Genomic DNA, 57,671 nt, shown 5'->3' with positions numbered 1-57,671 from the left:
CCGTGCGCAGCGCCCAGTCCGATGTCGAGAATAGCGACGCCCAGCTTCGAAACGCTGTAACGACGGAACAGCGCCAGCGCGCGCTGGTGGAATCGCGCTCGGGCACGGAAGCCTCGCTCGAAGAAGCCGAGCAGGCGAGACGGACGGCCGCGGCCGCCGTCGCCAAGGCGCAGGCCAATCTCGACAAGGCCAAGGAGCAGCTCGGCTATGCGCAGCTTCAGGCGGAGTTTGATGGGGTCGTCACGGCGACATCGGCCGAGGTCGGCCAGGTCGTGTCGGCCGGCCAGACCGTCGTCACCATCGCCCGGCCGGACAAGCGTGATGCGGTGGTCGACGTGCCTCAGGCCGCTGCCCAGAAACTGAAGATCGGCGCGCCCTTCGACGTGACGCTGCAGCTCGAGCCTTCGATCCGCACGACGGGCGTCGTGCGCGAAATCGCGCCGGAGGCGGAAACCGCCACCCGCACGAGCAGGACCAAGATCGCACTTGCCGATCCGCCTGAAGCCTTCAGGCTCGGCGCGGTCATCACAGCCTCCGCAACCATCGCCGCCGACCCCGAGATCGTGCTGCCTTCCTCGGCGATCCTTGCCGGCAGCGACGGCGCCAGCGTCTGGATCGTCGATGTGCCTGCCAAGAAGGTGGCGCTGCGCCGCGTGAAGATCGACGGCGACGTCGTTGACGGCGGCACCGTCCGCGTCACCGAAGGGCTCGCTCCCGGAGAGAGGGTCGTCGTGGCAGGCGTGCATAAACTTGAGGATGGCCAAGCCATCAGGATCGACCAGGAGATCAGCCAGTGAAGTCCTTCAATCTTTCCGACTGGGCGCTCGAGCACCGTTCGCTCGTCTGGTACTTCATGATCGTCTTCATTCTCGCAGGCGCCTTCTCCTATCTGAACCTCGGCCGCGAGGAAGACCCGAACTTCACCATCAAGACAATGGTCATCACCGCCCAGTGGCCCGGCGCCTCCGCCGAGGAGGTGACGCGGCAGGTGACCGACAGGATCGAGAAGAAACTCCAGGAACTGGAATCGCTCGACTACACCAAGAGCCAGACCGTCGCCGGCCAGACGACCGTCTTCGTCGAGCTGCTGCCGACGACCAAGGCTAGGGACGTCGCGCCGACCTGGCTGCGCATCCGCAACATGATCGCCGACATCAAGGGGGATTTCCCGAGCGGGGTCGTCGGTCCCTTCTTCAACGACCGCTTCGGCGACGTGTTCGGAAACATCTATGCCTTCACCAGCGATGGGCTCACCCAGCGCCAGCTTCGCGATCTCGTGGAAAATGCCCGCTCAGAAGTTCTGACGGTCCCGAATGTCGGCAAGGTCGATGTGATCGGCGCCCAGGACGAGGCAATCTATCTCGAATTCTCCACACGCCAGATAGCGGCACTCGGCATCGACCAGCAGTCGGTCATCCAGACGCTGCAGGCCCAGAATGCCGTCACGCAGTCCGGCTTCGTCGACGCTGGTCCGGAGCGCATCGCATTGAGGGTGAGCGGACAGTTCACCTCCGAGGAGAGTCTCAGGTCGATCAACCTTCGCATCAACGACCGCTTCTTCCCGCTGACCGATGTCGCCACGATCAAGCGTGGTTACGTCGATCCGCCCTCGGCGCTGTTCCGCTTCAATGGAGAGCCGGCGATCGGACTTGCCATCGGCATGAAGCAGGGCGCCAACCTGCTCGAATTCGGCGAGGCGCTCGACGCGCGGATGAAACAGGTCGTCGCCGATCTTCCGATCGGGGTGGATGTCCACCGCGTTTCAGACCAGCCCCATGTCGTCGATGAAGCCGTCTCGGGCTTTACCCGCGCGCTCTTCGAAGCGATCGTCATCGTGCTCGTCATCAGCTTCATCAGCCTCGGCCTGCGCGCCGGCATGGTGGTAGCGATCTCCATTCCTCTCGTGCTCGCCATCACCTTCGTGGTAATGGAATATTCCGGCATTTCGCTTCAGCGCATCTCGCTCGGCGCGCTCATTATAGCGCTCGGGCTGCTCGTCGACGACGCCATGATCGCCGTCGAGATGATGGTGGCCCGCCTGGAGGCGGGTGACGACCTGAGGAAGGCTGCGACCCACGTCTACACATCGACGGCCTTTCCGATGCTGACGGGAACGCTGGTGACCGTCGCGGGCTTCATCCCGGTCGGTCTCAACAGCAGTGCGGCGGGCGAATTCACCTTCACGCTTTTCGTCGTCATCGCGGTTTCGCTTGTGGTCTCCTGGATCGTCGCCGTGCTGTTCACGCCGCTTCTCGGGGTCACTATCCTGCCGAAGACGATGAAGTCGCATCACGAGAAGAAGGGGCGTTTCGCCGCCGTCTTCTCGTGGCTGCTGACGCTCGCTATGCGCTGGCGCTGGATCACCATCGTGCTGACGGTCGGCGTCTTTGCGCTTTCGGTCGGCGGCATGGGGCTGGTGCAGCAGCAGTTCTTCCCGAACTCGGACAGAACCGAGCTCGTGATCGACTGGAACCTGCCGCACAACAGCTCGATCGCCGAGACCAACAGGCAGATGGGCAAGTTCGAAAAGGAGATGCTGGCCGACAACAAGGATATCGATCACTGGACGACTTATGTCGGCCAGGGCGCCCCACGCTTCATCCTGTCCTTCGATGTGCAGACGCCCGATGTCACCTTCGGGCAGACCATTATCGTCACCAAAGGTCTCGACGTGCGCGACAAGGTGCGGGCGGAGCTGCAGGATTATCTGACGAAGACCTTCCCCGGCACCGACGCCTTCGTGAAGCTTCTCGATATCGGCCCGCCGGTGGGCAAACCGGTCCAGTACCGGATCAGCGGCCCGGATATCCAAAAGGTACGTGATATTTCCCAGCAGTTTGCAGGCGTTGTCGGTACCCATCCGCTGCTGTCGAACATGGTGCTGGACTGGAACGAGCCTTCGCGGGTGGTGAAGGTCGATGTGCTGCAGGACAAGGCGCGCCAGCTCGGCGTCTCTTCCGAGGACATCGCGACGGCTCTCAACGGTATTGTCGAAGGTTCGACCGCGACGCAGATCCGCGACGACATTTACCTGGTCAATGTCATCGGCCGGGCCAGGGCGTCCGAGCGCGATTCCGTCCAGACGCTTGAGAATCTGCAGCTCTCGACCTCCAACGGCAAGGTCGTGCCGCTCTCGGCCGTGGCGAATTTCCGCTTCGAACTTGAGCAGCCAACGATCTGGCGTCGCGACAGGCAGCCCACCATCACGCTCAAGGCGGCCGTCATCGGTTCGACACAGCCGGCTACGATTGTCGATCAGCTGAAGCCGAAGGTGGAGGAATTCCAGAAGAACCTTCCTGTCGGATACAGGGTGGAAATCGGCGGCGCCGTCGAATCCAGCGCCGAGGCGCAAGGGCCGATTGCGGCGGTGGCTCCGCTGATGCTGTTTACGATGGCGACGATCCTGATGATCCAGCTGCAGAGCTTCAGCCGCCTCTTCCTGGTCTTTGCGGTCGCGCCGACGGCGCTGATCGGCGTGGTCGCAGCCCTCCTGCTGAGCAACGCCCCGATGGGCTTCGTCGCCATCTTGGGGATTCTGGCGCTGATCGGCATCCTGATCCGCAACTCCGTCATCCTGGTGGTGCAGATTGAGCAACTGCGTGCCGAGGGATTGGCGCCATGGCAGGCTGTCATCAAGGCGACCGAACACCGCATGCGGCCGATCATGCTGACGGCGGCGGCGGCAACCCTGGCGCTGATCCCGATCTCGCGCGAGATCTTCTGGGGGCCGATGGCCTACGCCATGATGGGCGGCATCGTCATCGGCACCGCGCTCACACTGCTGTTCCTGCCGGCACTCTATGTCGCGTGGTTCAGGATCCCCAGGGATGAAAGTGTTCGGGCGGAAGCCTTGGCTGAGGCATGAAACCGGCTTCGACGGCCATCGCCTACGGCCGCCGCGGCGGCCGCTGCAACACGGGCCGCGACGAAATAGGTGGGATGGCGCAGGCGATGCCGTCCCACCCCGGAGCGGGAATGGCATGGCGAATGATGACGTGGTCAGAACCACACGCCGGAGAGCGTCTTGATCTGAGGGAAACGGATCGATAATGCAGCGACATTTCCGAGGCCTGCCAAAGCCAGTGCTCGCGATCATCGTCACCATCGGCCTGGCGACGCTCGCCGGCTGCGCCACGCGGCCATCGGCTGAGGTCTTGACGCCTGTTCATCTGAGCGTGCCGGCCCGTTCGGAAACGGCGCCGGACAGGGTGAGCGTGCTCGTCGCGACCAACAGGACCCCGGATCGCGTGCGGGGCGGGTTCGACAGCACATGGGCCGAGAAGCTGACCTATGAGCAATACGCGTTCTCGGTTCCTCCCGTCAGGAAGGATACCGTTATCATCTATCCCAAGTCAAAGCCGGATCCGGAGCGGCAATTTGCCGTCGTCAAGCGCAGGCAGCTGCCTAGGGATGCGTTCGTGCAGCAGGCGCTCGCCTCCGTGCAGCCCGACGGCACCGTCGGCATCTTCGTCCACGGCTACAATTACAGTTATCAGGAGGCACTTTACCGCACCGCGCAGATTGCCGCCGACGCGAAGATGCCGGGCGCTCTGATCCTGTTTTCCTGGCCTTCGGCGGCATCCGTCGCCGGATATGTCGCCGACCGCGACGCTGCGCTTTCCTCGCGCAGCGAACTCGATTCTCTCGTTACATCTCTCTCGGCGTCGGGCAAGGTGAAGCGCATCATCCTGTTCGGGCACAGCATGGGCGGGTTCCTGGTGATGGAAACGGTGCGAGAGCTCAAGCTGCAGCATCGCAACACCGTGATCGGCAAGCTGGCGGTGGTGCTCGCTGCTCCAGACATCGACGTCGATGTCTTCCGATCGCAGCTGAAGGACATCGGTCCAATGCCGAACCCGATCTCCCTTCTGGTTTCCAAGGACGACCGGGCTCTTGTGGCCTCAAGCTTCGTCGCCGGCGAACGAGCGCGCGTCGGCCGCCTCGACATCGACGATCCCGTCATCCAGGAGGCGGCCTTGCAGGCGAGGCTCCGGGTCATCGACATTACCTCGATCAAGACCTCCGACGGGTTGGGCCACGACCGCTACGCATCGCTCGCGAAGTTCGGCGCCCAGCTTGCTTCCTTCGAGAGCGGCAGGCGGTCGACCTCCGGCGATGTCGGCGCCTTCGTCTTCGATGCCGCAGGCGCTGCAGTCGCAAGCCCGTTTCGCCTGGCTGGGCGTGTCGTTCGCCCGCAATAGACCGATAGCCTGCTCATCTGGTCGATCAGGATTGTGTACAATGTGACTATTAAATTGTCAGATGCCCAAATGAAGCGCAGACTTCCATCGTGGCCGAGTCGGCCACTGGGGATATGGGAGGGCATTATGAGCATTCAAAATCCGTCTCCCTCGTTGTATAACGAGGATCTGGCGCCCGCGGAGGAGCGTAAGTGGGGTGCATTCAGCATCTTCAACGTCTGGACGTCGGACGTCCATAGTCTCTGGGGCTATTATCTGGCGGCAAGCCTGTTCCTGCTCTGCGGCAGCTTCGTGAACTTCGTCATCGCCATCGGCATCGGCTCTCTCGTCATTTTCTTCCTGATGAGCCTGGTCGGCAATGCCGGCGTGCGCACCGGTGTCCCCTTTCCGGTTCTGGCGCGTGCCTCCTTCGGCACGTTCGGCGCCAATGTTCCGGCGCTGGTCCGGGCGGTGGTCGCCTGCTTCTGGTACGGGGCGCAGACCGCCGCGGCATCCGGCGCAATCGTAGCCTTGCTGATCCGCAACGAGAGCCTGCTCGCCTTCCATCAGAACAGCCACATGCTCGGGCATTCGACCCTCGAACTCATCTGCTACATCATCGTCTGGGCGCTGCAGCTGCTGATCATTCAACGCGGCATGGAAACGGTTCGCAAGTTCCAGGATTGGGCAGGTCCTGCCGTCTGGATCATGATGCTGATCCTGGCCGTCTATCTGGTCGTCAAGTCAGGCACCTTCTCGTTCGGTTCAGAAATCCCGCGCGACGTGCTGATCGATAGGACCAAGGACGCAGGCGTGCCGGGCGAGCCCGGCTCGATTGCGGCACTTGCCGCGGTGGCTGCGACCTGGATCACCTATTTCGCCGCGCTCTACCTGAACTTCTGCGATTTCTCGCGTTACGCGACGAGCGAAAAGGCGCTGCGGAAGGGCAATCTCTGGGGCCTGCCGATCAACCTCCTGGCATTCTGCCTCGTCGCAGGTGTCACGACCACGGCCGCCTTCACCGTATACGGTGAGGTCCTGCTGCATCCGGAAATGATCTCGGCAAAATTCGACAGCTGGTTCCTTGCGCTGCTTGCGGCGCTGACATTCGCGGTGGCAACGCTCGGCATCAACGTCGTGGCGAACTTCGTCTCGCCGGCCTTCGACTTCGCCAATGTCTTCCCGCGCCAGATCAACTTCAAGCGCGGCGGATATATCGCCGCTTTGATCGCCCTCGTGCTCTATCCGTTTGCTCCCTGGGAGACGGGTGCGGCGCATTTCGTCAACTTCATCGGTTCGACGATGGGGCCGATCTTCGGCATCATGATGGTCGACTACTATCTCATCCGGAAGAGCCAGTTGAACGTCGAGGCGCTCTATCAGGAGAACGGCGAATTCCGGTTCCAGAACGGCTGGCACGGCAATGCCTTCATCGCATTTGCGGTCGGTGCGCTGTTCTCGTCGATCCTGCCGACCTTCACCTCCATCCTGCCGGACTGGTGGGGCACCTATGGCTGGTTCTTCGGCGTCGGCATCGGCGGGGCGATCTATTTCGTGCTGAGAATGGGCGCGCGGCGCACTCCGGCCTTCGCCTCATGACGAAACAAAGGCGCCTGGCCATCGCCGGGCGCCTTCATGCCCTGTTTGGAAAACCTGCTGCCGGAGGGAGCCGGTGATTCGCCCGGTTCAACGGCGTACCGCCACTGCATGGATGGCCGTACGGCGTATGAGTATTGCGCCGTCAATTAGGCAGAAGCACTTTTAATGTATTGCGTTCCGCGTTACATTCTCCTATATACCTTCCCGATGCCTCATGAGGGAAACCATGGCAAACACCGCTCCCCGCAAGGAAATACCCGTATCAATGCGTTTTCGCGATGATGATCTGGCAGTCATTGACCGTGGTGCAGCGCTCACGGGTCTCTCCCGGACAGAGTTTATGCGACGCGCTGCCGTGCATGAGGCGCAGATGGCGATCCTGAACGAAAGCGTCATCCGCCTGTCTCCCGATGCTTTCGATGCCTTTGTGACGGCAATCGAGGCGGCACCATCCGCGCCATCGCCGAAAGTAGTGGAACGCTTGCAGCGCAAGGCGCCTTGGGAAAATTGACCGGTGGCGCTGTCAAATGTCGAGCTTCTTGACGGGCGTCATCGACTTCAGGGGTTTTCCTGTGGCAAGCCATCCCTGGATTCTTGGCTACAGAACTTTGCAGCATCGAACCAGCAACGTGGATTTACACGGACGTTTGTCGTTTGCGACGACGATAGGGTGATCGGCTATTACGGCCTCGCACCGACGGTCATCGAGCCCAACGTCGTATCACGCAAGATCAGAACTGGACGTCCGCCCGATCCGATTCCCTGCCTCTTGATCGGGCAATTGGCCGTGGATAGCCGCTATAGGAGCAAAGGTATCGGATCGGCACTCGTAAAGGATGCCTTTCTTCGCTGCGTTGCCGGAGCCGATATCATCGGCGGACGGGCCATCGTCGTTCGTGCGATCGATGAAGAAGCCGAGCGGTTCTGGCAGAGCTGGGATTTTATGCCCTCGCGCGACAACTCATCGATTCGTATTCGCTCACTGGAGGATATTCGTGCATGGCTTTCAGGTCTCGGTGGATAGAGATGCAGGCGCGCCGCCCTCTGGCTATTGGATGGGCGTTTTTCGATAGCGAGGGTTTAGCAAGTCGCCGTGCGGAAGCGGATGCATGTTTTACGAAATGGCATTATGATCGGCGCAACGCTTGACCGGCGTTGGATGCGGATACGTGAGCCGCGGAACGGGGAGGACGGCAGGATTTGGAACGGCTGAAGGATCTGGACAGTGTTTCCGCGCGGGTCGGCAGCGGGACGGCGTCGCCTCCTTATGAACGACGCGGCGTCGTAGCTGCCGCCGTCTACGAGCATGGGCAGCGTATTCGCGACATCAAAATAGAGGAAGCCGGCGAGTGGCGAAACCGGGAAAATGCCATCGTCTGGATCGGCCTGCACGAGCCGGATGAAGTGCTGCTGCACCAGATCCAGGCCGAGTTCAATCTGCATCCGCTGGCGATCGAGGATGCGGCGCAGCCCCACCAGCGCCCGAAGCTGGAAATTTATGGGGAGGCGATGTTCATCGTCGCCCGCACCGCCCATATGAAGGACGGCGAAATCGTCTTCGGCGAAACGCATCTCTTCGTCGGCCGCGGTTACGTCGTTTCGGTCCGCCATGGGGAGTCGTCCTCATATCTGGCGGTAAGGCAGCGTTGCGAGGCAACGCCGGCAGCGCTTGCCCATGGTGAGAACTACATTCTCTATTCCATCCTGGATTTCATCGTCGACAACTACATGCCTGTCATCGAGGTGGTGCAGGAAGAGGTCGAGATGCTCGAGGATCTCGTGCTGCGCGAACAGTTGGGAAAATCTGACATCGAGCGGCTTTACCTGCTGCGGCGCAAGCTCCTTCGCCTGCGCAACGCCGTGGTGCCGCTTGTCGACGTCTGCCGGCGATACGAGCATATCGACCTTCCCGGCATGGATCCGACACTGCAGTCGCTGTTTCGCGATGTCACCGATCACGTGCGCCGGGTTCAGGAAGATATCGATGCGTTGCGCGAGGTGCTCGCCTTCGCCTTCGAAGCCAGCGTCATGATCGGCCAGACGGAACAGACGGCAATCGCTCGCAAGCTCGCCGCCTGGGCGGCGATCCTCGCCGTTCCCACCGCGATCGCCGGCATCTACGGCATGAATTTCAGCGATATGCCGGAATTGAAATTCCAGTATGGCTATTTCGTCGTATTGGGCGTCATCGCTGTCCTGTGCCTCAGCCTTTTCGGCTTCTTCCGCCGGCGAAAATGGCTTTAGTCAGGACAGCGCTTTCAACAGCCGATTTCGGTGTATGCCGATATAGCCGATGTCGTTCAGATAGAGCCTGGCGTCTCCTGCATCGACGTCTTCCGCGAAGATTTCGTCGCCGGCCGCAGCCCTTGCCAACATGAAATCGACGAGGGCTTGAAGCCGGCTGCAGATCATCTCGGGAAGCTGGCGCCGTTCTTCCATCGTCGCGCCATAGGCGTTGCAGAAGATTTTCGCCCGCCGCAGCTGGTCGTCCAGACCGAATGCCACCGAGGGGTTGGCAGGATCGGAGAGGGGCCCCCAGCGATAGACCGCATAGGCGAGATCCCAAAGGCGCGGGGCGGGATGGGCAGTGTCGAAATCGATGATCCCGACAGCCTCCTGATTGACGGCCGCGACATTATAGGGCGCATAGTCTCCGTGACAGACGATCTCACGTGGCTCCTGCGGCGGCAACATCCATATCTGAGCATCGTCATCCGATTCCAGAAAGCCTTGAGATGCAGTATGAAAATCGCGCAGAAGTCTCGCTGCTGACATCAGCATGCGCTCCCATCCGACAATGGGATCACTGAGGTCTTCACAGACGCGCCCGGCGACGTAGCTGACGACCTCCTGATCGTCGCCGGTAATTTGAATGGGCTGCGGAGCTGCCGAAAAGCCTTTCCTTCCGAGATGGCGCAAGAACCGGTGCGTGGTCGGCGTCCATGCGCCGGATGGTCTGATGACGGTATCCCCGTCGCGCCAGATCTGTCCGGTTCGCCCGCCCTCCAATAATTTCACGCATGGCCTCCAGATTTCAGTTTTTCGATATGGGCCTGAACCGTAGCGGCAAGGTTCGTCTCATGGCAGTTCCGGTAGAACGCCGCCGCGTCCAAAGGCATCCCGTCGGGAATGGCGACGAAGTCGTCAAGACGGAAACCATTTGTACTGCCGAGTTCAGGGTCAGCCAGCTGGCTTTCACACAGCCCGCCGATGCGAACAGCCAGGGCTTCGAAATAAGCAAGGTTCTCATCCACCGCCGAAGGCGAAGATGATCTGCCGTGCGCGGGAATGACCAGTCTCGCATCAAGGTCACGGATCCGCGTGAGTGAGGAGCGGATCTGCCGAAGATCATGGGCACTCCTGCTCCAGACTTCGGGAATGGGAGTTTCCACCGCGTCGACGGCCAGGCAGATCCGGAGTTCCGGGATCCAGACGGCGATATGGTCAGGCGTGTGTCCCGGCGTATGAATGAGTTCGAGCGTCAGATCGCCGCCGTTCAGGGCCATCGAGCCGGAGAAGGTGATATCCGGGCCGATGAGTTCGACATTCGCAAACCGCGTCTCCAGTCTTGCCTTGTCCTTCAGGATCTGCTGCGTGGAGGCATCACGCAGACGGTCGAGTGCCGCGGCATGCGCGATGATCGGAGCACGCCCTGAAACCGCAGAGTTTCCCCAGAAGTGATCCCAATCCATATGCGAATTGACGACGATCAGCGGGCGATCCTCGCCTCTGTCGCCAAGCAGATCCAGCGCCATCCGGCACAGCTCGGGCGTGCCGAGCGTATCGATCAGGACATTGAACCTCTCGGTCCGCACAAACACGGCATCGACCTCGTCTCCCGCCCGGAGGATAATGATGCGCTCGTCAAGACCGGGATAGGAGCACAATTCTACCGCTTGGTTCACGTCTGCCCGCCATATTGCAACCGCAGTGATATCATCTACTACATCAAATCTCGTTTGGATGCTCGCCCCCTAAGGGCTCCCAGATGTCCGCTCCACGGGCACTGGCACATCCCACCGTTCCATCACGGCGTTCGGCACAGTGACCGCACAGATCACCATTACGCTGAGCTTCGAGCGGCCGAGGTTCTTCGGCGTCCATTGCGCCTGGAGCGGGACGGCGCATCGGGGAACCAGCACCTTCGCGTTCGGTTCCAGCACGTTCCAGCGCTGGTGCCCCCTGGCGGTTTCCTGCGTGATGAAACGCCTGGCCTCCTCGCGGATTTCGAACAGGCCGTGCTTATCAGGTGCCGAGCGGTCGGTCTCGATGCTCCAGGAGGCGAGGAAGGGTATGCAAGCCGGGAGGGCGGTAATGACGACTATTGATCGAAGCATTGATGGGTGGGCTCTCAACCGCTCTATGATTTCCGGATTGGAAACAGTCAGAGGATCTTTTAGCGCATGGCGGCAATATCTCTACCGGCAAATCCCAAGACTTCCTTCTCTCGTTGAGCGCGACGACCTGGCTGATGATGTCGTCTCCCGTCCGCATGCCCCATGCAGCCGTGAATTGACGGTTTGAGTGGAACAACCTCCGCCAAAGGAAGTTTGCCTGAAAAGCAACTCGAGGCGGCGGCCGATGTTACTCTCTGCGAAGCAGGGTGCTTTCAGCACCCCACCCCGGATCTATTATGTCAACCCGCTACTTCTCCAAGGTATCGATGCATGGCGTGAGGTTTTCGGCCATGCGGCGGATACCGGCTTTGATTATGTTCTGACCGCGCCGCTCTTCGAGCGGGGCGGGGACTGCAGCGTCTTTACCTCCCGGGATTTCGATCGCCTCGATCCTGACCTGCAGCTCGGCAGCGCGGTCGATGATGGGCTATCGCGCTTGGTGGAGGCTGCTGACAAGAGCGGCGTCGGCCTGATGATGGACCTGATGCTCGACGGGAAAGTCGGCGATGCACAAGTCTTTCGTCCGGTCGATCCTCGACGCTCGCCGCTCGATCCGGCGGAGCCGATGAACACGATCGGGTCCGAGCGGCAATTGCGTTTGTTGGGAGAGTGGACCGAACGGCTATGGCGGCTGTCCGGGCTCGGCCTCTCCGGCTACCGAGTGCTCGGGATTGATCGCGCCGCACCGTCGCTTTTCAAATCGCTGATCGCTGCCGTGCGCGAGAAGGTTGACGCTCAATTTCTCGCCTGGACGCCCGGCACCGATTTCGCGGTAAGAAGAGCGATCGCCGATGTAGGCTTTTCAGGATGTTTTTCATCGATGGCCTGGTGGGATCTCGACGAGAGATGGTTCATCGAGGAGCACCGCGTCCAGGAGGCGCTCGGCTGGCAGGTTGCCTTTCCCGAACCGCCCTTTGCCAGGCGGATCGCGCATGGGACCGAGAGCCGTGAAATCCTCGAGCGGCGTGCCGTCAGAGCGCTGCGGCTTGCCGCCTCGCTCGGCGGTGGTCTCATGGTTCCGATCGGTTTCGAATATGGTGCGGCGACGCCGCTCGATCCCACGCATGGCGATGGTTCGGGCCTGAGGAGGCTGCGCCATGATCTCGCCTTCGACATCTCCTCCGAAATATGCCTCGCCAATGCCGAGATCGGCAGGTCCGGCCACGCGCGCGCTCCATCGCTTCGCCTGATCCGCAACGCCAATGGGCCGGTTTCGGCGCTTGTACTATCCGAGGAGCAGGATCTTCGCAGCGCATCGAATGTGCGGTTCGTCCTGATTAACAGGGACCTCAGGAGAAGCGCTTCCGCACCGACGACGGCCCTTCGCGAAGTTGCCTCCGGTTATCTTCCCGTCGCCGCCGATGCGGTCCTGCGCCTGCGGGCAGGGGAAATGCGGATCATCGAAGCCAAAGCGCCCGAGCCGATTGCATCCCGGCCAGCTATCGACGTTGAGCAGGCAATCGCTTCGCCGCGGCTTGCCATCGAAAACATCATGCCTCGGGTCGATGACGGACGATTTCCCGTAAAGCGTGTGGTCGGCGAAACCGTCACAGTCGAGGCCGATATATTCGCCGACGGCCACGACCCGCTCGCCGCCGTGCTGCTCTGGCGGCCGCTCGATGCCATGGCGGAGTGGAACGAGACGGAGATGCAACTGGTCGAGAACGACCGCTGGCGTGCCGAATTCCTGCTGGAACGCGTCGGGCGCTATGAATTCGCGGTCGAAGCGTGGAAGAACCCGTTCGCGATCTTCCGCTACGAGCTGACCAAGAAGAACGATGCCAGGCTGGACCTGAAACTGGAGCTGCAGGAAGGATTGGACCTCGTCCACACCGCGAAGGCCGAAGCGCAGGCGGCACTCGGCGCAGAGTTGCAGGCGCTCATCGACAGTCTTGAAAACGCTTCCGATGCCGAGCGCACGGCGATCTTGCTCGACCCCGAGACAGCCGAGTTGATGAAACGGGCCGATAAGCGGCCTTTCCGGCTTCGCTCCACGACAAGCGCCGTCGATGCCGAACGCAAGTCGGCGGCCTTCGCCAGCTGGTACCAGATCTTCCCGCGGTCGCAAAGCGGGGATCCGAACCGGCACGGGACCTTTGACGACGTCATCCCGAGACTGCCGGATATCCGCGGCATGGGCTTCGACGTGCTCTATTTTCCGCCGATTCATCCGATTGGAACGACCAACCGGAAGGGGCGGAACAACAGCCTGAAGGCAGCACCCGGCGATCCGGGAAGTCCTTATGCCATCGGCTCCAAGGAGGGCGGCCATGACGCAATTCATCCAGAGCTTGGCGATTTCGAGGATTTCGGCCGGCTGGTCGAGGAGGCGGGCCGGCATGGGCTGGAGATCGCACTCGACCTTGCGATCCAGGCCTCGCCCGATCACCCATGGCTGACGGAACATCCCGGCTGGTTCGACTGGAGGCCCGATGGCACAATCAAATATGCGGAAAATCCGCCGAAGAAATACGAGGATATCGTCAACGTCGACTTCTACACGAAGGACGCGCTGCCCTCTCTGTGGGTGGAACTTAGGGATATCGTCCAGCTTTGGGTCGACCAGGGCGTCAAGCTGTTTCGGGTCGACAATCCGCACACCAAGCCCTTCCCGTTCTGGGAATGGCTGATCGGCGATATCAGGGCGCGCCATCCCGAGGTCGTCTTCCTGTCGGAAGCCTTCACCAAGCCGAAGGTCATGTACCGGTTGGCGAAGATCGGCTTCTCCCAGTCCTATACCTATTTCACCTGGCGCAATACTAAGTGGGAGCTCGAGCAATATATGCGGGAGCTGACCGAGACGGCGCCGAGGGAATTCTTCCGCCCGCATTTCTTCGTCAACACCCATGACATCAATCCGGATTTCCTCCAGAACGCGCCGCGCCCGGCCTTCCTGATCCGCGCGGCATTGGCCGCGACGCTTTCAGGACTGTGGGGTGTCTATAACGGCTTCGAACTCTGCGAGGGGCGTCCCGATGCCAAGCGCAAGGAATATGCCGACAGTGAGAAATACGAGATTCGCGCCTGGGATTACGACAGGCCGGGCAACATCATCGCCGAAATCCGGATGTTGAACCGCATCCGGAACGAAAACACTGCGCTGCATTCGCATCTCGGCCTGACGCTGCTGAACGCGTGGAATGACAATATCCTGTTCTTCGAGAAGGCGAGCCGCGCCCGGGACAATGTCCTGCTGATCGCGATCAGCCTCGATCCCCACAATTTTCAGGAGAGCAATGTCGAGCTGCCTCTGTGGAAATGGGGGCTTGGGGACAGGGGCGCGCTCGACGCCGAGGATTTGGTCACGGGGCACCGGTTCAGGTGGAACGGCAAATGGCAGAAAGTGAGTTTCAATCCTCAGATCCTGCCCTTTGCGATCTGGCGCGTTCGCGCAGCGGAGGCATGAATGGACACGATGAATCCCGGTAGCGTCGACCCGCTGCTCTGGTACAAGGATGCGATCATCTATCAGCTGCACATCAAGTCGTTCTACGACGCCAATGGCGATGGTGTCGGCGATTTTGCCGGACTGCACCAGAAGCTCGATCACATCGCAGCGCTCGGCGTCAACGCCATCTGGCTTTTGCCTTTCTTTCCCTCACCGCGACGCGACGACGGATACGACATCGCCGACTACGGCAATGTCAGCCCGGATTACGGGACCATGGAGGATTTCCGCGCCTTTGTTGACGCCGCGCATCAGCGAAATATCCGCGTCATTATCGAGCTCGTCATCAACCATACCTCCGACCAGCATCCCTGGTTCCAGCGCGCACGCCATGCACCTGCGGGATCGCCGGAGCGGGATTTCTATGTCTGGTCAGATAGCGACCAGAAATTCCCGGAAACGCGCATCATCTTCCTCGATACGGAGAAATCGAACTGGACGTGGGATTCGGTCGCCGGCGCCTATTATTGGCACCGCTTCTATTCTCACCAGCCCGATCTCAATTTCGACAGCCCGCTGGTTATGGAGGAGCTGCTGAAGGTGATGCGCTTCTGGCTGGAGACCGGCATCGACGGTTTCCGCCTCGACGCAATTCCCTACCTCGTCGAGCGCGAGGGGACGATCAACGAAAATCTTCCCGAGACCCATGCGATCCTCAAGCGCATCCGTGCCGCTCTCGACGCCACTCATCCCGGCGTGATGCTGCTTGCGGAGGCCAATCAGTGGCCCGAGGACACGCGGGAATATTTCGGCGAAGGCGACGAATGCCACATGGCGTTCCACTTCCCGCTGATGCCGCGCATGTATATGGCGATCGCCAAGGAAGACCGCTTCCCGATCACCGACATCCTGCGTCAGACGCCTGAAATCCCGGAGAATTGCCAGTGGGCGATCTTCCTGCGCAATCATGACGAGCTGACGCTTGAGATGGTCACCGACGCGGAGCGGGACTATCTGTGGGAGACCTATGCATCCGACAAGCGCGCCCGCATCAATCTCGGCATCAGGCGGCGCCTGGCGCCGCTGATGGAGCGCGACCGCCGGCGCATAGAGCTGATGAACGCGCTGCTTCTGTCAATGCCGGGAACGCCCGTGATCTATTATGGCGATGAGATCGGCATGGGCGACAACATCTATCTCGGCGACCGCGACGGGGTGCGGACGCCGATGCAATGGTCACCGGACCGCAATGGCGGCTTCTCCCGAACGGACCCGGCGCGACTCGTCCTGCCGCCGATCGCCGATCCGCTCTACGGTTTCGAGGCCGTCAATGTCGAAGCCCAGAGCACCGACGCGCATTCGCTGCTCAACTGGACGCGAAAGATGCTGGCGTTGCGTGGCCGGCATCCGGCCTTCGGACGCGGATCGCTGCGTTTCCTGTCGCCTGAGAACCGCAAGATCCTGGCCTATCTTAGGGAATATAACGGCGAGACGCTGATGTGCGTCGCAAACCTCTCGCGACTGCCCCAGGCGGTCGAGCTCGACCTCTCGGCCTTCGAGGGCCGCGTGCCGATCGAACTAACGGGCATGTCGCCGTTTCCACCGATCGGGCAACTGACCTACCTCCTGACACTGCCGCCCTATGGCTTCTTCTGGTTTCAGCTGGAGGCCGATGCCGATCCGCCGGCATGGCGCACTGCTCCACCCGAACAGCTTCCCGATCTCGTGACGATGGTGATCCGCCGCGGTCTGCTCGACCTGGTCGATGAGCCGCGGTTGGGACGCGTCCTCAGCAACGAAATTCTCCCCGCCTATCTCACCAAGCGGCGCTGGTTCGGCGCCAAGGACCAGCCGCTTCAGGCGGCCCGGCTGATCTCGGCAACGCCGATTCCCTATGCCGAGGGGATCGTTCTCGGCGAATTGGAGGTGGAACTGCCGGATCATAGCGAGTCCTATCAGCTGCCGTTGGCGATCGCCTGGGACGACGCGCAACCCTCCGCTCTGACGCAGCAGCTTGCGCTCGGGCGGGTTCGCCAGGGCAGGCGGGTCGGCTTCCTGACGGATGGGTTTGCGGTCGAGCCGATGGCGCGCGGCATCCTGCGCGGACTTGCCGACCGTTCGCGCATTACGGGGCGCACCGGCACCCTCGAATTTTTCGGAACCGAACGGCTCGACCGCCTCAATATCACCGACGAGATGCCGGTCCATTGGCTCTCGGCCGAGCAATCCAACAGCTCACTGATCGTCGGCGACGTCGCGATGATCAAGCTGATCCGGCACATCTTCCCGGGTGTCCATCCAGAGGTGGAGATGACGCGGTTCCTGACCTGCGCGGGTTACGACCACACCGCGCCGCTGCTCGGCGAGGTCGCGCACACCGATTCCAGCGGCCGCCGCTCGACCTTGATCATCGTCCAGGGCGCGATTCGCAACCAGGGCGACGCCTGGAACTGGATGCTGAACAATCTGCGTCGCGCGGCGGACGAGTTCGTCTTGAACGATCCGGCGCTTGAGCCGGACGACGAGGTCTTCCAGCCGCTCATCAACTTCGTCGCAATGGTCGGCGTGAGGTTGGGCGAGCTGCATGCAGTGCTTGCTGGAGAAAACGCAGACGAGGCGTTCAGTCCTGTCGTCGCCGGCGACGATGAGGTCGAGGCGATCAAGAAGGCAGTGTCAGGCGAAGTGGCCTATGCCATGTCGAAGCTTGCCGAGCGCGAGGAAAACGCCGATCCCACGATCGATCAACTCGCCGGCCCGCTTCTCGATCGACGATCGGAACTCATCGAGCTTGGCGCGAAACTGGCGGAGAGCGCCCGCGGCTCGCTGATGACGCGCACGCATGGCGATTTCCACCTCGGCCAGATCCTGGTCAGCGAGGGTGACGCGGTCATTATCGACTTCGAAGGCGAGCCAGCGAAAAATCTGGCCGAGCGCCGCGCGAAGACCGTTCCCCTGCGCGATGCCGCCGGACTTTTAAGATCGCTCAGCTATCTCGTCGCCACCGCCCAGCTCGAAAACGACGCCATTACCGAACATGAGAGCGAGGTTCGCCGCGACGCCATCGCGCGTTTCGGCCGAAGGGCCGAGGAAGCCTTTCTCGGCGCTTATTGGCAGGCAGTTTCGACATCCGCGGCGCTCGCTATGCCGCCTGATCAGCGACGGAGGGTTCTCGATGCCTTTCTTCTTGAAAAAGCCGCCTACGAAATCGCTTATGAAGCCCGCAACAGGCCGAAATGGCTGCCGATCCCGCTTGCCGGCCTTACCGAAATCGTATCGCGCTTAGCGGGGGTAACGGCATGAATGTTGAACGCTCGGAACTTCTCGCAGGTATCGGACACGATGCCCTCTGGGCTCTGATCGAGGGACGCCATGGCGATCCCTTCTCGATCCTCGGCCCGCACGAAAGCGGCGGCATGACGATCGTGCGCGTCTATTTGCCGGGCGCCGAGGGCGTCGATCTCATCGAAGCGGCGAGCGGCAAGGTGGTGACGCCCTTCAGCATCGCTCACCCCGCCGGCCTGTATGCGGCGGCGATGGGATCGAGGATGCCTTACCGGTTGCGGATCACATGGCCGGATGGCGAGCAGATCACCGAAGACCCCTATAGCTTCGGGCTTTTGCTCGGAGAGCTCGATCTCCACCTGATCTCCGAGGGCACCCATTACAGCCTGAGCCGGACGCTCGGCGCGGTTGAAATGTCGGTTGACGACGTCGCGGGCGTCCGCTTCGCCGTCTGGGCGCCGAATGCCCGCCGCGTTTCGGTTGTCGGCGATTTCAACGCCTGGGATGGGCGGCGAAACCCGATGCGGCTGAGGCAGTCCGCCGGTGTCTGGGAGCTGTTCGTGCCCCGGCTGGCGCCCGGCGAAAGATACAAGTTCGAGATCATCGATGCGCACGGACACTGCTTGCCGCAGAAGGCCGATCCGGTGGCGAGAGCCAGCGAGGCCGCTCCGTCCACCGCTTCGATCGTCGCATCGTCGACGCGGTTTCGATGGACGGACGATGATTGGATGAAGGGCCGGTCGCGACAGGAAAGACTGGGAGGGCCGATTTCCGTCTACGAGGTGCATGCCGGTTCCTGGCTGCGGGAGAATGGCGGACGGTCGCTCGACTGGGTCGAGCTCAGCCAGCGGCTCGTTCCCTATGTTCGCGAGATGGGATTCACCCATATCGAGCTGCTGCCGATCATGGAGCACCCCTTCGGCGGCTCCTGGGGATATCAGCCGCTCGGCCTCTTCGCCCCGACCGGCCGTTATGGCACGCCCGAGGATCTCGCCTATTTTATCGACCGCTGCCATGGCGCCGGCATCGGCGTCATCCTCGATTGGGTGCCGGCCCATTTTCCCACCGACGTCTGGGGGCTCGCCCGCTTCGACGGCACCGCGCTCTACGAGCACGAGGACCCGCGCGAGGGCTTTCATCGCGACTGGAACACGCTGATCTACAATCTCGGCCGCAACGAGGTGAAAGGCTTCCTGATCGCCAGCGCGCTCGAGTGGCTCGAACGCTACCATATCGACGGATTGCGCGTCGATGCCGTTGCCTCGATGCTCTACCGCGACTACAGCCGCAACGAAGGGGAATGGATTCCGAACCGCTATGGCGGCCGCGAAAATCTGGAAGCGGTGGAGTTCTTCAAACACCTGAACAGCATCGTCCATGAGCGCTGCCCGCACGCGATGACGATCGCCGAGGAATCGACGGCCTGGCCCGGCGTCACCAAGCCGCCGGAAGAGGGCGGGCTCGGCTTCGACATGAAGTGGAACATGGGCTGGATGCACGACAGCCTGAGCTATATCCAGAAAGATCCCGTCTATCGGAGCTACCACCACGGCACGATGACCTTCGGCATGATCTATGCCTATTCCGAACGCTTCGTTCTGCCGATTTCGCACGACGAGGTGGTCTACGGAAAGGGCTCGCTGCTCGGCAAGATGCCCGGCGACGAGTGGCAGAAGTTCGCCAACCTGCGCAGTTACCTCGCCTTCATGTGGGGCCATCCCGGCAAGAAGCTGTTATTCATGGGAAGCGAGATCGCTCAACCCGGCGAGTGGAACCATGACGCTTCGGTGAGCTGGGATGTGCTGGATCGGCCCGCGCATGCAGGAATCCAGCGGCTGGTCAAGGATCTGAACGGCTTCTACAAAGACGAGCCGGCATTGCAGTTCGGCGATTTCCATCACCAAGGCTTCGAATGGGCGACGGCGGATGATGCAGTCAATTCCGTCCTCGGCATGCTGCGGTATGCCCCTGACCGCTCCTCGTCGGTGCTCGTCGTCTCGAATTTCACGCCAGTGCCGCGCTATGGCTATAGGATCGGCGTGCCGCAGGATGGCGTTTGGATCGAGAAGATCACGACGGATGCGGGCGAATATGGCGGCTCGGGCCTCGTCAACGGCGCAGTGTCGAGCGAACCAGTATCTGCCCACGGGAGGCCGCATTCGCTCTCGCTGACGCTGCCGCCGCTGGCGACGATCTTTCTCAAGTCGCCTTGATAGGGCTTCGCCTCCTTCCGGTCATTCGTGCGGAGCCGGATGGATGAAGGGCCAGGGGCTTGCCTCCGATCCCTTTTCAACTGGAACTTCGATGAGGACGGGCTCGTGGAGTGCAAGGGCTTTCTTCAGCACGTCCCTTAATTCGCCGGGGCTCGTCGCCTTGAAGGATCGGATGCCGAAGCTTTCGCCGAGAGCGACGAAATCGGGATTGGTCAGATCCGAGCCGAGAGTGCGGCCCTTATAGGTCTGCTTCTGGTCGCGCAGCACATTGCCATAAGCGGAATTGTTGAACACGATGGCGACGACGGCGATCCTGTGCTGTACGGCAGTGGCAAGCTCCTGAACGCCGAACATGAAGCCGCCATCACCCGAAACGGAGATCACGGCTTTGTCGGGGTGGGCGACTTTCACGCCCAAGGCGGTGTTGAAGCCGAAACCGAGATTGTCCTGATAGCCGCATGTCACATATTGACGAGGACCGTAGGTCGGGAAGGCAAAGCGGGCGGTAAAGCCCATCTGGCTGACTTCCTCGACGAAGAAGCCGTCTCTCGGCAGGGCCTCGCGAATGGCTTCGAGATAGCCAAGCTGCGGCTGCACCGCCGAAAAACGAGACCTTGCCACTACATTGAGTTCGGCAAATTCACGTGTGCGATCCTCGCGGCCGGAACCGGCCAGCGCATCGATCAGCGCCTTCGTTCCATCCCTGGCGTCCGCGACGATACCGACATCCGGCTTGAGGCGGACCATTTCGGTCGGATCGATATCGATGCGGATGATCTTGAGCCCCTTGGGAAGCCACTTCCAGCGCATGAACTGCAATTCGAGCCGGCTGCCGACCCCGATCAGCACGTCGACCTTCTTCCAATATTCATAGGCGGCGACGAAATTCAGATAATTCGGATGGTCGTCGGGGACGATGCCCTTGCCGGAGCGATGCGATGTCACCGGTGCCTGCAGCAGTTCCGCAAGCGCGGCGATATCCGCGCCGGCATCCGCCGCGCCACCGCCAACCATGATCATCGGATTACTGGCGCTTGATATCAGCGCCGCCGCGGCGGCGATCTGATCGGGATTGATTGCCGGATGAGGCGCTCTCGCGCCAATGGGAATGTCTACTTCAGGGCCGGATTGTCCGAACACGTCCCAAGGGGCTTCAACCGCTCCCGGGCCCTGGCGGCCGGAGCGCATCTTGGCGACAACCCCCGCCATGATGACACCGGCTTCGGACTGGTGATTGATGCGTTCCGCCGTCTTGGCAATCCCGCGCATTGTCGCGAGTTGATCCGGCAGTTCGTGCAACTGTCCTCTGCCTCGGCCAATCAGGTGCGACATGATATTGCCGGTGATGCAGAGCACCGGCGCGTTGGCGCCGTAAGCGGTGCAGAGGGCCGCGCCCGAATTGAGGACGCCCGGGCCGGGCACGACGGTATAGGCGCCGATCCGGCCGGTGGATTTGGCATAGCCGTAGGCCATATAGGCCGCACCCTGTTCGTGCCTTGTATGGATGAATCGGATCTTGTCGCCGGCGTCATAGAGCGCATCGTTGAAATCATACATGTGGGCGCCGGGGATGCCGAAGACCGTGTCGATCCCATGGGCGACAAGCGATCGGGTGATCGCCTGGCCGGTCGTTTCTTTCCTGCTCATTCGGAGGCTCCAACGGAGTGTTGATTTATTTACTTCAGGCAGCCTTCGGCCCTGAGCGCGGCGACGATGGCGCCGGCATCGGCGGGCTGCATGCCGGCAAGATTCATGCGGCCTGAATCCGCCATGTAGATGCCATGGTTTGCCCTGAGCGCGATCGCCGTTTCCTTACGCATGGAGAGATTGGAAAACAGGCCGCGCTGCCGGCTGATGAAGGCCAGTTCGGTCGAGGCAGCAGCCAGCGCCGCGCGATTGCCGTTGATGCGCTCGCACATTTCTTCGAGTTCGGCGCGCCACATTGCCGTCATTTCTGCGCTTTCGAGAATGGCCCTGACGACGGCAGCCCCATGATCCGGCGGCATGGACCAGTTGACGCGGGCAAGCGCCGCCATGTTGCTTTCCGCCTTTCTGACGTCATCGGCATTGCGAGCCACGACATAAAGTGCGCCGACGCGTTCGCGGTAGAGGCCGAAGTTCTTGTCGCAGGAATAGGCGATCAGCGCCTCGTCGACCGCATCGAGGATCATGCGTGTCGGGGCGGCATCCTGTTCGAGGCCGTCGCCGAGCCCCTGATAGGCAAGATCGATGAAGGGCACCAGCCTGTGCGCGACGAGGAGGTCGGTAATCTTTCGCCACTGCTCCATGGTTAAATCGACGCCAGTTGGGTTATGGCAGCAACCGTGAAGCAGCACGACGTCGCCTTCCCCGGCGGAAGACAAGGCGGAGACGACGCTGTCGAATGTCACCTGCTGTGAAGTCAGGTCCACGAAGGCGTATTCCTTCACGCCCAAGCGTGCCGAAGCGAAAATCGGTGCATGGTTGGGCCAGCTCGGCGTTCCCAAAAAAACCTTTGCTGATGGGTTTGCCGTTTGAATGAGCTCCGCGCCGAGACGGAGCGCGCCGCTGCCGCCGGGCGTTTGAATACCGGCGAGCCGTTGGGCGAATTTCGGCGCGTTGCCGAAGATGATCGGCTCAAGCAGGCGCACGAATTGCGGATCGCCTTCGGGGCCGAGGTATTTCTTGCTGCCCTGGGTCTCCAGGAGAAACTGCTCCGCCGCCTTGACGGCCCGCATGACGGGCGTGCGTCCCATGCCATCGCGATAGACGCCGACGCCGAGGTCGATCTTTCCGGGACGATCGTCTGCCTGGAAGGCCTTGATGAGGGCGAGCAGGCTATCGGCCGGCCGGCTGTTCAGTTGGTCAAACACAGTTCCACCTCGCTTTTGCATTGTGGCTGGAGATTAACTTAACTGTCACGGCGAATTTCTGCGATTTTCACCCCTGGAGTCCGTGATCGTGCAGACAATCGGCGGAAGCGGCCTATAATGTGCAGAAAATCACCGTCTGGAGTGATGGTCATGCTTGATCCGTTCGATATCAAATTGCTCGCCGCCCTCCAGCAAAACAGCGAGATGACGCAGGGCGAGTTGTCCCAGAAGGTCAACCTGTCCGCCACTCAATGCGCGCGCCGTTTGGAAAGACTGCGCAAAGAGCAATATATCCAGAGCGTCGTCGCTATCCTCAATCCGGTGAAACTGGGTTTCACCGTCGTCGCACATACGCTCGTCAGCCTTCGAGCCCATACCGAAGGCGGAAACGAGCGGCTCCATCGTTTCATCGAGACTGCGCCGGAGATCCTGGAATGTTACTCGCAGACAGGCGACGCCGACTTTCTGATGAAGGTCATGACGCGTGACCTCGACCATCTCAGCCAGTTTCTCGAAAGAATGATCCGGGTCACCGACAATCTGGCGTCGGTCAAATCGAGCATCGTCCTCAAGACGATTAAAAAGACGACCGCTTTGCCACTGCAGATCGTGACGTGAGAGCGGCCGTTCTCACCTGAGATAGTGGATATGCGGGCGCGAATGATGGGGGGAGGCTTCGATGCGGGCTTCGACCGAAAAGACCTCGCGCAGCAGCGCCTCGCTCAGCACATCCTCTGGCGCGCCTGACGCGACGATCCTGCCCTGGTGCATGATAGCAAGCTCGTCGCAGAACATGGCGGCATGGTTGAGATCGTGCAGGGCGACGATGCTGGTGATCGGCAGGCCGGAAACGAGCCGCATCAGGCCGATCTGGTGCTGGATGTCGAGATGGTTTGTCGGTTCGTCGAGGATGAGTTCCTGCGGCGACTGGGCAAGCGCCCTGGCGATGTGGGTGCGCTGCTTTTCGCCGCCTGATAGGCTCTGCCAGCGATCGTTGCGCTTTTCGGCCATGCCGGCGCGGGCGAGCGCTGCCTCGACCGCCTCTTCGTCGGCCTTCGTCCAGCCGGAGAACATCGACCGGTGCGGGAAACGGCCGAGCTTGACGACGTCGACGACCTTGAGATTGGCGTTCGTCGTTGCGTGCTGCTCGACGAAGGCGATACGCCGGGCGATCGAGCGGCGGCTGATCGTGCCGATATCGCTCCGGTCGAGTGTGACGCGGCCGGAATGCGGCCGCTTCAGGCCCGCGAGAAGCCGCAGCAGCGAGGTCTTGCCCGAGCCGTTCGGCCCGAGCAAACCGAGCATCCGGCCGGGATGCGCCTCCATGGAGACGCCGTCCAGAATGGTCTTCCTGCCAATTTTCCAGGTAAGGTTGTCGGCCTTGATGCTCATGACGCGCGCTGGAACCGGTAGAGGATGATCGAGAAGAAGGGCACGCCCACCAGCGCCGTCACGACGCCGATCGGCAGGATCTGGTTGGGAATGAGGGCGCGCGCGGCGATGTCGGCGAGCACCATGAAGATGGCGCCTGATATGGCGCAGGCCGGCAGAAGACGGATATGAAGCGGCCCGACGACGAAACGGGCGACATGCGGCACGACGAGGCCGACGAAGCCGATCGAACCCACCATGCTGACGATCGTGGCCGTCATCATGGCCGTCAGTGCGAAGAGCGCCATTCTGGCGCGGCTGACATTGACGCCGAGCGAGGATGCCGCCTCATCGCCGAAAGCGAAGGCGTCGAGCACGCGGGCGTAGAGCAGGCAGGCGGCGAGGCCGAAGCCGACGACGATCGAGACCAGCGCAAATTCCGGCCAGCGCACGCCGCTGAAGCTGCCGAGCAGCCAGAACATCACGTCGCGGGCCTGCTGCGCATTGGCCGACGTGGTGACGATATAGGAGGTCAAAGCATTGAAGAGCTGCGAGGCGGCGACACCGGCAAGGATGGTGCGGTCCGCGCCGCCGCGCGTGCCGTTCGACAGCAGCGCCACAAAGAAGAAGGCCGCGAAGGCGCCGGCGAAGGCGCCTGCCGAAAGCGATACGGCGCCCGCGCCGACGCCTAAAATGACGATCGCAACGGCACCGGTGGAGGCGCCGGCCGAAATGCCGAGCACATAGGGTTCGGCGAGCGGATTGCGCAGCAGCGACTGCATGATGGCGCCAGACAGCGCCAGTCCCGCGCCGCAGAAGGCGGCGACGAGCGCGCGGCTCAGGCGATAATCCCAGATGACAGTCTCATGGATGCCGTTCAGCTCGACAGCGGTCCAGCCGAGCCGGTTGGTAACGGCCGAGAAGGTGGTCGCAAGCGGGATCGGCAGGTCGCCGATCCCGACGCTGACGCCGATGGCGACAGCGATGAGGCAAAGGGAAGCCAGGAGCAGTGCGATGACTGCTCCCAGCTGCCGGAAGAGACGGACTGCGTCGATCACCTCAGGAGCCCGAGGGCCTTCAGCTGCGCGGCCACCTGTTCGGCCCCGTATATCGTGCGGATGGTTGGGTTCATCGCCTGGCCGTCCATCACGACGAGCGCCTTATTCTTGACGGCAGGAATCTGGCTGACGGCCGGATCTGTGTTCAGGAAGTTGATCTTGGCTTCGGGTTTGTCGAGTTCCCAGCGGTTGCGGTCGAGGCTGGCGACGACGATGACGTCGGGGTTGGAGGCGATGATGCCTTCCCAGCCGACAGTCGGCCATTCTGCGTCGGCGGTGATCGCATTATGTCCGCCGAGCAGATCGGCGATGAAGGCGGAGGCGCTGTTTTTACCACCAACATAGGCGTCGGCCGACGGGCTGGGGCTGGAAAACCAGAAGACGTAGGACAGGTTCTGGCCGTCCTTGGCAACGCTCCCGCGAAGCTTGGCTTCACGCGCCTTGAAATCGGCGATCAGCGCCTGGCCCCGATCGGCGACATCGAAAATCTGAGAGAGTTCGTCGATCTCCTTGTAGAGAAGATCCATGTTCCACAACTCGCCGCGGCTGCCGTACTGGTCCTTGACGTCCTTGGTGCTGAGGCAGGTGCTCGGCGAGAGGTAGGTTGAGACGCCGACCTTGTCGAAGTCCTCGCGCTTGGCGATCTTGCTGTTGGGGCCTACCAGGCTTGGCAAGGCCACCGCCACGAAATCGGGATTTTCCGCGAGCATCGACTCGAAGGTCGGCATTTCGACGGTGAGAAGCTTGACCTTGGCATTTGCCTCGGCGAGCTGCGGCAGAACCCTGCTCGGCCAGAAGGCGGTGCCGACCATCTTGTCCTGAAGGCCGAGCAACAGAAGGATTTCCGCGCTGTTCTGGCCAAGCCCGATCGCCCGCTCGGGCGCCTTCTTGAAGGTCACCTCAGCGCCGCAGTTTTCGAGCGTCAGCGGGTAGGTGGTCGAGCCGGCGAATGACGGAGCCGCGGCAAGGCCGATCAGAGCGGATAGGCCGCAGGCGGCCAGAAGTGATTTAAAGCTGATCACTGTAGAAATCCCGGTGCGTGAGTTTGTGGGCGGGGGTATAGCCACAGGAGGCGCAGGAAAACAATACCAAAAGGATCAACTTATCGCAAAAATCGACGGTGCTGGACACTGCGCCCGGTTAGCTCGCCTACCAGACCACGTCCTAAGTCCAGATACTATCACTATCGTTTTCGAGAAACTTCCGGATCGCCTGCGAGAGAGCTTGTGGGTTCTCCTCGGCCACGTGATGGCCGCTGTCGATGCCGAAGCCGCGCACGTCCTCGGCCCAGTTTCGCCAGATAGCGACGGGATCGCCATAGATCTGTTCCATATCGTCGCGCAACGACCAGAGGCACAGCATGGGGCAGGTCACTTTCCGGCCGGCGTCGCGGTCCTCGCGGTCGTGGCGGTGGTCGATACTGAGGCCGGCGCGGTAATCCTCGATCATCCCGTGGATCACGGCTGGATCGTGGATAATGTCGATAAGGTCGTCATAGGCCGGCCTTCCCATCAGTTCAGGCGAGAGTTTGTCGTACCATGCCAAGGGATCGGCCATGATCGCCCGTTCCGGCTTTTCCGGCTGAGCGAAGAAGAACCAGTGGTACCAGTCCCGGGCAAATTTCCAGTCGGCGCGTTCGAGATGCTCGATCACGGGGATGCCGTCGGCGATGACGAGTTTCTGCACGCGATCGGGATGGTCCATCGCCATGCGGAAGGCAGTCAGGCTTCCGCGGTCGTGGCCGACCACCGCGAAGTTTTCGTGCCCCAGTCGCCGCATCAGCGCGACCAGCGCTTCAGCCTTGGCGCGCTTCGAAGAGTTGCTGCTGTCGGGAGCATCGGCCGGCTGGTAGGAGCGGCCGAAGCCGGGAAGGTCGGGGCAGACGACCGTGTAGTCGGGCGCCAGCAGCTCCGCCACCTTCCCCCAGGTCATATGCGTCCTGGGATGGCCATGGAGGAGAAGAACGGCTGGTCCTGATCCGCCGTGTCGGACGCGAAGAAAACCCGGTCCGACGTCGACGGAATCGAGAGAAAAGCCTTGGAGCATGGTCAGCTGAGCTTGCCCACGAGCTTGGCATAATCCGAAAATGTCGCCCCTTCGCCTTTGCTGCCAGCCTCGCCGGCAAGCTGCAGCACACGGATTGGAAACAGGATCGCCGCCAGGTTGGCGCCGGAGAGCTCATGGTCGTCGTCCTCCTCGATCGCCTTTTTGGCTTTCGAGAGCGCGGCATCGATTTCCGCGCGCGTAAGCAATTCCTTCTCGACGATCGCGTCGCATATCGAGGCCATTGCCATGATCAGGCCCTTGAGCTGCAGATTGGCGGTATTCATGAGAACTCCCGGGTGAAGAAAGGATTTCTAGTCCTGTTCGACCGGCCGGATTGTGTCGACCGAGACCGTGCCGTCGAGGATACCCCGCTTTATATCACGTCTGTCCCGATCGATCTCGATCACGGTGTAAAGCTTGTCGTCACGAAAGGCGCTGGCATTGGCCGTGGTGACATCTTCGGCAGGCGCCGCATCGACTTCCATGAAATCGAGTTCGCGTGCCGCGGCAACGATTCTGGCATCGCCCGGCGTCCGGGCGGCGACGACGATGGCGCCGTGATTGGGAGCATTGCCCCATCTGGGATCATCGGGTTTGGCGATCGGCTCAAGCCGGTAGATGTTCAGCACCTCGCCGCCGGTTTCGGACGATGCCTCCGCCGCGGCATCCTGCATCTGCGCTTGGCTCTCGACCGACCTGCCGAAGGTCGTCGGGCTGGTCGCATTGTTGATCTCGTCTTTCCCTGTCCTTGAGACGTTCGACATGTCGTTCTCCTTGTCAGGACGGAAACGACGGCCAGCGGGAAACTGTTCCCACGCAGGCAAAGTTTGGCCGTCGACACTGGGTTAGGCCTACCTCTGCAACCCTGCGGCACACCCATAGCCTTTTTCCAGTCGAGCACTAATTACTCTCTGTCGAACAGGGGGGATTTCGTGAGCACGCAAACCGGTGAATTTTCGCGCGACGGCGCTGCGGCTGAGAGCATCAACGGGCACGACCACAAAAGCATGGCGTATGACGATGCCAGCGCCCTTTTAGAAGTGCTGGTCGCGGTGAGGCGCGGCGACTTTTCCGTGCGGATGCGCTCTGACCTGACCGGCGTGACCGGCAAAGTCGCCGATGCGCTGAACGACATCATAGCCGCCAATCAGCGCATGGCCCGGCAGCTCGAACATGTCGGCCAGGTCGTGGGCCGCGACGGGCGGACAAGTACCAGGGTGCGCTTCGGCCTGTCGGATGGTTCATGGTCGGAAATGGAAGGCTCGATCAATGGTCTGATCGACGATCTCCTGTGGCCGACCACGGCGGTCACCCGCACGATCACCGCGGTCGCCAAAGGCGATCTCTTGCAGACCGTGCCGCTCGATGTCGACGGGCGGGCGCTGAAGGGCGAATTCCTGCGCTCGGCCGATATCGTCAACACGATGATCAAGCAGCTCAGCGTCTTCACCTCGGAGGTGACGCGCGTTGCCCGCGAAGTCGGCACTGACGGCAAGCTCGGTGGGCAGGCGCAGGTGCCCGAGGTGACGGGCGTCTGGAAGGACTTGACTGAAAGCGTCAACTCGATGGCGTCGAACCTGACGGCGCAGGTGCGCAACATCGCGGAGGTGACGATCGCGGTCGCTAACGGCGACCTCTCCAAGAAGATTACCGTCGACGTGCGCGGCGAGATCCTGCAGCTGAAGGAAGCGATCAACACCATGGTCGATCAGCTGCGCTCCTTCGCTTCCGAAGTGACGCGCGTCGCCCGTGAGGTCGGCACCGAAGGCAAGCTTGGCGGTCAAGCGCTGGTGCCGGGTGTCGCCGGCACCTGGAAGGACCTGACCGACTCGGTCAACGCGATGTGCGGCAACCTCACAGCCCAGGTGCGCAACATCGCGCAGGTGACGACGGCGGTTGCGCGCGGCGACCTCTCGCGCAAGATCACCGTCGACGTTTCGGGTGAAATTCTGGAGCTCAAGGAAACCATCAACACGATGGTGGATCAGCTCAACGGCTTTGCCGGCGAGGTGACGCGTGTGGCGCGTGAAGTCGGCACCGAAGGCCGCCTTGGCGGCCAGGCGCAGGTGCCTGGCGTGGCCGGCACCTGGAAGGACCTGACCGACAACGTCAATTCGATGGCCTCCAATCTGACGGCTCAGGTGCGCAACATCGCCGAAGTTTCCACCGCGATCGCCAATGGCGACCTGTCGAAGAAGATCACGGTGACGGTTTCGGGCGAAATCCTCGAGCTGAAGGAAACCATTAATACGATGGTCGATCAGCTGAACGCCTTTGCCTCGGAGGTGACGCGTGTCGCCCGCGAAGTGGGAACGGAAGGCCGGCTCGGCGGTCAGGCGAACGTACGTGGCGTCGCCGGCACCTGGAAGGACCTGACCGAAAACGTCAACTCGATGGGCGGCAACCTGACGGCGCAGGTGCGTAATATCGCGGAAGTCTCCACAGCCATCGCCAATGGCGACTTGTCGAAGAAGATCACCGTCGACGTGAAGGGCGAAATTCTCGAACTGAAGGAAACCATCAACACGATGGTCGACCAGCTGAACGCCTTCGCTTCGGAAGTGACGCGCGTGGCGCGCGAAGTCGGCACGGAAGGCCGGCTCGGCGGCCAGGCCAACGTGCGCGGCGTGGCCGGCACCTGGAAGGACCTGACCGACAGCGTCAATTCCATGGCCTCCAACCTGACCGGCCAAGTGCGCAATATCGCCGAAGTCGCGACTGCCGTCGCCCAGGGCGACCTTTCGAAGAAGATCACCGTCCCGGTGTCGGGCGAAATCCTCGAACTGAAGGAAACCATCAATACGATGGTCGACCAGTTGAACGGCTTTGCCGGCGAGGTCACGCGCGTCGCACGCGAAGTCGGCACCGAAGGCCGGCTCGGCGGCCAGGCCAATGTGCTCGGCGTCGCCGGCACCTGGAAGGACCTGACCGACAGCGTCAATTCCATGGCCGGCAACCTGACGGCGCAGGTGCGCAACATCGCCGAAGTCTCCACGGCGATCGCCAATGGCGACCTGTCGAAGAAGATCACGGTGTCGGTCTCGGGCGAAATCCTCGAGCTCAAGGAAACGCTGAACACCATGGTGGATCAGCTGAACCGCTTCGCCTCCGAGGTGACGCGTGTGGCCCGAGAGGTCGGCACCGAAGGCAAGCTCGGCGGTCAGGCGCAGGTGCCTGGTGTGGCCGGGACCTGGAAGGATCTGACCGAAAACGTCAACTCCATGGCCTCGAACCTCACCGGTCAGGTGCGCAACATCGCCGAAGTCACGACCGCCGTGGCGCGTGGCGACCTCTCACGCAAGATCACTGTCGACGTGAAGGGGGAAATCCTTGAGCTGAAGAACACCATCAATACCATGGTGGACCAGCTGAACGCTTTCGCCGGCGAAGTCACGCGTGTTGCCCGCGAAGTCGGCACCGAAGGCAAACTCGGCGGCCAGGCGCAGGTACCAGGCGTTGCCGGCACCTGGAAGGATCTGACCGACAGTGTCAACTCCATGGCGGGCAACCTGACGGCGCAGGTGCGAAACATCGCCGAGGTGGCGACTGCGATCGCCAATGGCGACCTGTCGCGCAAGATCACCGTCGATGTGCGCGGCGAGATCCTGCTCTTGAAGGACACGCTGAATACTATGGTCGACCAGCTTCGCTCCTTCGCCGGCGAAGTGACGCGTGTCGCCCGCGAAGTCGGCACCGATGGAAGGCTCGGCGGCCAGGCCGTCGTTCCCGGCGTCGCCGGCACCTGGAAGGACCTGACCGACAACGTCAACCTGCTCGCCGCCAATCTGACGACGCAGGTTCGCAACATCGCCGAAGTGACGACCGCCGTGGCGCGCGGCGACCTCTCGCGCAAGATCACCGTCGACGTGAAGGGGGAAATCCTCGAACTGAAGAACACGATCAATACGATGGTCGACCAGCTGAACGCCTTCGCCGGCGAAGTCACACGCGTCGCCCGCGAAGTCGGCACCGAAGGCAAGCTCGGCGGTCAGGCGCAGGTGCCCGGTGTGGCCGGTACCTGGAAAGATCTGACCGACACCGTCAACGTCATGGCCGCCAACCTCACCGAACAGGTGCGCGGCATCGTCAAGGTGGTGACGGCGGTCGCAAACGGCGACCTGAAGCAGAACCTCACCGTCGCCTCGAAGGGCGAGGTGGCAGCCCTTGCCGAGACGATCAACAACATGACGAACACGCTTGCGACCTTCGCCGATCAGGTGACCACGGTGGCGCGCGAAGTCGGCGTTGAAGGCCGCCTCGGCGGTCAGGCAAACGTTCCCGGTACCGCGGGAACGTGGAAGGATCTGACCGGCAACGTCAACCTGCTTGCCGCCAATCTGACGACGCAGGTGCGCGCCATCGCCGAGGTCGCCACCGCCGTCACCAAGGGCGACCTGACGCGGTCGATCAAGGTCGATGCGCGCGGCGAAGTGGCCGAGCTCAAGGACAACATCAACACGATGATCGACAACCTGCGCCTGACGACGGAGCGCAACACCGAGCAGGACTGGCTGAAGACAAATCTGGCGCGCTTCACCAACATGCTGCAGGGCCAGCGCGACCTGACGCTGGTCGGCAAGATGCTGCTTTCGGAGCTGGCGCCGCTGGTCGGCGCGCATCAGGGCGTCATCTACCAGGTGGACGCCGACGAAGAGCAGCCGTTCCTGTCGCTGCTCTCCGTTTATGCGCAGGGCGTCGAAGCGGCGCATCCGCTGCGGCTCGACTTCGGCCAGGGCCTGGTCGGCCAATGCGCCAGCGACGCCCGCCGTATCCTCGTCACCGACCTTCCCGACAATGTCGTGCCGATCAGCTCGGGCGTGTTCACGACGCTGCCGCGAAGCGCGATCGTCCTGCCGGTGCATTTCGAGGGGCAGGTGAAGGCGGTGATCGAGCTTGCCTCTGCAGGCGAATTCACCGAGCTGCAGCTTTCCTTCCTCGACCAGTTGACGACCTCGATCGGCATCGTTCTCAACTCGATCGAAGCGACCATGCAGACCGAAGGCCTGCTCAAGCAGTCGCAGCAGCTCGCGGCCGAACTGCAGACGCAGCAGCGCGAGTTGCAACAGACCAACGAGCAGCTCGGCCAGAAGGCGCAGCAGCTCGAGGAACGCAACGTCGAAGTCGAGGCGAAGAACCAGGAAATCGAGCAGGCCCGCCGCGCGCTCGAGGAAAAGGCGACGGAGCTTGCTCTCACCTCGAAGTACAAATCCGAATTCCTCGCCAACATGTCGCATGAATTGCGCACGCCGTTGAATTCGATCCTTATCCTCGGCCAGCAGCTTGGCGAAAACCCCGACGGCAACCTCTCGGCAAAGCAGGTCGAATTCGCAAAGACCATCCACGGCGCCGGCACCGATCTGCTCAACCTCATCAGCGATATTCTTGATCTGTCGAAGATCGAGTCCGGTACGGTCTCGGTCGACGCCGAGGAGATCTTTGTCAGCAATCTGCTCGAAGTGATGGCGCGGCCATTCCGGCACGAGGCGGAAAACCGCAACCTGTCCTTCGCTATCGAGGTCGGCGCCGATGTGACGAAGAGCATCATTACGGATTCGAAGCGGCTGCAGCAGATCCTCAAGAACCTGCTGTCGAACGCCTTCAAATTCACGGCGCAGGGCGGCATCACACTTCGCGTCGCCTCGGCGGCGAGCGGCTGGTCGCCGGAGCATCCTTCGCTCCGGCATGCGCCATCGGTCATCGCCTTTGAAGTGATCGATACCGGTATCGGCATTCCGCCTGAGAAGCAGCGCATCATCTTCGAGGCGTTCCAGCAGGCGGACGCCTCGACCAGCCGCAAATATGGCGGCACCGGCCTGGGGCTCGCCATCAGCCGCGAACTGGCAAACCTGCTCGGTGGCGAGATCCAGCTGCGCAGCACGCCGGGTGTCGGCAGCACCTTCGTGCTTTACCTGCCGCTCACCTATGTCGGCGCCGGCGCGGTGGCGCCGAAGTCGGCTCCGGCAGCGGCGAATGTCGTCGAATTCGCCGAGGCGGCTGCCCGCCGGGCTGAGAAACCCGCCGAACATGTCGCGGACGACCGCCACCGGATCGAGCCCGGCGACTCCGTGCTGCTCGTCGTCGAAGACGATGCGCATTATGCCCGCGTCCTCGTCGATCTCGCCCGCGACAACGGCTTCAAGGTGTTGGTCGCGATGCGCGGCAGCGATGCGCTTGTTCTTGCACAGGAATACAGGCCGTCGGCGATCTCGCTCGACATCTTCCTGCCCGACATGCTCGGCTGGACGGTGCTGAGCCAGCTCAAACAGAATTCGCAGACGCGACACATTCCGGTGCAGATCATCAGCCTCGACGAGGACCGCCAGCACGGGCTGACTCGCGGCGCCTTCGCCTTCATGAGCAAGCCGACAACGCCGGAAGGTCTCGGCAAGGCGCTGTCGCGGCTGAAGGCTTATGCCCAGCCGCGCCGCAAACAGCTGCTGCTGGTGGAAGACAACGAAGCCGAGCGCATGAGCGTCACCGCCCTTCTTGGGCACGACGACATCGACATAACAAGCGTCGGCTCCGGGTCGGAGGCGCTCACGGTTCTCCGGCAGGGCTCGGCCGACTGCGTCGTGCTCGACCTCACGCTGCCTGACATGTCCGGCTTCGAGGTGCTCGAGCAGATCCGCGACGACGCCGAGATCGCCGAAGTCCCGGTCGTCGTCTTCACCGGCCGGGAGCTTTCGCCTGAGGAAGACGCCACGCTGCACAGCATGGCGCGCAGCGTCGTGGTGAAGGGGGTGGAGTCGCCCGAGCGGCTGCTCGACGAAACGGCGTTGTTCCTGCACCGGGTGGTCGCCGACCTGCCGGCGGCAAAGCAGGCGACGCTGCAGGAGTTGCACAGCTCGGACGAGGATCTCGTCGGCGAGACCGTGTTGCTCGTCGACGATGATGCCCGCAACATCTTTGCGCTCAGCAGCGTGCTCGAACGTCGCGGCATGAAGGTGCTGACCGCGACGACGGGTAGCGAGGCAATCGAGGTCATCAACACCGAGCCCTCGGTGGCGATCGTGCTGATGGATATCATGATGCCCGGGATGGACGGTTACGAGACGATGCAGGTGATCCGCTCGGAGCCCCGCTTCCGACGGCTGCCGATCCTGGCGCTGACGGCTAAGGCGATGAAGGGTGACCGGGAGAAATGCCTGGAAGCGGGCGCGTCGGACTACCTGGCAAAGCCCGTCAACACCGAGCAACTCCTGTCGGCTCTGCGTATGTGGCTGCACCGCTGAGGACCCGGACATGAACCCCGTCAACATCCTCCTCGTCGACGACCAACCCGCCAAACTCCTGAGCTATGAGGTCATCCTTGAAGAACTCGAGGAAAACCTGATCAAGGCGCAATCGGCGCGCGAAGCCTTCGAGCACCTGCTGCGCACGGAAATTGCCGTGATCCTCGTCGACGTCTGCATGCCCGAGCAGGACGGATTCGAACTGGTCAGCATGATCCGGCAGCACCCGCGCTATCAGAACACACCGATCATCTTCGTCTCCGCCGTGATGCTGGCGGAACCAGACCGGTTGCGCGGCTATGCGGTGGGCGCCGTCGATTACGTCTCCGTCCCGATCGTGCCCGAGGTGCTGCGGGCCAAGGTCAGGGTCTTTGCGGATCTCTACAGGAAGACGCGGGAACTCGAACGTCTGAACGCCGAGCTGGAGGCCAGGGTGCACCAGCGCACCGCCGAGCTCGAAGCCTCGGCAGCGCAGTTGCGTCAGCTGAACGAGGAGCTGGAGCACCGGATCGACCAGAGGACACGCGAACGCGAGGAGGCGCTGGCGCAGCTCTTCGAGGCACAGAAGCTCGATACGATCGGCCACCTGACAGGCGGCGTGGCGCACGACTTCAACAATCTTCTGATGGCGGTGCTTGGCAGCCTCAGTCTGCTCAAGAAGCGGCTTCCGGCGGATGAGCGCAGCGAACGTCTGGTGACGAACGCCATCCAGGCGGCCGAACGCGGTACGGCGCTCACCCAGCGCCTGCTTGCCTTCGCTCGCCGACAGGAGCTGAAGCCGCAGGCGGTCGATTTCCTCCGCCTGTTCGAAAACGTCGAGGATCTGCTCGCCAAAGCGGTCGGACCGCGGGTCGAGATCCGAAAGCGCATCCCTGCGGATCTGGAGCCGCTGCTGGTGGACAGCAACCAGCTGGAGCTGGCGCTGCTCAATCTCTTCGTCAATGCGCGGGATGCACTTGAAAGTGGTGGTGCGGTGACGGTCGCCGCGGCGGCGGAGGAGACCCGGCCGGCCGGTCTTGCAGGTGGAAATTACATCAAGATATCGGTGTCGGACGATGGCGAGGGAATGGACGAAGCGACGGTTCTGCGCGCCGCCGAGCCATTCTTCACCACGAAGGGGATCGGCAAGGGCACCGGGCTCGGCCTGTCGATGGTGCACGGCCTGGCAGCGCAATCGGGCGGTTCGATCCAGATTTCGAGCACAAGAGGGAAGGGCACGACCGTCTCCCTCTGGCTGCCCGTCGCGCAGAGCATTCCAAAGGCAGAGCCGGCGGACGTGCCTGCGGCCGCCGAACCCTTGAAAGCAGTCTCGCGATCGCTTGCCATCCTCGTCGTCGACGACGATGCGCTTGTCAGGACCGGAACCGTGGCAATGCTGGAGGATCTCGGGCACCTGCCGCGGGAAGCGGCTTCCGCTACCCAAGCTTTGGAATTCCTCGCTGGCGGACAGGAGTGTGATCTCGTCATCACCGATCATGCCATGCCGGGCATGACGGGCGCCGAGCTCGCACGCCATCTTCGTTCAGCCTTCCCCAACCTGCCCGTTATCCTCGCTTCCGGCTATGTCGAGCTTGCCGAGGATCAGGGGCTCGGCCGGATGCTCAGGATGGCGAAACCGTTCACGCAGGAGCAACTCCAGGCGGCCATGGACGAGGCTCTGAGGGCCACGGTCGCGGCGGCGTGATGGGGCCGGAAAAGGCGGCCGAGACAGACGCGATATTAACGCGGACAGGCCATATTGGATCGGCTGCCGAATATCTTCGACATGGGACATCGCGGCGATGGGACAAAGCAGGCTGCAAGTTGACGAAAGGTGTGTCGTCTGCCCGAAAGTCAGGATGTTCCGTTCGTTGCAGTCAGCTGATTACAGCTTAACTCGCTGAAATAATTGAACTGCCGCCGTTGGCGTTCAGCGGAGGCCGGAGATCGGCGAGGCCGGCCGAGACCAATAAATATCCAGTCTAAACGCAGACGTTGACGCACATCACACAATCAGTCCTGCGAAGTGCGAAATCATGCCGTTGGCATCGGTTGCACCGGTGAAGCCGGTTGCGTCCCATATAATGTGGTGCCGATTGCTGTCGCGGTGGATCGTGACGCAGATCTCCAATGGCGTCGGTGCCTGCCAGGAGAACTCGCTGTTAGGGGCCAGCTGGATGTTGCTGAGAGAAACAAGCTGGTCGGCGTCGAGAAACATGAGCGTGCTCTTGTCGGTGGGATAAAGCTCGTCCCACCGGGCCTGCGCCACCACATTCGCGGACCGGACGAACGCTCCACTATCGGCGTAAGGATCAGCTAGGGCGGCAGTACGCCAAGCGGCGAAGATCCGGGCGATATCCGCCGGGTTGAAGCCGAGCCGGCTGAGAAAATCGATCATCTGGTCACTGCAGAATGTGTCGTAGCCTTGTTGTCCAATCGGTCGGATGTGCTTGACCTCGAAATTCCCAAGAATCGCCATTGCTATTTCCTATGGAGGATTAGTGTGCATCCGCTGTTGCCCGGCATTCTCCCGTCGGTCCCGCGTCTGGTGACACCCAGCACACGGCCACGCGGGATGTGAGAGCGTGACGATCGAAATTGGAATCCTGGCGTCGCATGTTGAGCCCCGGCGACACGTCAACTATCGCCGGAAGCGCCTCGATCTGCCTCTTAGTCTAGAAAAGGATCGTGACGTGTGCGGGAAGCCCCAGAAATTCCGCCAACGCGATCCGCGGCGTCAGTCCTCCTTGTCCCGCCGGCCAAGGATCGCGCACATCCAGGACATTGCCGTCATCCGAGTACCCGTACACGACATAGTAGTGGATCGCCGTGCCAACGACAAATATCCGATCGTTATCTATCTCCGTCCGGACCAGCTCGGCGGTGAGATGTTGCACGAAGCGGCCACCGGTTGCGGCGTTATCGAACGCGTTCCATTGCGTGCGCACCAGTTGCACAACCTGGCTAAGCAGGTTGGCTCCACCCTCTTCCCGCTGCCCGGCGGAGAGGTCCAGAGCCTCCGCCAATTCCCAACGCTCCTGAACGGCGGGATCGAGCTCGGCTAGCGCCCACGTGGTTCTCCTCGCGATGTCGTACTGCAACACCGCAGGGAGGCTGCGGTAGCTCCGGACCATCACCTCGGCGGCAGCGAAGCACCATGAAGATGTCTCCTGAGCAACCAGGGCCGGAGGTGTTGTAACTGTCGGCATTGTCGACTCCTTCGAAACCGTCGGCCGCAGCACGGTTAGTTGTAGCTGATCAATGGAAGCCTATAGTCAGCCTCTATCCGAGCTCGTGTTACCGCCAGATCTTCGACGCCGGCCGCAGAAGCCGCTCCACCCGTCAGGAAGTCCCAGGTTTCCTTCATGCGCTGCCTTGCCTCGTCGCGCTCTTCCTTCGTCAGCGTCGAGATTTCATCCAGCTGAAGCGCGAAAATCCCAACGAAGTCCGACCAGGTGATCTTTCCGACGTCAACGTTCGACAGCACGTAGGAAAAGGCGGTCGCCTGCTCGATTTTCGTCTTCAGCGAGGCGGCCATCACGGATCTCGACCAGGCCATCAGATCGACGCGATAGATCGCAAAATCCGTGGCGTAGACGAAGTATTTGCTTGTCGTCATGGATTGACCTTCGGTTGACCCCAGGAACACCTCAAGAGCCTTTGAGAGAAGCGCAAACACTCCATCGATGATGTTGTTGGTGCCGCCTTCTATAAAGCCGCCAACTGCTGTTTTGATCACTTCCGGTATGTCTTTCATATTGTGCGAGCTGAATGCTCTGGACATGCCGTCGGTGCGAAGTACCTTGGATATGGGCACTGTTTTGTTCGTGCCGTGCCCGGCATCCAGGATCAAAAGGTTAATTTGCTTCGAGAACAGTTCGCGTTTGGTTTCGCCCAACGCTTCGAGTGTTTCCAGTGCTTCTCGTTCCGCTTGAGCCAGATCGCTCGATCCGTCGAATTCAGAAATAATCTTGCCAAAAATGGCCATGGTTCTCTCCTGTTAGGGCGTCCCAATCCCTTTGGGTAGCCCGTCTGCTATAGCATTAAAGACAACTGTGGGTGACATTGAATTAAAAATACAATTAACGGTTAAAGATTTGCCTTAGGAAGTGCGTGGCAGATTGGAACAATTGAGGATTGTATCCGTGCGCCACCGGTGGTCAGGTCTCGCTCGCTGAGCGCACTTCACCCAGCCGAAACTTTTTGCTCTGACAAAAGTTACTCAAACCCATCCACATTTCACCGAAGGCCTCCCCTTGACCAAAACGATGTTCGGCCCCGCATTCACCGAAGATGGCGTTCTGTTTCGCCTTTGGGCTCCACTGCATGAAAGCGTTTCGTTGAAAATCGAAGGCTCTGATCCGCGCCCGATGCAAGCGGCTGAAGATGGCTGGCATAAGTGCGCGGTCGCGGATGCCGGCCCTGGTACGCAGTATCGCTTCATCCTGCCGGACGGTCTTCAAATTCCCGATCCTGCTTCGCGCTTCCAGCCGCAGGATGTGCATGGTCCGAGCGAAGTGGTCGACCTTGCCGCCTATCGCTGGAGCACACGCGAATGGGCCGGCCGGCCTTGGGAGGAGATGGTCATCTACGAACTGCATATCGGCTGCTTCACACCGCAGGGGACTTTCAAGGCCGCGATCGAGCGTCTCGACAATCTGCGGGAGCTGGGCGTCACGGCGCTGCAGATCATGCCGCTCAGCGACTTCCCCGGCCGCTACAACTGGGGCTATGACGGCGTGCTTCCCTTTGCGCCCGACAGCAGTTACGGCCGGCCCGAAGATCTGATGGCGCTGGTCGATGCGGCGCACGAGCGCGGCATCTCCGTTTTCCTCGACGCGGTCTACAACCACTTCGGACCCGATGGGAACTATATCCCCTCTTACGCGCCGCTCTTTACCGATCATCACAGGACCCCCTGGGGCCACGGCATCAATTATGACGGCGACGGCTCTGAGATGATCCGCGAATTCGTCATCGAGAACGCCATTTATTGGATCACCGAGGTCAGGCTCGACGGTTTTCGCTTAGACGCCGTCCACGCCATCAAGGACGACAGTTCTGAGCATCTTCTTCACGCGCTGGCCCGCCGCGTCAAGGCTGCGGCCGGTGGCCGGCATGTTCATCTGATCGTGGAAAACGAGGAGAACGACAGCGACCTTTTGGAACGTGACGCAGACGGCGAGGCGAGGCTGTTCACGGCCCAATGGAACGACGATATGCACCATGTGCTGCATATTACCGCCACCGGTGAAACCTTCGGCTACTATGCCGATTATACCGGTGACGCCGGCAAGCTAGGCCGGGCGCTGGCAGAAGGTTTCGTGTTCCAGGGCGAGCATATGCCCTATCGCGGCGAAAGCCGAGGTAGGCCGAGTGGCCACCTACCGCCCACCGCCTTCGTGTCCTTTATCCAGAACCATGACCAGATCGGCAACCGGGCGCTGGGGGACCGGATCATGGCTTCGAGCCCGACCAATGCCGTCAAGGCCGTCACATCGATCTACCTGCTGGCACCTGAGATACCGATGCTGTTCATGGGCGAGGAATGGGGTGCGCGAGAACCTTTTCCGTTCTTCTGCGACTTCGACGAGGATCTGAACGAAAAGGTCAGGAAGGGCAGGCGCGAGGAGCTTTCGCGCCTGCCGGGTTTCGACGCTGACGAGCTTCTCGACCCGACGGCGCCGTCGACCTTTGCGGCGGCCAAGCTCGACTGGTCAAAACGCGCCTCTTCGGAAATGCTCGAATTCTACCGGGAGCTTCTCAGCCTCCGGCATGGACGAATCGTACCCTTGTTGAAGGGCGCCCGCGGCGGAAACGCGGCCTATTACTCGGCGGGTGCGACGCTTGCGGTCGATTGGACCCTGGCCGGCGATTGGCGCCTTCATCTCGACGCCAACCTCGGCAGCGAGGCGGTGCGGCTTCCCAAGCGGTGCGACCAAGGTGAAACGATCTTCCGCCTCGGCAGCTGCGATGGAGGTCAACTGGCGCCCTGGACAGTGATCTGGCGCATCTCGAAAGGCGAGGGCATCGCATGAAGGCGATCGGACGATGAAGTCTGCCGAGCTCGACAAGCTCGCCCGCCAATACGGGATCAGCTTGACCAGGCCCAGTCCCGACGACGGCGGCGAGGTGGCGATTTCCGCCGACACCAAACGCAAGATACTCTCAGCTTTGGAAGTCGATCTGCCAGGAACCACCCATCGCGGGACGGTTGCACCGCGGCGGGAGCAGGAGCCCGGGCCGGCGAAGGAGACAATTCCCAAGTCATTTCTGCCGAACTTCCTGCTCAAGACGCGGGTCTGGGGGATCAGCCTGCAGCTTTACGAACTGCGGTCGGCGCGAAACTGGGGCATCGGAGATTTCGAGGATCTGTCTGACATGGCCGACTTGGCGGGGAAGCTTGGCGCTGATTTCATCGGTCTCAATCCGCTTCACGCACCATTTCTTGCCGATCCCGATCGCTGCAGCCCCTATGAACCTTCAAGCCGTCAGCATCTCAACCCGCTCTATATCGCGGTCGATAGATTGCCAGGTTTTGTCAGTAGTGCCGAACTCGAACGGCAATTGGAGGGACTTCGCGGGGGGGGCCTCGTCGATTATGTCGGAGTTGCGAGAGCCAAGCTTGGAGCTCTGCGCGATCTCTGGCGCGCCTGGCTGCAGGCGGGTGCCGCCCATGAAGCCTACAATCCCGTTGATTTCGATGCCTTCGTCACCCGAGGCGGCAACAGCTTGCGGCGCCATGCGCTCTTTGAATGTCTTTCGCTTTCCATGGCCGGACGCGGGGCCGGCGCCGGCTGGCAGGGATGGCCGGCAGATTTCCGGCGCTCTGACAGTGCCGCCGTCGCTGAATTCGAGCGTAGGCATGCGGACGAGGTCCGCTTCCACATGTGGCTGCAGTGGCTTGCCCACCGGCAACTGCTGCAGGCAGCGGACCGGGCGCGCGAAGCCGGCCTGCGGATCGGGCTTTATCTCGATCTCGCCGTGGGCGAGGCGGTCGACGGAGCGGCGACATGGAGCGAGCCGGATGTCTATATCTCGAAAGCGACCATCGGCAGCCCTCCCGATCCGTTCGCCATAGAGGGGCAGGACTGGCATCTTGCCGGATATCTGCCTTCCGCGATCGCTGCGGGAGACAGCTCGCCTTACCGGCGCATGGTAAGCGCCGCCATGCGCTATGCCGGTGCGATCCGTATCGATCACGCCCCGGCGCTCCGGCGGCTCTTTCTGGTGCCGCTGGGCAGCAGGCCGGACGGCGGCGCCTATGTCAGCTACCCCGAGCATCGGCTTCTACAGATCCTGGCCGAGACCTCCGCTGAGCATCGATGCCTCGTCATCGGTGAAGCGCTGGGAGTGATACCGCCGGATTTGCCTGACGAACTGGCGGCAGCGCAGATCCTCTCGTATCGCATTCTCTCCTATGAACAGGACGGGAATGGCTTCAAGCCGCCGGATGCCTATCCGATTTTCAGCCTGACTTGCATTTCGACCCACGACCATCAGACGCTTGCCGGCTGGTGGCGCAGCGCCGACATCCAGGATCGCCGCAACCACGGCATCGTGCCGCCCGATCTCACGGAAAAACATCTGCGGCATCGTCGGCGCGAGCGGCGAAATCTGAAGGCAGCGCTGCGCGCCGCCGGCATCGACGTGCCGGCTCGCCTCAGTGCACGGGCAAGCCGGGAGACCTTGCGGGAACTGACTGTCAGCGCCTACCGCTTCATCGCCCGGACTCCGTCGCTTCTCGTCGCGGTTCGGCTTGCCGACCTGACCGACGAGAAAAGGCCTACCAATATCCCTGGCACGAGCGACAGCTACCCCAACTGGAAACCGAAGCTGTCGGTTTCGCTGGAGGACTTGGCGTCGACCCCCCTGCTGCATCGCATTGCGACGGCGATGCGGGAAGAAAGGCCGCGAAGTCGCGCAGCGAGGGAACGATCGGGACGCAGGCGAATTTCCAATAGACAGGGATGAGGATCGCCGCGATGAAACCCACAAAACCACTTGTCGAAGTTGCCGTAGAGACCGAGGGAGGACGGGTGCCGCTGGGCATCATGAACGCCAAGCAGGCAATGTCGCTTCCAGACCATCTCGATGTGAAGGTATCGCATCCCGATCATGAAGCGGGCAGCACCGACAAATTCATTCGGAAGGACGAGCTGCACCGGCACTTGGGCGAGTCCTAGGATGCGGTCAGGAGATTTGAGTTTCAAGCCCGGAACCTCCGCGGGCCTTGAATGTTTGACTCGATAAACGAAGGAGAAAATCATGGCACATGCCGACCGGAAGCATATTGGCGCTGGCTCGAAGGGAAAGGGTGACGGCAGCGGCGCGATGACCAATCTCGACCAGGAACAGCTCCCCGAAAACATGGTCCTTTCGAACCGCGACAAGACGCAGCATTCCAAAGCGCGCGGCCTCGATGGCAAGGCGGTCCAGACCGAACAATATTCCGATCACAGCTCCAATCGAAATCCCAAATGAGGACAAGGTGATGAGCAGCAGATTACCCCCCATTCCCGCCGATAACGTCAGCAGCAAGGGAGCCGGCAAGCCCGTGCGGACCGCGGCAGAGGATACTGCGATGGCAAGCGGCAGCGAAAACCCTGAAAAGAAGGGTCAACAAGGAAACACCAAAGTCAACACCACCCATCAGGGTTACCAACAGGACAGGTAGGAGGCATCGATGTCAACCTCGAAGAAGAGCCCATCGACGATCCGCCAGGGCGGGCCAGGCGCATCCCACGAAAACGCCAAGGCGCCGCTTGAAATACCGAAACCGGCAGCCGAGCCGGACAGACGTACGCGAAGCAAGGTTTCCGGCGGCGGCGGCGAGCATGATCGCCACCACACCCACGACGCAAGAGAGAAGTGAGGGAAAGACTTGGCGCTGGACCTGATGAGCCCAAGGCACGAGGTCCAACGCTTCACATGATCAACATGACGGAAAACAGACCATGACGAGCGCATTCATCCTTGTTGCACTGGCTCTCATCTTCATCTACGCCGGCCCGACATTGCTTTACATCTGCGTCGGTTATGCTGACTACATGATCGAACGGCGCCGACATTTGCTGGCTGTAAAACACGCGGTAAAGCGTCGCAGCGACGAGCTTTAGCTGTCCGGTTGACGGCGGGGCAAGGTTTCGTGTCCTGAAGGATGCCGGCCCCTTTCAGGGTGTTGCCGGCGTAGAAGGTCGCCCCATGGTGTTCTTTCTAGGACGTCCGTGGATACGACTTTTATCAGCCTTGATCAGATAATTCGCCGTGATATGGCCTGGGTTTCCTTCAGGATAGCCTGCCAAGCTCCTTCAGTTCCTGTTTATTTCACTCAACTCCCCGGAACCATTGATCGATCTCCTTAACCTCATGGCTCGGAGGCTCTCGGGGCTGGCAGAGACCGAGCTGCCGATCTTTACCCTGAACGATATCTGCCATATATATTCTTCATAAGGAGAATGATTATGGCAAGCGCAGCGCGAACCTACACCCCCCCCGAAGCCGCAGCTGTCAGTGAGATTGCTGTAAAGTCGGTCCACAATGCAATCGACAAAGGCATTATCGCGGCACACCACGGCCGTGAAGGTCGGATTCTTTTCGACGACGACCTGCTCCGCCTGAAGCTCTGGTACGGCGTAGGATCGATCCTGTCCGCGGAGCGCCGCAAACGCCTGTTCGATACGATCGACCAGAACCGCAGTGCGGATACTGTGAGAGCAGATGATTATCTGATCATCGACGTTGCGCGGGCGAGGGAGCAATTGGCCGCGCGCGCCGAGGCGCTTCGGGAAGCAGAACAGAATATTCAAGCCGTGAAGGGCGTCGCAGGCGGCGAGCCGGTATTCAACGGAACTCGGGTTCCGGTGCGCATGATCGCCGCGATGAAACAGCAAGGCGCCAGCACCGCTGAAATCGTAAAAGGCTACCCGTCCGTCTCAGCGCGAATGGTGGAATTCGCCGAAATCTGGACCGCAGCTCACCCCGCTCGGGGCCGGCCGAAAAAGTTGTCGGAACAGGGACTGAAGGTTAAGTCGGTGAAGCGTTTGCCGCTCGCCAAGGCCGGTTCGAGGAAATCCTCGGACACGGCTTCGTGAAATTCCTCATCGATGAATGCCTGCACACATCTCTCGTGGCCATGGCGCAAGAACATGGCCACGACTGCTTTCATGTCAATTGGCTTGGCCTGAGGGGCGAAACGGACTGGGATCTGATGCCGCGTATCATCGCGGAAGATTTTACGTTCGTGACGAATAACGCCCGCGACTTCAGGAAACTCTACGCCAAAGAGGAGCTGCATGCCGGACTGTTAATCATCGTGCCGCAAGTCCTGCCGTCCTTGCAGCGCGAATTGTTCTCGGCGATGCTGCAGGAACTCGCCGGTTCCAATGAAATCGTGAATGAAGTAGTGGAGATTGCCATCGAAAATGGTGAGATTATCCTGACGCGCTATGCACTGCCGGAGTGAACATCAATCCTCGACGGTGGCAGGTGCCCGGCTCTGCTGCGGGATCTCTATGATGCATAGCTTCGTCGGCGGCTGGTAAGTGGCGACGCTCAGCGACTTGGACTCGGCCAATGCTTTCGGGCTTCTCCATGACATTGAGATCGAATTTCTTTTCTTCTCTTGGCCGGGGTTTCTTCAAGATAGCCTCGCCACGGTCCTTTCAGATCCTGTTTGTTTCATTCGATTTCCCCGGAACCCTTCTCTCCGTTTTCCTCGACATCATGATCAGGTAGAATGCGGTGCTTTACTTCCTCGGCCGCGACCGCAATGCCTCTGGCCGTTCCCGACAAGGCAATCTCGGCCGCGATGAGAGGGTGTTTGCGCACAAGCTTTCCGAGCGCCTTGGCCGTCGCGGCCGCTTTGGCCTGAGACAAGACGCCTTTATCGGCGCGTTTGCGCAAGAGAGATTCCAGCTTTCGCTTTGAATGCTTTGGGGGCGGCGTCGCGTCTAATGCACGGCGACGCCCTTCCGAGGGTTTTCTTCCGCCTGTTTCCGAACCTTCTTCGGGAGCGCCGAACTGGCTGCGTCGCGCACGACATCGATCGCGGCATCTGTTGCGCTATGAAAGGCCTGTCCGACCAGCCCAAGGGTCTTGGTGCCCTTGCGCGTTCCCGATTTTGCGGCGCCGGCAATTTCGTCGCTATCCTCTACCAGCACGGCGGCGGCAGCGCCCGCGCCGGCGATCAACGCCTTTCCCAAGATATCGCGGCCTGTGGGGCTCGCCAGTAATGTTTTCAGTATGGAATTCTTTCGGATGGCCTTCGGCACCTTGTAACCTGCGATCTTCTTCGGAATCTTTGTTTTGGCCATAGTACATCTCCCTTGGAAAGTTAGAAACGCGGTAAAGTGCACCCTGTTCCGAGAGCGGTGGCACAGATCGAGTCAGCAGCGTCGCCGCTCGTTTACAGGAGGCCGGTCCTGTCGAAGCGAAGGGTTTGGCAGGCGCTAGTGGATCGACTGCGAGGTCGGAGCGTTGATCTTGAGCAGATCCGGGGCGGGAAACATCTCGATCAATCCGGCGGCGAGGTCGTCGACATCGGTCTTGCCGTCATTGAAGAGCTGGATCGCGGCGCTGCACAGGATCTGGCTGTCGTGTTCGCTCACCGAGACCCCGAAATGGCGATACCAGCTCATGACGGCCTTCGACAGGCGTCTGAAATCCTGCGGTAGTATCGGTCTGTAGAAAATTGCCATGAACGCCCGCCACGATTGCCGCTTATGTCGTCGCCCTTCACTTAACCAAGATAGTGCCGGCCCTGTTTGAGACCAAGCGCCTTGTTTCCTTGGTGCGTTAGCGCACGGACCAGCTATTCGAGCGGCGTGCCGAGCTCCTTTTGCCTCAGGCGAGAACACCGGCGGCAATGGCGGCCTGGATGGAACGTTGGCGCGCCAGTTCGGCACTTCCGCGTCGGCGAAGCGCATCGACGCAGCGCCGCTTCGCCTCGAAATAGCCGGCGCCCCGAACAGTCGACCAACGATGGTTCAGGGCATCGAGTGCCGCGTCCGGCCCTTCTATGCGCTGCTGCTCGCTCTCTGTGGTGCGGATGAAAACCGGATATTGCCACACCAGCTTGAAATCCACCTCGATGACGTCAGCCATGAGGTGATCCAGAGTTGACGGATTGGCGGTGGCCCCTGCCTCTGTCTCTGGACGTCAGGTGCCGGACCGGGTGGCCAAACGCCTGGCGGGCTGTCGCGGGGAGCCTCGGCCCAATCGGTGCTTCGCGGTTCATGTGGCATCTCCTTTGCCGATCCTTTGCCGAACTGCGCCACGGCACGGTTGTTCCAATTCGACGAGGAACTCCTTCCCAGCGCTACGTCGTTTTGGAACAATGTCCGGCGCCCCTTGTTACTTGTGCGACAAGCAAATGCCTTAGCAGCTGGAGGATTCGATGAGGCGGAGCATGGGACCGGGCCTGATTTTGGCTATCGCGCTGACGGGCTGCACGACCAGCGCAGGCAGTTACTCGTCGGCGGGGCTGGAGCCCATCCCAGGCAGCATCACCTATCACGGGCAGCCCCGCACAAAGCTGACGAAATCACCGGCCGGTTCATCCTTCCCGCACACCTTCACGGATCAGTGGGGGCGGGAAGTCGAGGAGATCTATATTATCCAGCCCGACCGCAGCTTGGTGATTTCCCAGCGCCATTACCGACCGATTTTTTCGCTCGACGACGACTAGGAGGAGACCTGATCATGCCGCGCCGCAAGAACACTGTGGGGACGACGCTTGATACCGAAGGAGCCAAAATCGGCGAGCCAGTTCCGAAAGCGATCATCGATATCAACACCGCCTCCGTCGGGGTCCCCCGCCAGGCCGAGGATGATTTGCGCACAGAATTGAGCGCTCTGCGGCAACAGGTCGATAGGCTTCAGCAGCAAGTCATCAGCGTCGGGCGATCGGCCACGGCCGGCGCCGAAAAGGCTGCTCGCCAGACCGGAGCTCTGGTGAAAAATTATCCGCTATCATCCTTTGCCCTCATGGCTGCTGTCGCGGGTTTGTTGGCGCTTGCCTCGCGTCAGTTATCCTCGCCGCGCCATCGCGGGCCGGCGGCCTTGCGAGAACTCAGGGATCTGTACGAGAGGCTGCGCGAGCGGATTTGACAAGATTTTAGGATTGCCAGCATCCCGATTCTGCCCGACTCTCTCTCGGGCAAGGAGGGAAATGTATGCTCGACGTCCTTATACGAAGCGCTCTCGATATTGTCCGGCGCGCGGAGCGCTTGATCGAAGCGGCGAGAGGGTTGCTTGACAGGCATGATCTTGATGAGGTCGAGCGATATGAACTCGATCATGAGATCGAACGGCTGAAGGAAACGGTTCTTGCGGTGGACGAGGCTGTCCGGTCGCTCGCGCGCAAGAGCGAACACTGGCCTCAGGCCCCTCGGGTCCACGCATTACAGGCGACATTGCACTGATTTTGCGACTTTTACAGGCTTTTGTCTCTTCCGTAAGCGTCTGTTTTTAAACTGTTTTATCAGGCATAATTGCATGTCACGCCGATGTCACGCGACCATGGACGCAATATATGCTTGATTGGGCCACTCAGCGCTTATGATTTCCGGCACCAGGTGCAGTGGAACAGGGGGACGAGGGACAGGGCGCTGTTATCGTTGAGGCATCGCGATGACTTTGAAAACCTCCGGGCAGACATCTGAGCCCGACGAATTCGTATTTCCGGTTCACACCCGGACGATCGCTGAGATACGATATGACATTCGCAACCACGTCATGACGGTCGTCTATCACGACGGCCGCACGCGCACGACTGCCGGCATACGGGGTCCGGCGATGCTCAGGATCCTCGCTCAGCGTCCGCTGGAGCGCTCCCCGTTCCTTTTGCGGAGTGTCATCTGATCGAGAAAGCCGGCACACCCGCCGCTAAATCGTCTTGGTCGTGCATCCATTTCGGATGAGATGCGTTCATTCTGATAGTCAGACTATGGAGGGAACGCCGATGACCTTTCCACCGCCAAAAGCCGAGGCTCCCGCTCAGCGCTTCGAAGAGGCGAGCGCTGCTGCGCGCGACGCTTTGGAGAAGCTGATTGCAGCCGCCAATCAAGCCGGATGGGGAACCGAGGAAATCTCGGTCGCATTCCTTGAGGCGGCGCGGTTTTTGACCGAGGCCAATAAAAAAGACCCCGATCCTGCGGACGATCCCGTGATTAGCGACGTGCCGGGCAAGCGGGAGCAGATTGGCCACGGTGAGCTTTTCGATTAGGACGTCGTTCACATCCGGCTTAGGACCAAACTCACCGGCCAATCCTTGCGACCGAGCTGCGGATAACGAGGCTCGTGCTGACCCGTAGCCGTTCAACGGCTAGGGGCATCTGTTCGATGCGGGCGACGACCCGCTCGCCGGCAAGTTTGCCCATCTCATAGACGCGTTGGTCGACGACGGTAATTGGGGGAACGGTAACGCTCGTCCAATCGGCATCCAGAAAGGAAATCATCGAGATATCGTCGGGAATTGATAGGCCGAGTGACTGCAGTGACTTGAAGACGCGCAGCCCCACCAGGCTGTCCGATGCGAGGATCGCCGTTGGCGGCGACGAATCCGAGAGCAGACGTTTGATCACGGCGTCCGTGTGCGGTTGGTCCGTCGCGCCGAGCCGGACATAGTGAAGAGGGTCGGGCAAGCCTGCCTCCGTCAGGACGCTCACGAAGCCCTCAACGCGTTCACGCACGGCAGAATTCGAAATGCGGGCGGTATCGGTGAGCCCGTCGTCCTCGGCGTCCATGGCGGAGACGTAAGCCAGACGTCGATGTCCTGCCTCGACCATGAACCGGGCGGCGGCGATGGCGGCCTCGCGATCATCGCCGGTCACGGCGTCGACATTGAGCTCCGGGATGCTCCGGTCGAACAGGACCAGCGGAATACCGGCGCGGCCGACGTGCCGGAGATGGTGGATGCTGTCGCAGTGGGCGGGTGTCACGATCAGGCCATCGACACGCTTACCGATCAGGAGGTCGACGGCTGATTTCTCCGATTCAAGCTTCTCGCCCGAATTGGAAATGATCACGTCGAAGCCGGCGAGCCGAGCCGCATCGCTGATGCCGCGCACCGCCAGACTGAAGAAGGCGTTTTCGATATCGCCGACGACGATCCCGATGATGCCGGACCGGCCGGTGCTCATGCTGCGAGCAAGTTCGTTCGGCCGGTATTCGAGAGCCGCCGCCGCCGCTAGGACCTGATCCTTGATCTTGCCGCTGACGACGCCGTAGCCGCCGAGCACGCGGGCGGCCGTCGCTTTCGACACTCGTGCAGCCTTCGCGACGTCGGCGACCGTGACTGAACGTTTCGGAGCAGCGGAATTTTCCATGCCGCAGCACTACAAGAGTTGTTGACGGGCGGTCAATTGACAGTTATCAAATCTGTTGTGAGACCGGTCTCTTTTTGCTGGAGACCGGTATCTTTACGGATCTGGTTGCCGCAGAACGGCGGCAAGTGCGGATAAACAGCTAATGCCGACAAGAGCATTCCTTCGGAGCGGAGAACGAACATGAAGTTTTTTGAATCACTTCCGGCAGTCATTGCGCCTCTGCAAGCCGGTTTCGCGGCCTGCTTTCTGGCGGTGGGAGTCGGCTTCGCAGTAGCGGCCGACAATCCCTACAATCTGATCGAGCCCAGCGTCATTAGCGTCGGCACGATGGGCGATGCCAAGCCCTATACATTCGCGACCGCGGATGGCCAGTTCACCGGTTTCGACATCGAACTGTTTCTCAACGTCGTGTCCCGGCTCGGCTTTGCGAAGGACAAGGTGACGTTCACCGGCCAGGAATTTTCGGCGCTCCTGCCATCGGTGGCAAACGAGCGGTTCGACGTTGCCGTCGCCGCGATCGGAACAACCGAAGCCCGCAAGAAGACCGTCGACTTCTCCGACGGCTATCTCGCCGGTTATCTCTCGGTGCTGACGTCGGATGCCGCCATCAAGGACGCGGCCGGGCTGAAGGGCAAGCGGCTCGGCGTCGTGCAGGGAACCTTGCAGGAAGTCTACGCCGCCAAGAATTTTGGCGAGACCGATCTCGTGAAATTTCCCGACAACAATTCCGCCGTCGCCGCACTCAACAACGGCACGATCGATGCTCATTTCCTCGACTACGAGGCGGCCAAACAATATGGAGAGCGCTATCCTGCGCTGAAAGTCGCCGTCAACATCCCGTCCTTCGATGCTCCGGCCGGATTCGTGATCAGGAAGGGCAACGATACCTTTCGCACGGCACTGAACGGCGCCCTTCACGAGGCAATGCAGGACGGCACCTGGAAGACCCTCTATGAGAAGTGGTTCCCCGGCTCGCCGATGCCGGATCAATACCTCCCCAAGAAGTGAGGCCGCAAGCCGTCCGTCAAAAACGGACGGCTGACCTCGATGGCGGCACGCCCGGCAAGGGCTTCGATGGGGATTTTTATGAATTGGCTTGAGAATCTGCGCCGCAGCTTCCTCGACTGGGAGGCGATGGCGGACGTGCTGCCGAGCATGATCAATGTCGGCCTGAAAAATACTTTGATCCTGGCCGCGGCTTCGACCGTGCTCGGCGTCATCATCGGCATGGTTCTTGCTGTGATGGGGATCTCTCAGTCTCGCTGGCTGCGGCTGCCGGCGCGCATCTATACCGATATCTTTCGCGGTCTGCCGGCGATCGTCACCATTCTGATCATCGGCCAGGGCTTTGCCCGGATCGGACGCGATATCTTCGGTCCGTCGCCGTTCCCGCTCGGTATATTGGCGCTCAGCCTGATCGCCGGCGCCTATATCGGCGAAATCTTTCGCTCGGGCATCCAAAGCGTCGAGCGTGGCCAGATGGAGGCCTGCCGGGCGCTCAGCATGAGTTATGGGCAAGGCATGCGCCTGATCGTCATACCGCAGGGCATCAGACGCGTACTGCCGGCGCTGGTCAACCAGTTCATCGGCAACGTCAAGGATTCGAGCCTCGTCTATTTCCTCGGATTGCTCGCTTCCGAGCGGGAGATTTTCCGCGTCGGTCAAGACCAGGCGGTCGTGACCGGCAATCTCTCGCCGCTGCTGCTGGCAGGTGTTTTCTACCTCGTGATCACCGTGCCGCTGACCCACTTCGTCAATTATATCGACGCGAGGCTGCGATTGGGAAAGCAGGGGCGCGGTCCCGGTCCGGCGAGCGGATTGGTCGAGGTGAGCGAGCTTGCGGCGGCAGCCGGTCCCCACTCCATCGTCGACGCCGCGAGCTGCGATCACCGGCATTTCAGGGGCGGGACCCTGCAAATCCGGGATCTGAGCATGTCCTACGGCGAGGTCGAGGTACTCAAGGGCGTCGATCTCGATATCGCCGCCGGAACCGTCACTTGCATCATCGGCCCTTCCGGCTCGGGGAAATCGACGCTCTTGCGTTGCATGAACAGGCTCGTCGAACCGAAGGGCGGTGACATACGGCTCGACGGCGAGAGCATCCTGGCGATGAGGCCGGAAAAGCTCCGTCGCCGGGTCGGCATGGTGTTCCAGCACTTCAACCTGTTTCCCGACCACACTGCTCTCGAGAACGTCATGCTTGCGCTGACGAAGATCAAAAGGATGCCGAGGCAGGAGGCGCGACGTGTCGCAGAGGCGCGCCTGGCCGATGTCGGTCTGGCCGCGCGCAGGGATCACCGGCCGGCGGGCCTTTCCGGCGGTCAGCAGCAGCGGGTCGCGATCGCGCGAGCGCTGGCCATGGATCCGGAGGTCATCCTGTTCGACGAGGTGACGAGCGCGCTTGATCCCGAACTGGTGAAGGGCGTGCTCGACCTGATGGCAACGCTGGGCCGCCAGGGCATGACGATGGCCGTCGTGACGCATGAGATGGGATTTGCCCGCCGCGTGGCCGACCAGGTGGTCTTCATGGATGAGGGCCGTATCGTCGAAGCCGGCTCGCCGCAACAGATTTTCGACAATCCGCAAAGCGAGCGGCTGAAGCGCTTCCTTGCGGAAGTTCTGTGAGGCGTCAGACCGTAACGCGTTCAATTCATTTCAATCAAGCAAGAGCAGGAACAGGTTACCGACATGAATGCTTCCACCAAACCTTCGAGGGTCGTTGTCATCGGCGGCGGGATTTTCGGCGTCTCGACTGCCCTCCATTTGGCTCGGCTCGGGGTTGATACACTGCTGGTCAATGACGGCGCGCTTGCCAACGGTGCCTCTGGCCGATCGCTCGCCTGGCTGAACTCGGCGCGAAAACGCTCCGATGCCTATCACCGGCTGCGTCTGGCAGGCATTGACCGCTATCGCACGCTGGCTGCTCGATACCCCGATGCGTCGTGGCTGCGCTTCGACGGCGGCCTGACCTGGAATGCGGACGACGCCAGCAATGAGATCGCCGAAGTCTTCGACCATGAACGTAACCTCGGCTATCACGCACAATGGCTCACCCCGGAGAAGATCGCTACGGTGACGCCTGGCGTCGACCCGAGCGCCGTGACGCCGCAAGGCGCAATCTTCAACCCGGGGGAAGGTTGGGTCGATCTTCCCTCTCTGATTGGCAGGCTTGCGGAAGAATTCCGTGCGATGGGCGGCGAGATCATCACTGATGCCGGACGGGCGGCGGTCGATGTCAGCAACGGGCGCGCCCGCGGCGTAATCACGGCGGACGGCATGCGCCACCAGGCCGACGCCGTGCTGCTCGCTGCAGGCAGCAAGGTTCCCGCAATCGTCGCGGAGGCCGGCCAGCAGATCGAGGATGCGACGCCCATCGCCCTTCTTGTCAGGACGAAGCCGATCCGCCACGCCCTGAAGGCCGTGCTCAACACGCCGCGCGTCGCCATTCGACCGATGCCCAATGGCGGCTTCGCACTCGATTCCGCCTGGTCGGAGGAGGAGGTGAGCGCCAACCCCGACGGCAGCTACAATGTCAGGCAATCGACGCTGCAGGGACTGCTGCGAGAAGCGTCGAGAGTCCTCGAAGGCAATCCGGTGCTGGAGATCGAAGATTATGGCGTTGGTCCGAAACCGATTCCGGGTGATGGCGAGCCTGTCTTCGGCGAGCTGTCGTCGATCCCAGGCTATTTCGTCGCCTTCAGCCATAGCGGCGCCACCCTTGGCCTGATCGCCGGCGAACTGCTGGCGGACGAGATCGCCATGGGCCGCCGCCATCCGCTGCTTTCCGACTTCCGACCTGAGCGCTTCAGCGCGGCGTCCCGGTGACGGCCGCGATGGCCGCCAGCCTGACTGCGGACGGATCAATTTGAGCTATCGAGCGTTTTGGCGAAAGGAACCAACGGGAGACGCATCATGTTCAAGGATCAGGCTGTCGCCTTCGGCGCCGAAGATAATCGCGGCGATGCCGCCGCTTCAATGCCGACTGGAGAAGAACCGGTCATCAATCCGGATCTCATTCGGCGTGAGGGGTTCGCGAGCGAGGCCGAATACCGCGCCTACTTTGCCACATTGGGCGGAGATGCGACCGCTCCAACCGAAAATCACGTGGCAGAACCGGTGCGGACTTCCGGGGAGCACATCCTGGAAACCCGGCTGCAGGAATTGAAATGGGAACTCGAAATTCTGCGGGCTCGCCTTCACGGAATTCGACGCCAGGCCGCAACCGTTGTAACGGAAAACGTCAGATGGGCTGATTCCAGCGCCCATGCCCAGCTCGGTGATCAGCCTTGGCTGAAGCTCGCCGGCGCGATGGCCGGTGCATTCGTCCTCACCAGGGGGTTGAGACGGCTGCCTTGGGGAACCGTGGCGACAACGGCACTGCCCCTGGCCGTCGCTGCGATGAATCGAAAGCTCGCGCGGCGGTAATGGCAGCGGGTGGTTCTGCATGAGATGCCGTGTTGGTTCTTCACTTTGGAAGGGGCGCCATCATCTCGCCGAAGTGTTCGTGACATCCTTCCATTTTGACGGAGGCGAACATGGCTGGACATGACGCTCGCTATGTCGAGATTACGACGCGTCTTCGCTCGGTACGATCGTTCTGCGACTTCCTCGCGCAGGGCGGAACCGTCCGCGTCGCCCAATCGGATGGCGGCCCCTATAAGGATGTCACCGCCGCGCTCTTGGAGCAAAAGCGCAGGGAGGCGGAGGCACTTGCTCGCACGCGCAGACATCTCTACCCGGAACTCGCCGACGAAGAGGTGGCGCCGCCGCTCTACAGCCGTCATTGACGCCCCGACGCTCCGGTAAGCGGCGCAACGCGCTCTGCGCGGGCATTCTGCTGCGCACCGGCCTGTCCAGGAAGAATTGACCTCGTGCAGCGCATTGTACTGCTCCCGGCTCGAACGTGCGATGACATCCATCTGCTCGGATCCGGTGACCACTTTTGCGGAGATGCTTTTGCGGACTTCGCTCGTTTCGCGCCGCCGTGGCCAGAATGTCGTTGTTCTGCCGGACACTCTGGTGCGTGAACCGCCGGGCGTTGGCGATTGATCAGGCGAAACTGATTTCTGCAAGAAGAGGGAGGTGGTCGGAGGCGACCCGCGTCAGCCGGGTCTGGAGGACTGTTGCCCGTTGGACGACAAGGTCTTCGGTGACGAAGATGTGGTCGAGGCGCATCAGCGGATAGCGGGAGGGAAAGGTTGCTTTCGGGGCGCCGCCCCCGGCGGCAATCTGCGCATCCTTAAGGGAGCGCGCGACGAGCCGGTATGTCGCCGACGAGGGGATGGCGTTGAAATCGCCGCAGAGGATGGTCGGCAAAGGAGCTTCCGCCGTCCCGTGCAGCCAGCCGGAATTCAACAGCGTCGTCATCTGCCGGATGCGTTCACGGCCGCGAAGGCCGAGATGGGTGTTGACGACGAGAAGCTTCCGGTCGCCGGCCATGATCTCGACCGAAAGCGCCCCTCTAGCTTCGCCGACCGAGGGCAGCGGGCCGGCCTTGACCGCGCCTGTCGGGAGGGAGGTGATGATTGCATCGCCATACTGTTCTTCGGCCACCGACAGGGCGGGGTGGAAGTGCGCCTGCATTTTCAGCAGCGAAGCGATCACATGCGCCTGATCGATGCCGCCTGTCCGGCGCCTGCCGACGTCCACCTCCTGAAGCGCGATGATATCGGCCCCCGTCTCGGCAATGACGGAAGCGATGCGGCCGGGCTCGAGTTTCCGGTCACTGCCGACGCAGCTATGTACGTTGTAGGTCAGGAGTTTGATTGGTTTGTCCTGCATGGGCCCAGTGAAAGCTCGTTCCCCCCGAGGAAGCGGATAGCCGTCCCTTCTCCGGGGGAACACAGAACTCCTTTGATCGTTCCAGAAGATGAGCCCGCCGCCCGAACTTCGGAATGGATGATCGATGAGCCTAAAAAAAATTATCTTGAATGGACTGCTCGTAGCCGGGCTTTGTCTTGCAGTCTTTCTTCTCTACCGCATATTCCAGCAATATAGCCTGGATCAGATCATCCAGTCGGTCCGCAGCATACCTTTTGCGACTTTCTACCCCGCGCTTCTCTTTGCGGCGGCATCCTATCTATGCCTGAGCTGTTTCGACTTGCTGGCGATCCGTTCGCTCGGCAAGTCCTTGCCTTATCGAAAGATCATGCTCGCCTCCTTCATCAGTCTTTCGCTCGGCCACAATATCGGCTTTGCGGGTCTGAGCAGCGGCGCCTTCCGCTATCGCTATTATTCCCGCTGGGGCCTGACGACCGAGGATGTGGCGAAGATCATCCTGTTTTGCGGCGTCACTGTCGGCCTCGGGCTCGTCACGCTCGGCGGCCTCGCGCTGACCGTCAATCCCGATGACGCGGCACGCCTGCTGCGCACCGATGCGGCAAGCACACGCATCTTCGGATTGCTGGCGCTGATCGTGCCGGTTGTCTATTCAGGGTTGACGTTCTTCATTCGCGGTCGGCTGAGGCTGTGGCGCTGGTCGTTTCAATTGCCACGCTTCTCCATCGCTGTCGCGCAGGTGTGTGTCGGCACGATCAATTTCATCTTCGTGTCCGCCTGCCTGCACCAGATGCTCTCGACCTTCGCCGACGTTGCCTTCTTCAGGTCGGTCACGGCGTACGTTCTCGCCAACTCGGCGATCCTCGCGACGCATGTGCCGGGCGGTCTGGGGGTGCTGGAGGCAACCGTCTCTTATGTCGTGCCGCAAGGGGCTTCGATCGGAGCGCTGATTGCGTTCCGATGCGCCTACTTCTTCATCCCGCTGGCGCTCGGCACGATGCTTCTCCTCATCACCGAGTTGGTCTTCCGACGGTCACGCAGTGCGGACGAAGAGGCGGACGAGGGCGCCGAGGCCCAGTCGGTGTAGAAGCAGGAAGGGCCGCGCCGGGTCGAAGATTGCCGTGCCCGTGATTGGCGAAATTTTGCCGGAGAGATCGACGGGAAACTCCCTGAGGCCCGGCGCGTCGTTCAGCATGTCTATCGCTGCAATTATCGAACCGCTTTGCCCGTAAGCAGCGGCAAAGGTTTCCGTGGTCGTCCCGAGATATTCAGCCAGCAGGCGGTGGCGCAGGTCCGCGATGGCGCGCCGATGTTCGTCGTTGTGGGCCTCGAGCAGAAGATCGCATTCCGTGTCCAATCCCTCCGAGCGATTGTTGAGATTGGACGAGCCGATCCGGATCAGTTCGTCGTCGGCAATCATCAGTTTCGAATGAATGAGCACCTCGATCTCGCGCTCCTTGCCCGACCCAGGTCCTGACACCACCGGATAATACACGCGCAGCCGGTTTGCCCGATCGGCGCGTTTGAGGAGGCGGATGACTCGGTCGCGATTGCCGCCCATAACGACTTTTTCGATCAGCCCGTGAGAGCTGCGCGTGCAGATGACGACAACCTCCGGGCCATCTTCCTCCTGCAGCCGTTTGGCAATGGCTTTGGCGACGCGGAAGGACGCGAGATATTGGGCCTCGATATAGAGTTGCCGCCGGGCCCGGGCTATGATCCCCAGCGTCGAGGCGATCCCGTCGCAGATGCCGGTGCGCCAGGTAGTCGCGGGCTCCGTCAGTGCGAAGCCAACCGGAATGTCCCGCATCGAAACGGCAAGATCGTCCGGCCAGGCGAAGGGCATGTTCTCGGAAAGCGGCAGATGCTTTTCACCGGTCGCCGCTTCCCAGCGCCGTCGGGCGATATCGCCGATCAGCCGGGCTGCGTCACCAGTGACCATCGCCTGCACGTCATGCAGCGGATCG

The 57,671-nt window shown here is 61.4% G+C and carries 54 protein-coding genes (2 of these 54 running past the window's edge); 33 read left to right on the top strand and 21 right to left on the bottom strand.

Translation table 11 applies throughout. The features are described from left to right. The 7 genes from PH551_RS19850 to PH551_RS19820 form a co-directional block, all read left to right on the top strand. Positions 1-797, top strand: the 3' portion of a protein-coding gene (locus PH551_RS19850) for an efflux RND transporter periplasmic adaptor subunit (protein ID WP_285194549.1). Its footprint begins 289 nt before the window's first position; only the last 797 of its 1,086 coding nucleotides appear in the window; its start codon lies off the left edge, out of view; the stop codon is at positions 795-797. Next, positions 794-3,865, top strand: coding sequence for an efflux RND transporter permease subunit (locus PH551_RS19845; RefSeq protein ID WP_285194548.1), 3,072 nt, complete (start codon positions 794-796; stop codon positions 3,863-3,865). The genes PH551_RS19850 and PH551_RS19845 overlap by 4 nt, the downstream gene beginning before the upstream one ends. A 184-nt stretch (positions 3,866-4,049) precedes the next feature. Further along, positions 4,050-5,201: an alpha/beta hydrolase gene (locus PH551_RS19840; RefSeq protein WP_285194547.1), complete on the top strand. Its 1,152-nt coding sequence runs from the start codon at positions 4,050-4,052 to the stop codon at positions 5,199-5,201. Positions 5,202-5,327: 126 nt separating this feature from the next. Next, positions 5,328-6,779 carry an NCS1 family nucleobase:cation symporter-1 gene (locus PH551_RS19835; protein WP_085781700.1) on the top strand — a complete coding sequence of 484 codons (1,452 nt, stop codon included), beginning with the start codon at positions 5,328-5,330 and terminating at the stop codon, positions 6,777-6,779. Positions 6,780-7,005: 226 nt separating this feature from the next. Next, on the top strand, positions 7,006-7,290 hold the full coding sequence (locus PH551_RS19830) for a type II toxin-antitoxin system TacA family antitoxin (RefSeq protein WP_085781699.1): 285 nt from the start codon (positions 7,006-7,008) through the stop codon (positions 7,288-7,290). 3 nt (positions 7,291-7,293) lie between these two features. Next, on the top strand, positions 7,294-7,803 hold the full coding sequence (locus tag PH551_RS19825) for a GNAT family N-acetyltransferase (RefSeq protein ID WP_285194546.1): 510 nt from the start codon (positions 7,294-7,296) through the stop codon (positions 7,801-7,803). A 176-nt stretch (positions 7,804-7,979) separates the two neighbouring features. Further along, entirely contained in the window at positions 7,980-9,023 is a 1,044-nt protein-coding gene (locus tag PH551_RS19820; protein WP_085781697.1) for a magnesium and cobalt transport protein CorA, read from the top strand. On the opposite strand, the gene PH551_RS19815 is transcribed toward PH551_RS19820, so the two are convergent. The 3 genes from PH551_RS19815 to PH551_RS19805 form a co-directional block, all read right to left on the bottom strand. Beyond that, entirely contained in the window at positions 9,024-9,797 is a 774-nt protein-coding gene (locus tag PH551_RS19815; protein WP_285194545.1) for a phosphotransferase enzyme family protein, read from the bottom strand. Further along, positions 9,794-10,684, bottom strand: coding sequence for an MBL fold metallo-hydrolase (locus PH551_RS19810; protein ID WP_285194544.1), 891 nt, complete (start codon positions 10,682-10,684; stop codon positions 9,794-9,796). Before PH551_RS19810 ends, PH551_RS19815 begins: the two co-directional genes overlap by 4 nt. 69 nt (positions 10,685-10,753) lie before the next feature. Then, positions 10,754-11,116 (bottom strand): hypothetical protein, encoded by a 363-nt coding sequence (locus PH551_RS19805; RefSeq protein WP_285194543.1) that lies wholly within the window; start codon positions 11,114-11,116, stop codon positions 10,754-10,756. Between the two features lie 244 nt (positions 11,117-11,360). Between PH551_RS19805 and PH551_RS19800 the strand changes: the two genes are divergently transcribed. The 3 genes from PH551_RS19800 to glgB are packed head-to-tail and all read left to right on the top strand — an operon-like array spanning position 11,361 to position 20,059. Beyond that, complete coding sequence (locus tag PH551_RS19800) at positions 11,361-14,582, top strand: alpha-1,4-glucan--maltose-1-phosphate maltosyltransferase (RefSeq protein WP_285194542.1); 3,222 nt, start codon at positions 11,361-11,363, stop codon at positions 14,580-14,582. Continuing rightward, positions 14,583-17,864 carry a maltose alpha-D-glucosyltransferase gene (treS, locus tag PH551_RS19795; RefSeq protein WP_285194541.1) on the top strand — a complete coding sequence of 1,094 codons (3,282 nt, stop codon included), beginning with the start codon at positions 14,583-14,585 and terminating at the stop codon, positions 17,862-17,864. It abuts the gene before it with no gap. Continuing rightward, on the top strand, positions 17,861-20,059 hold the full coding sequence (gene glgB / locus PH551_RS19790; RefSeq protein WP_285194539.1) for a 1,4-alpha-glucan branching protein GlgB: 2,199 nt from the start codon (positions 17,861-17,863) through the stop codon (positions 20,057-20,059). Before treS ends, glgB begins: the two co-directional genes overlap by 4 nt. 21 nt (positions 20,060-20,080) lie before the next feature. Here the strand turns inward: glgB and PH551_RS19785 are convergent, their stop codons facing one another. Then, complete coding sequence (locus PH551_RS19785) at positions 20,081-21,706, bottom strand: thiamine pyrophosphate-dependent enzyme (RefSeq protein WP_285194538.1); 1,626 nt, start codon at positions 21,704-21,706, stop codon at positions 20,081-20,083. A 29-nt stretch (positions 21,707-21,735) separates the two neighbouring features. Continuing rightward, positions 21,736-22,911, bottom strand: coding sequence for an amino acid aminotransferase (locus PH551_RS19780; RefSeq protein WP_285194537.1), 1,176 nt, complete (start codon positions 22,909-22,911; stop codon positions 21,736-21,738). A gap of 150 nt (positions 22,912-23,061) precedes the next feature. Here PH551_RS19780 and PH551_RS19775 point away from each other — a divergent pair, with 150 nt between their 5' ends. Beyond that, positions 23,062-23,529, top strand: a complete 468-nt coding sequence (locus PH551_RS19775; RefSeq protein WP_221127112.1) for an Lrp/AsnC family transcriptional regulator — start codon at positions 23,062-23,064, stop codon at positions 23,527-23,529. Between the two features lie 12 nt (positions 23,530-23,541). Here the strand turns inward: PH551_RS19775 and PH551_RS19770 are convergent, their stop codons facing one another. From PH551_RS19770 to PH551_RS19745, 6 genes are all read right to left on the bottom strand, one after another. After that, positions 23,542-24,303, bottom strand: coding sequence for an ABC transporter ATP-binding protein (locus tag PH551_RS19770; RefSeq protein ID WP_285194535.1), 762 nt, complete (start codon positions 24,301-24,303; stop codon positions 23,542-23,544). Further along, on the bottom strand, positions 24,300-25,340 hold the full coding sequence (locus tag PH551_RS19765) for a FecCD family ABC transporter permease (RefSeq protein WP_285194534.1): 1,041 nt from the start codon (positions 25,338-25,340) through the stop codon (positions 24,300-24,302). Before PH551_RS19765 ends, PH551_RS19770 begins: the two co-directional genes overlap by 4 nt. Beyond that, entirely contained in the window at positions 25,337-26,362 is a 1,026-nt protein-coding gene (locus PH551_RS19760; protein WP_285194533.1) for an ABC transporter substrate-binding protein, read from the bottom strand. Before PH551_RS19760 ends, PH551_RS19765 begins: the two co-directional genes overlap by 4 nt. A 142-nt stretch (positions 26,363-26,504) precedes the next feature. After that, positions 26,505-27,386, bottom strand: coding sequence for an alpha/beta fold hydrolase (locus tag PH551_RS19755; protein WP_285194532.1), 882 nt, complete (start codon positions 27,384-27,386; stop codon positions 26,505-26,507). 2 nt (positions 27,387-27,388) lie between these two features. Continuing rightward, on the bottom strand, positions 27,389-27,670 hold the full coding sequence (locus PH551_RS19750) for a hypothetical protein (protein WP_085781684.1): 282 nt from the start codon (positions 27,668-27,670) through the stop codon (positions 27,389-27,391). A 27-nt stretch (positions 27,671-27,697) separates the two neighbouring features. Further along, a complete protein-coding gene (locus tag PH551_RS19745) occupies positions 27,698-28,150 on the bottom strand; it encodes a hypothetical protein (protein ID WP_097600554.1) in 453 nt (150 codons plus the stop codon). Positions 28,151-28,318: 168 nt separating this feature from the next. On the opposite strand from PH551_RS19745, the gene PH551_RS19740 reads away from it, so the two are divergent. Next, positions 28,319-34,618, top strand: a complete 6,300-nt coding sequence (locus PH551_RS19740) for a HAMP domain-containing protein (protein ID WP_285194530.1) — start codon at positions 28,319-28,321, stop codon at positions 34,616-34,618. Between the two features lie 10 nt (positions 34,619-34,628). Next, a complete protein-coding gene (locus tag PH551_RS19735) occupies positions 34,629-36,302 on the top strand; it encodes a response regulator (RefSeq protein ID WP_285194528.1) in 1,674 nt (557 codons plus the stop codon). A gap of 300 nt (positions 36,303-36,602) precedes the next feature. Here the strand turns inward: PH551_RS19735 and PH551_RS19730 are convergent, their stop codons facing one another. From PH551_RS19730 to PH551_RS19720, 3 genes are all read right to left on the bottom strand, one after another. Then, on the bottom strand, positions 36,603-37,076 hold the full coding sequence (locus tag PH551_RS19730; RefSeq protein ID WP_285194526.1) for a hypothetical protein: 474 nt from the start codon (positions 37,074-37,076) through the stop codon (positions 36,603-36,605). A gap of 196 nt (positions 37,077-37,272) precedes the next feature. Next, a complete protein-coding gene (locus PH551_RS19725) occupies positions 37,273-37,806 on the bottom strand; it encodes a hypothetical protein (RefSeq protein ID WP_285194523.1) in 534 nt (177 codons plus the stop codon). Positions 37,807-37,841: 35 nt separating this feature from the next. Then, complete coding sequence (locus tag PH551_RS19720) at positions 37,842-38,585, bottom strand: hypothetical protein (RefSeq protein ID WP_285194521.1); 744 nt, start codon at positions 38,583-38,585, stop codon at positions 37,842-37,844. A 268-nt stretch (positions 38,586-38,853) separates the two neighbouring features. Here PH551_RS19720 and treZ point away from each other — a divergent pair, with 268 nt between their 5' ends. The 9 genes from treZ (at position 38,854) to PH551_RS19675 (ending at position 45,062) form a co-directional block, all read left to right on the top strand. After that, complete coding sequence (gene treZ / locus PH551_RS19715; RefSeq protein WP_285194519.1) at positions 38,854-40,635, top strand: malto-oligosyltrehalose trehalohydrolase; 1,782 nt, start codon at positions 38,854-38,856, stop codon at positions 40,633-40,635. Between the two features lie 13 nt (positions 40,636-40,648). After that, positions 40,649-42,571, top strand: coding sequence for a 4-alpha-glucanotransferase (malQ, locus tag PH551_RS19710; protein ID WP_285194517.1), 1,923 nt, complete (start codon positions 40,649-40,651; stop codon positions 42,569-42,571). Positions 42,572-42,582: 11 nt separating this feature from the next. Next, positions 42,583-42,783 (top strand): hypothetical protein, encoded by a 201-nt coding sequence (locus PH551_RS19705; RefSeq protein ID WP_285194515.1) that lies wholly within the window; start codon positions 42,583-42,585, stop codon positions 42,781-42,783. Between the two features lie 82 nt (positions 42,784-42,865). Next, positions 42,866-43,081, top strand: a complete 216-nt coding sequence (locus tag PH551_RS19700; protein WP_285194514.1) for a hypothetical protein — start codon at positions 42,866-42,868, stop codon at positions 43,079-43,081. A gap of 10 nt (positions 43,082-43,091) precedes the next feature. Then, the gene (locus PH551_RS19695; RefSeq protein WP_285194512.1) at positions 43,092-43,274 is read left to right on the top strand and encodes a hypothetical protein; all 183 of its coding nucleotides are present in this window, start codon (positions 43,092-43,094) and stop codon (positions 43,272-43,274) included. 9 nt (positions 43,275-43,283) lie between these two features. Beyond that, positions 43,284-43,472 carry a hypothetical protein gene (locus PH551_RS19690; protein ID WP_064812628.1) on the top strand — a complete coding sequence of 63 codons (189 nt, stop codon included), beginning with the start codon at positions 43,284-43,286 and terminating at the stop codon, positions 43,470-43,472. 82 nt (positions 43,473-43,554) lie between these two features. After that, positions 43,555-43,716: a hypothetical protein gene (locus PH551_RS19685; RefSeq protein WP_221164787.1), complete on the top strand. Its 162-nt coding sequence runs from the start codon at positions 43,555-43,557 to the stop codon at positions 43,714-43,716. A 345-nt stretch (positions 43,717-44,061) separates the two neighbouring features. Next, positions 44,062-44,691: a DUF433 domain-containing protein gene (locus PH551_RS19680; RefSeq protein WP_285194511.1), complete on the top strand. Its 630-nt coding sequence runs from the start codon at positions 44,062-44,064 to the stop codon at positions 44,689-44,691. After that, positions 44,688-45,062, top strand: a complete 375-nt coding sequence (locus PH551_RS19675) for a DUF5615 family PIN-like protein (RefSeq protein ID WP_285194510.1) — start codon at positions 44,688-44,690, stop codon at positions 45,060-45,062. The genes PH551_RS19680 and PH551_RS19675 overlap by 4 nt, the downstream gene beginning before the upstream one ends. Before the next feature lie 215 nt (positions 45,063-45,277). On the opposite strand, the gene PH551_RS19670 is transcribed toward PH551_RS19675, so the two are convergent. The 4 genes from PH551_RS19670 to PH551_RS19655 form a co-directional block, all read right to left on the bottom strand. Next, positions 45,278-45,502, bottom strand: coding sequence for a hypothetical protein (locus tag PH551_RS19670; RefSeq protein ID WP_285194509.1), 225 nt, complete (start codon positions 45,500-45,502; stop codon positions 45,278-45,280). A 47-nt stretch (positions 45,503-45,549) separates the two neighbouring features. Continuing rightward, entirely contained in the window at positions 45,550-45,912 is a 363-nt protein-coding gene (locus PH551_RS19665; protein WP_285194508.1) for a hypothetical protein, read from the bottom strand. A 135-nt stretch (positions 45,913-46,047) separates the two neighbouring features. Then, positions 46,048-46,296, bottom strand: coding sequence for a hypothetical protein (locus PH551_RS19660; protein ID WP_285194507.1), 249 nt, complete (start codon positions 46,294-46,296; stop codon positions 46,048-46,050). Positions 46,297-46,441: 145 nt separating this feature from the next. Beyond that, on the bottom strand, positions 46,442-46,702 hold the full coding sequence (locus PH551_RS19655; protein ID WP_285194506.1) for a DUF982 domain-containing protein: 261 nt from the start codon (positions 46,700-46,702) through the stop codon (positions 46,442-46,444). A gap of 292 nt (positions 46,703-46,994) precedes the next feature. Here PH551_RS19655 and PH551_RS19650 point away from each other — a divergent pair, with 292 nt between their 5' ends. The 5 genes from PH551_RS19650 to PH551_RS19630 all read left to right on the top strand — a co-directional run bounded on the left by PH551_RS19650 (position 46,995) and on the right by PH551_RS19630 (position 48,824). Further along, a complete protein-coding gene (locus PH551_RS19650) occupies positions 46,995-47,285 on the top strand; it encodes a hypothetical protein (RefSeq protein ID WP_285194504.1) in 291 nt (96 codons plus the stop codon). Between the two features lie 14 nt (positions 47,286-47,299). Further along, positions 47,300-47,707 carry a hypothetical protein gene (locus tag PH551_RS19645; protein ID WP_285194503.1) on the top strand — a complete coding sequence of 136 codons (408 nt, stop codon included), beginning with the start codon at positions 47,300-47,302 and terminating at the stop codon, positions 47,705-47,707. A gap of 65 nt (positions 47,708-47,772) precedes the next feature. Further along, positions 47,773-48,021: a hypothetical protein gene (locus PH551_RS19640; protein WP_285194502.1), complete on the top strand. Its 249-nt coding sequence runs from the start codon at positions 47,773-47,775 to the stop codon at positions 48,019-48,021. 208 nt (positions 48,022-48,229) lie between these two features. Further along, on the top strand, positions 48,230-48,460 hold the full coding sequence (locus PH551_RS19635; protein WP_285194501.1) for a hypothetical protein: 231 nt from the start codon (positions 48,230-48,232) through the stop codon (positions 48,458-48,460). A gap of 100 nt (positions 48,461-48,560) precedes the next feature. Then, positions 48,561-48,824, top strand: coding sequence for a hypothetical protein (locus tag PH551_RS19630; RefSeq protein WP_285194500.1), 264 nt, complete (start codon positions 48,561-48,563; stop codon positions 48,822-48,824). 31 nt (positions 48,825-48,855) lie between these two features. Here the strand turns inward: PH551_RS19630 and PH551_RS19625 are convergent, their stop codons facing one another. Continuing rightward, positions 48,856-49,926, bottom strand: coding sequence for a LacI family DNA-binding transcriptional regulator (locus PH551_RS19625; protein WP_285194499.1), 1,071 nt, complete (start codon positions 49,924-49,926; stop codon positions 48,856-48,858). 180 nt (positions 49,927-50,106) lie between these two features. Between PH551_RS19625 and PH551_RS19620 the strand changes: the two genes are divergently transcribed. From PH551_RS19620 to PH551_RS19600, 5 genes are all read left to right on the top strand, one after another. Next, on the top strand, positions 50,107-50,934 hold the full coding sequence (locus tag PH551_RS19620; protein ID WP_285194498.1) for an ABC transporter substrate-binding protein: 828 nt from the start codon (positions 50,107-50,109) through the stop codon (positions 50,932-50,934). Positions 50,935-51,012: 78 nt separating this feature from the next. Beyond that, positions 51,013-52,551: an amino acid ABC transporter permease/ATP-binding protein gene (locus PH551_RS19615; protein WP_285194497.1), complete on the top strand. Its 1,539-nt coding sequence runs from the start codon at positions 51,013-51,015 to the stop codon at positions 52,549-52,551. A 63-nt stretch (positions 52,552-52,614) separates the two neighbouring features. Next, positions 52,615-53,751: an NAD(P)/FAD-dependent oxidoreductase gene (locus tag PH551_RS19610; RefSeq protein WP_285194496.1), complete on the top strand. Its 1,137-nt coding sequence runs from the start codon at positions 52,615-52,617 to the stop codon at positions 53,749-53,751. A gap of 87 nt (positions 53,752-53,838) precedes the next feature. Further along, positions 53,839-54,351 carry a hypothetical protein gene (locus PH551_RS19605; protein WP_285194495.1) on the top strand — a complete coding sequence of 171 codons (513 nt, stop codon included), beginning with the start codon at positions 53,839-53,841 and terminating at the stop codon, positions 54,349-54,351. Between the two features lie 110 nt (positions 54,352-54,461). Further along, entirely contained in the window at positions 54,462-54,713 is a 252-nt protein-coding gene (locus PH551_RS19600; RefSeq protein ID WP_285194494.1) for a hypothetical protein, read from the top strand. 262 nt (positions 54,714-54,975) lie between these two features. On the opposite strand, the gene PH551_RS19595 is transcribed toward PH551_RS19600, so the two are convergent. Further along, entirely contained in the window at positions 54,976-55,707 is a 732-nt protein-coding gene (locus PH551_RS19595) for an endonuclease/exonuclease/phosphatase family protein (RefSeq protein ID WP_285194493.1), read from the bottom strand. Positions 55,708-55,831: 124 nt separating this feature from the next. Here PH551_RS19595 and PH551_RS19590 point away from each other — a divergent pair, with 124 nt between their 5' ends. After that, positions 55,832-56,791 (top strand): lysylphosphatidylglycerol synthase domain-containing protein, encoded by a 960-nt coding sequence (locus PH551_RS19590; protein ID WP_285194492.1) that lies wholly within the window; start codon positions 55,832-55,834, stop codon positions 56,789-56,791. Here the strand turns inward: PH551_RS19590 and PH551_RS19585 are convergent. Then, on the bottom strand, positions 56,738-57,671 hold the 3' portion of the coding sequence (locus PH551_RS19585; RefSeq protein WP_285194491.1) for a phospholipase D-like domain-containing protein. 569 nt of this gene lie beyond the right edge of the window; the window shows 934 of its 1,503 coding nt (coding positions 570-1,503); its start codon lies off the right edge, out of view — the gene reads right to left on this strand; its stop codon occupies positions 56,738-56,740. The two genes, PH551_RS19590 and PH551_RS19585, sit on opposite strands and share 54 nt — an antisense overlap.

Source organism: Rhizobium atlanticum, from assembly GCF_030182485.1.
In the GTDB taxonomy this organism is placed as follows: Bacteria; Pseudomonadota; Alphaproteobacteria; order Rhizobiales; family Rhizobiaceae; genus Rhizobium.
The sequence above is the reverse complement of the archived record's forward strand: the minus strand, read 5'-3'. Positions and strand labels throughout refer to the sequence as shown.

Bases quoted from the DNA above. Each gene is read 5' to 3' on its own strand.
- PH551_RS19735 (WP_285194528.1), top strand. From the start codon at position 34,629: ATGAACCCCGTCAACATCCTCCTCGTCGACGACCAACCCGCCAAACTC.
- glgB (WP_285194539.1), top strand. From the start codon at position 17,861: ATGAATGTTGAACGCTCGGAACTTCTCGCAGGTATCGGACACGATGCC.
- PH551_RS19590 (WP_285194492.1), top strand. From the start codon at position 55,832: ATGAGCCTAAAAAAAATTATCTTGAATGGACTGCTCGTAGCCGGGCTT.
- PH551_RS19665 (WP_285194508.1), bottom strand. From the start codon at position 45,912: ATGGCCAAAACAAAGATTCCGAAGAAGATCGCAGGTTACAAGGTGCCG.
- PH551_RS19595 (WP_285194493.1), bottom strand. From the start codon at position 55,707: ATGCAGGACAAACCAATCAAACTCCTGACCTACAACGTACATAGCTGC.
- PH551_RS19600 (WP_285194494.1), top strand. From the start codon at position 54,462: ATGGCTGGACATGACGCTCGCTATGTCGAGATTACGACGCGTCTTCGC.
- PH551_RS19625 (WP_285194499.1), bottom strand. From the start codon at position 49,926: ATGGAAAATTCCGCTGCTCCGAAACGTTCAGTCACGGTCGCCGACGTC.
- PH551_RS19745 (WP_097600554.1), bottom strand. From the start codon at position 28,150: ATGTCGAACGTCTCAAGGACAGGGAAAGACGAGATCAACAATGCGACC.
- PH551_RS19695 (WP_285194512.1), top strand. From the start codon at position 43,092: ATGAGCAGCAGATTACCCCCCATTCCCGCCGATAACGTCAGCAGCAAG.
- PH551_RS19730 (WP_285194526.1), bottom strand. From the start codon at position 37,076: ATGGCGATTCTTGGGAATTTCGAGGTCAAGCACATCCGACCGATTGGA.
- PH551_RS19645 (WP_285194503.1), top strand. From the start codon at position 47,300: ATGCCGCGCCGCAAGAACACTGTGGGGACGACGCTTGATACCGAAGGA.
- PH551_RS19785 (WP_285194538.1), bottom strand. From the start codon at position 21,706: ATGAGCAGGAAAGAAACGACCGGCCAGGCGATCACCCGATCGCTTGTC.
- PH551_RS19605 (WP_285194495.1), top strand. From the start codon at position 53,839: ATGTTCAAGGATCAGGCTGTCGCCTTCGGCGCCGAAGATAATCGCGGC.
- PH551_RS19640 (WP_285194502.1), top strand. From the start codon at position 47,773: ATGCTCGACGTCCTTATACGAAGCGCTCTCGATATTGTCCGGCGCGCG.
- PH551_RS19650 (WP_285194504.1), top strand. From the start codon at position 46,995: ATGAGGCGGAGCATGGGACCGGGCCTGATTTTGGCTATCGCGCTGACG.
- PH551_RS19840 (WP_285194547.1), top strand. From the start codon at position 4,050: ATGCAGCGACATTTCCGAGGCCTGCCAAAGCCAGTGCTCGCGATCATC.
- PH551_RS19755 (WP_285194532.1), bottom strand. From the start codon at position 27,386: ATGCTCCAAGGCTTTTCTCTCGATTCCGTCGACGTCGGACCGGGTTTT.
- malQ (WP_285194517.1), top strand. From the start codon at position 40,649: ATGAAGTCTGCCGAGCTCGACAAGCTCGCCCGCCAATACGGGATCAGC.
- PH551_RS19805 (WP_285194543.1), bottom strand. From the start codon at position 11,116: ATGCTTCGATCAATAGTCGTCATTACCGCCCTCCCGGCTTGCATACCC.
- PH551_RS19690 (WP_064812628.1), top strand. From the start codon at position 43,284: ATGTCAACCTCGAAGAAGAGCCCATCGACGATCCGCCAGGGCGGGCCA.
- PH551_RS19630 (WP_285194500.1), top strand. From the start codon at position 48,561: ATGACCTTTCCACCGCCAAAAGCCGAGGCTCCCGCTCAGCGCTTCGAA.
- PH551_RS19705 (WP_285194515.1), top strand. From the start codon at position 42,583: ATGAAACCCACAAAACCACTTGTCGAAGTTGCCGTAGAGACCGAGGGA.
- PH551_RS19700 (WP_285194514.1), top strand. From the start codon at position 42,866: ATGGCACATGCCGACCGGAAGCATATTGGCGCTGGCTCGAAGGGAAAG.
- PH551_RS19655 (WP_285194506.1), bottom strand. From the start codon at position 46,702: ATGGCTGACGTCATCGAGGTGGATTTCAAGCTGGTGTGGCAATATCCG.
- PH551_RS19750 (WP_085781684.1), bottom strand. From the start codon at position 27,670: ATGAATACCGCCAATCTGCAGCTCAAGGGCCTGATCATGGCAATGGCC.
- PH551_RS19620 (WP_285194498.1), top strand. From the start codon at position 50,107: ATGAAGTTTTTTGAATCACTTCCGGCAGTCATTGCGCCTCTGCAAGCC.
- PH551_RS19835 (WP_085781700.1), top strand. From the start codon at position 5,328: ATGAGCATTCAAAATCCGTCTCCCTCGTTGTATAACGAGGATCTGGCG.
- PH551_RS19800 (WP_285194542.1), top strand. From the start codon at position 11,361: ATGTTACTCTCTGCGAAGCAGGGTGCTTTCAGCACCCCACCCCGGATC.
- PH551_RS19610 (WP_285194496.1), top strand. From the start codon at position 52,615: ATGAATGCTTCCACCAAACCTTCGAGGGTCGTTGTCATCGGCGGCGGG.
- PH551_RS19680 (WP_285194511.1), top strand. From the start codon at position 44,062: ATGGCAAGCGCAGCGCGAACCTACACCCCCCCCGAAGCCGCAGCTGTC.
- PH551_RS19615 (WP_285194497.1), top strand. From the start codon at position 51,013: ATGAATTGGCTTGAGAATCTGCGCCGCAGCTTCCTCGACTGGGAGGCG.
- PH551_RS19685 (WP_221164787.1), top strand. From the start codon at position 43,555: ATGACGAGCGCATTCATCCTTGTTGCACTGGCTCTCATCTTCATCTAC.
- PH551_RS19720 (WP_285194521.1), bottom strand. From the start codon at position 38,585: ATGGCCATTTTTGGCAAGATTATTTCTGAATTCGACGGATCGAGCGAT.
- PH551_RS19775 (WP_221127112.1), top strand. From the start codon at position 23,062: ATGCTTGATCCGTTCGATATCAAATTGCTCGCCGCCCTCCAGCAAAAC.
- PH551_RS19660 (WP_285194507.1), bottom strand. From the start codon at position 46,296: ATGGCAATTTTCTACAGACCGATACTACCGCAGGATTTCAGACGCCTG.
- treS (WP_285194541.1), top strand. From the start codon at position 14,583: ATGGACACGATGAATCCCGGTAGCGTCGACCCGCTGCTCTGGTACAAG.
- PH551_RS19725 (WP_285194523.1), bottom strand. From the start codon at position 37,806: ATGCCGACAGTTACAACACCTCCGGCCCTGGTTGCTCAGGAGACATCT.
- PH551_RS19770 (WP_285194535.1), bottom strand. From the start codon at position 24,303: ATGAGCATCAAGGCCGACAACCTTACCTGGAAAATTGGCAGGAAGACC.
- PH551_RS19635 (WP_285194501.1), top strand. From the start codon at position 48,230: ATGACTTTGAAAACCTCCGGGCAGACATCTGAGCCCGACGAATTCGTA.
- PH551_RS19830 (WP_085781699.1), top strand. From the start codon at position 7,006: ATGGCAAACACCGCTCCCCGCAAGGAAATACCCGTATCAATGCGTTTT.